The following is a 54488-nucleotide window of genomic DNA, read 5'->3' as shown; positions in this document are numbered from 1 at the left end:
GGCGCACCGACTTGTGCAACTCCCGGCGCGTGCAGATCCAGTAGCTGCGTTGGATGGTTTCGCTGGGCAGCACCCGCACCAGCGAGCGGTCGTGGCGGGCCATGTAGTTAGGCAGCACGGCAATGCCAAGCCCGGCGCGGGCAGCATGCTGCTGGGCAATCACACTGGTGCTGCGAAACACCACATTGGGCGCTCGGCAGAAACTGTTGAGAAACAGCAGTTCCTGGCTGAACAGCAGGTCGTCGACATAGCCGATCCAGCTGTGTCGGGCCAGGTCTTCGCGGCTGCGTAACGGCGGTGCCCGATCCAGATACTCCTGGCTTGCGTAGAGCGCCAGGCGGTAGTCGGTGAGCTTGCGGGTGATCAGCAGGTCGGCGCTGGGCCGCTCCAGGTGGATGCTGATTTCCGCCTCGCGGTTGAGGATGCTGACGAACCGCGGTACCGCCACCAGTTCCACCTCCAGCCCCGGGTAGCGCTCGAACAGAGCGTTCATGCGTGGGGTGAAGAACATGATGCCGATGCCCTCGGTGACCCCCAGGCGGATCTTGCCCAACGGGGTGATGGCCTGGGTGATTTCTTCCTGGGCGAGCAAGGCCACGTTCTCCATGGCCTCGGCGTGTTTGAGCAGAGCCTGTCCGGAGGGTGTGAGTTCATAACCTTGGGCGTGCTGGACGAACAGCGCCGTACCCAGGCTCTGCTCGATGCTCTCGATGTGCCGGGCGACGGTGCTGTGGGTGGTGTTGAGGCGTTTGGCGGCGCTGAGCAAGCGGCCGCTGCGCTGCAACTCGAGGAAAAACCGCAGATCGTTCCAGTCGAACATGCTGATCCTTTTGGCTGTTCGCGCTGGCCCCTTCGCGGGTAAATCCGTTCCCACAGGTTCACCGCCGATCTTGAGTTCGGCGATAACCTATGGGAGCGGGTTTACCCGCGAAGGGGCCGGCTCAGGTATAGCGCTGTGCTAAAACGCACAGCGGCTGCGCGAAATCTCGTGTTTCGTCCCCGAAATTAATCAATAAGATGGTCAGGGACAAGAATAAAAATCAGGCGCGAGGTTTCACATGCCATCAGCCGATTCAGTCTTCGACTATGTGGTCGTCGGTGCCGGTCCCGCCGGTTGCCTGCTGGCCAATCGCTTGTCTGCTGACCCTTCGTGTCGCGTATTGCTGCTCGAAGCAGGTGGTCGCGACAACTATCCCTGGATTCACATTCCTGTTGGTTACCTCTACTGCATCGGCAATCCGCGCACCGATTGGTGCTTCAAGACCGAGGCGCAGCCAGGCCTGGGTGGACGCAGTCTGGGCTACCCACGGGGCAAGGTGCTGGGTGGATGTTCCTCGATCAACGGCATGATCTACATGCGCGGCCAGGCGGCCGACTACGACCGTTGGGCCGAACAAGGCAATGACGGTTGGGCGTGGAAGGATGTATTGCCGTTGTTCAAGGCCAGCGAGCGTCACTTCGCCGGTGCCAGCGACAGCCACGGCGCCGAAGGTGAGTGGCGAGTCGAACAACAGCGCTACAGCTGGCCGATCCTCGATGCGTTCCACGATGCCGCCGAGCAGACCGGTATCGCCAAGGTGGCGGATTTCAATACCGGCGATAACGCCGGCTGTGGATATTTTCAGGTCAACCAACGCAGCGGCGTACGCTGGAATGCCTCCAAGGCATTCCTGCGGCCTGTGCAAGATCGCCCCAACCTGACGGTGCTCACCGGTGTGCAGGTCGATCAAGTCATCCTTGAAAACGCCCGCGCCACAGCGGTCAAAGCCCGCTGGCAAGGCGCCTGGCATGCATTCAAGGCGCAGCGGGAGATCATTCTTTGCGCCGGTGCGATCGGCTCGCCAGGCATTCTGCAGCGCTCCGGCATCGGCCCGCGAAAATTGCTCGAGGGGCTAGGCATCGGGGTGCGCCATGAGCTGCCGGGCGTGGGCGGCAACCTGCAGGATCACCTGCAACTGCGTCTGATCTATCAGATCCGCAACACCCGCACGCTCAACCAGATCGCCAACAGCCTGTGGGGCAAGATGGGCATGGGCCTGCGCTACCTTTACGACCGCAGTGGCCCACTGGCCATGGCGCCGAGCCAGCTGGGCGCTTTCGTGCGCTCAGGCCCCGAGCAGGCCACCGCCAATCTGCAGTACCACGTACAGCCCCTGTCGCTGGAGCGATTCGGCGAACCGCTGCACCGCTTCCCGGCATTCACCGCCTCGGTGTGCAATCTGCGTCCGGCCAGCCGCGGGCGCATCGATATCCGCAGTGCCGACATGCTTGCGGCGCCATCGATCGATCCCAACTACCTGAGTGATCCGCAGGACCTCAACGTCGCCGCCGATGCCATCCGCATCACCCGGCGCATCGTGCAGGCCCCTGCCCTGGCGGCGTTCGATCCGCGCGAGTACCTGCCCGGCCCTGCCCTGCAGACCGAGGCGCAACTGCACGAAGCCGCCGGCAAGATCGGCACCACCATCTTCCACCCCGTGGGTACCTGCCGCATGGGCTGCGGGCCGCTGGACGTTGTGGATAACCAGCTGCGTGTGCAGGGTGTGCCGGGCCTTCGGGTGGCCGATGCGTCGATCATGCCGCAGATCGTTTCCGGCAATACCTGCTCACCCACGTTGATGATCGCTGAGAAGGCGGCGCAACTGATCCTCAAGGGGGCCTTGACCCAAACCAACCTCAGCGACACCGCGATACCGACGCCCTGACCCGGGTGCGTGCAACACCGGTGGCTTGCGGTCAGAGGTCACCGACAGTGGAAAACAACAATAATCACTGTGGCCTGCGGGCCGAGGACAGCAACGATGTCGGACTACATCCAAGAGCAAGGCACGGCTGCCAGCACGGTCAGCCGACGTGAAGAACGCAAGATCATTTTCGCGTCATCCCTCGGGACGGTGTTCGAGTGGTATGACTTTTTTCTCTATGGCGCTCTGGCGGCGGTGATCAGCAAGCAGTTCTTCGCTGGCGTCAACGACACCACGGCGTTCATCTTCGCCTTGATGGCCTTTACCGCAGGCTTTCTGGTCCGCCCGTTCGGCGCGCTGGTGTTCGGTCGCCTGGGCGACATGATCGGGCGCAAGTACACCTTCCTGGTGACGATCGTGCTGATGGGCTTGTCGACCTTCGCTGTTGGCCTGCTGCCCACCTACGCCACTATCGGCATCGCCGCGCCCATCATCCTGGTGCTGCTGCGCATGCTCCAGGGCCTGGCCCTGGGCGGTGAATATGGCGGCGCGGCGACCTACGTGGCCGAGCACGCACCGCCCGGCAAGCGTGGCTTTCATACCGGGTTCATCCAGTCCACCGCAACGCTTGGCTTGCTGCTTTCGCTGGTCGTCGTGCTGGGCAGCCGCTACATCAGTGGTGATGAGTTCGAGGCCTGGGGCTGGCGCTTGCCCTTCTTGCTGTCGATCTTCCTGCTGGCGATCTCCACTTGGATCCGCATGAGCATGGAAGAGTCGCCCGCCTTCGTGAAGATGAAGGCCCAGGGCAAGGTCAGCAAATCGCCAATCCGTGAATCCTTCACCTCCTGGCCGAACCTCAAGGTCGTACTGACGGCGCTGTTCAGCATCAACGCTGGCCAGGCCGTGACCTTCTATACGGCCCAGTTCTACGTGCTGTTCTTCCTGACCCAGATGCTCAAGATGGATCCGGCCCAGGCCAATACCCTGCTGATCATCAGCGTGGTGATCGGCGCACCGTTCTTCGTGTTCTTCGGCTGGTTGTCCGACCGAGTTGGACGCAAGCCGATCCTGATGATCGGCCTGCTGCTCGCCACGGTGCTGTACTTCCCAATGTTCAAGGCCCTGAGCCATTACGCCAATCCGCAGATCGACGCTGCCAGCCAGCAGGCCCCGATCGTCGTCACTGCCGATCCACAAGGCTGCACCTTCCAGTTCGACCCGGTGGGCAAGGCACGCTTCGACAGCCCCTGTGACAAGGTCAAGACGTTCCTGGTCAAACAAGGCCTGCCATACAGCTCGGTGGATGCGCCAGCGGGGTCTGCGGTGCTGGTCACGATCGGCGAGCAGCGCATCGACGGGTTCGACGAGGCGGCCATGCGCACGGCAATCGAGCAAGCCGGCTACCCAGCCAAGGCAGATCCGGCGAGCGTCAACCAAGTGATGGTGGTGGTGCTGATCGTCGCCATGATCCTGATCGCCACCATGACCTACGGGCCTTTGGCGGCGGTGATGGTGGAGCTGTTCCCGACCCGCATCCGCTATACCTCCATGTCCTTGCCGTATCACATTGGCAATGGCTGGTTCGGTGGCTTCCTGCCGACCGTGTCGTTCGCGCTGGTGGTGTACACCGGGGATATCTTCTACGGGCTCTGGTACCCGGTGCTGATAACCGGGGTGAGCCTCGTGGTGGGGCTGTTCTGCCTGAAAGAAACCAAGGATGTGGATATCGACAAGGTGTGAAGGCTGACCTGTAGGAGGGTGAATTCGCTCCCACAGGGCCGTGCAAGATCAGACAGTGTGGATCGATCCCACAGACATGAAAAAACCGGCGTAAAAGCCGGTTTTTTTATGCTGCGGAAAAACTTATGCACGATTTTCAAGAAAAGGTCATACAGAGAAATAAGCTTTAAAATCAACAAGTTAGCTAGTATTTCAAGGCAGTGATCCAAAACTTGCTCACAAGTTATCCACAGATCGTCACGCGTTATGTTCTGCCTGGTTTTCCGCCACCGGTGGCAGCGAACCCAAGGCCCGCTGGGTGGCTTCGTTCCAGGCTTGGGCGCGGTCGTTGAGCTCGGCGATCGCGCGTGGGCCGGTGCCCACCGGGTACATCGGCTCGCCGATCACCACCTCGATGGTTCCGGGGCGTTTGCCCCAGCCTTCACGTGGCCAGAACTTGCCGGCGTTGTGCGCGATCGGCAGCACTGGCAGCCCGGCATTCACCGCCAGGGCTGTGCCGCCTCGGGAGAACTTGCCGATCTGTCCGTGAGGCACCCGAGTGCCTTCGGGGAAGATCAGCACCCACACGCCTTGCTTGAGCAGCTCGTCGCCCTTGCTGGCGACCTGGCGCAGGGCTTCCTTCGGGTTTTTCCGGTCGATGGCGATCGGGCGCAACATCGCCATCGCCCAGCCGAAGAACGGCACATACAGCAGCTCACGCTTGAGCACCTGGCTCAGCGGCGAGAAGTACGCCGACAGGAAGAACGTCTCCCAGGTGCTCTGATGGTTGGACAGAATCACACAGGGCTCCTTGGGCACATTCTCGGCGCCGGTGACCTTGTAGCGAATGCCCAGGATCACCCGTGCCAGGAACACGGCGCAGCGGCACCAGTACACGTTGATGAACCGGTAGCGCTTGTGGAACGGCAGAAACGGTGCGACGAAGAAACTCAGCGAGCACCACAGCAGCGAACTGGTGCCCAACAGCAGGTAAAAAAGAAAGATTCTGATCGCCTGCAGGATCGACATAGTGGCATGTACCGTTGCGGGGCCTGCCCGCCTAAGGAAAAGTGCGCCACACGGGGCGCACTGCTTAAATGAGTGCTCTGGCGATGGCTGCCAGATCGTCGAAAATCAAAGTGTTTTGCGGAACGCCTTTTTCCAGCGTCCTCTGACCCTTGCCGGTTTTCACCAGCACAGGTTGTGCATCGACGGCCAGGGCGGCCTCCAGGTCACCTTTGCTGTCGCCGACGAACCAGACGCCAGCCAGATCGACCTGATAATGCTCGGCAATCGCCCGCAGCATGCCGGGCTTGGGTTTGCGGCAATCGCAACCGTCGTCCGGGCCGTGCGGGCAATGCACGATGTAGCCCACCTCGCCCCCCTGCTCGGCCACCAGCGCGCGCAGGCGCGCATGCATGGCCTCCAGGGTCGCCAGCGGATAGTAGCCGCGGGCGATGCCGGACTGGTTGGTGGCCACCGCCACCGTCCAGCCCGCCTTGCTCAACTGCGCGATGGCCTCGATCGAGCCGGGAATGGGAATCCACTCTTCCAGCGACTTGATGTAGGCGTCGGAGTCGTGGTTGATCACTCCGTCTCGATCAAGAATCAGCAGTTTCAAGGCTTACCCCAGCAGCGAGATATCGGCCACGCCCAGGAACAGGCCGCGCAGACGGCTGAGCAGGGCATAACGGTTGGCGCGGACCTTGGCATCCTCGGCGTTGACCATCACCGCCTCGAAGAAGGCGTCGACCGGATCACGCAAGGCGGCCAGGCGGGCCAGCGACTCGCTGTACTGACGTGCGGCCGCCATCGGTTGCACGGCCTGGTCGGCCTGCTGGATGGCCGAGTACAGGGAGAACTCGTTGGCGTTGTCGAAGTACTTCGGCTCGACGTGGTCGGCGATGGCGCCTTCGGCCTTGCTCAGCAGGTTCGACACGCGCTTGTTCACCGCAGCCAGGGCCTCGGCTTCCGGCAGCTTGCGGAAGGCCTGCACAGCCTGCACGCGCTGGTCGAAGTCCAGGGCCGAACCTGGCTTGAGGGCACGCACCGAGAGGTAGGTGGCGACGTCGATGCCTTCGTCTTCGTAGCGCGCACGCAGACGGTCGAAGACAAACTCCAGCACCTGCTCGGACAGGCCTGCGGCCTTGACCTTGGCACCGTACTGCTTGACGGCGAACTCGACTGCAGTGGTCAGGTCCAGGTCCAGCTGCTTCTCGATCAGGATACGCAGCACGCCCAGGGCGGCGCGGCGCAGGGCGTACGGGTCCTTGCTGCCGGTCGGCAGCATGCCGATGCCGAAGATGCCGACCAGGGTGTCGAGCTTGTCGGCGATGGCCACGGCAGCACCGGTCAGGGTCTGCGGCAGCTCGGCGCCTGCGCCACGCGGCATGTACTGCTCGTTCAGCGCCAGGGCGACGTCTTCCGGCTCGCCGTCGTTCTGGGCGTAGTAGTAGCCGGCCACGCCTTGCATCTCAGGGAACTCGCCGACCATCTCGGTGGCCAGGTCGCACTTGGACAGCAGGCCCGCGCGGGCTGCGCGCTGGGCGTCGCCGCCGATCAGCGGGGCGATGAACGCCGCCAGCTTGGAGACACGCTCGGCCTTGTCGTAGACAGTGCCCAGCTGAGCCTGGAAGACCACGTTCTTCAGGCGTTCGTTGAAGGTTTCCAGCGGCTGCTTCTTGTCTTGCTTGAAGAAGAACTCGGCGTCGGTCAGGCGCGGACGCACGACCTTTTCGTTGCCCTGCACGATCTGCTTCGGATCACGGCTCTCGACGTTGGCCACGGTGATGAAGCGCGGCAGCAGCTTGCCTTCGCTGTCCAGCAGGCAGAAGTACTTCTGGTTGTCCTGCATGGTGGTGATCAGCGCTTCTTGCGGCACTTCCAGGAAGCGCTCTTCGAAGGAGCACACCAGCGGCACCGGCCATTCGACCAGGGCGGTCACTTCGTCCAGCAATGCCGGCGGCACGACAGCGGTGCCTTCCTGTTGCATGGCCAGCTCCGCGGTGCGCTTGGCGATCAGCTCGCGACGCTCGGCGAAGTCGGCCAGTACGTAGGCCTTGCGCAGGTCTTCGACGTAGTTGGCCGGGGTGGTGATGACCACGTTCTCCGGGTGGTGGAAGCGGTGGCCACGGGATTCGCGACCGGCCTGCTGGGCCAGGAGGGTGCACTCGACGACCTGGTCGCCGAGCAGCATCACCAGCCACTGGGTCGGACGCACGAACTCTTCACGGCTGGCGCCCCAGCGCATGCGCTTGGGGATCGGCAGGTCGTTGAGCGAATCCTCGACGATGGTCGGCAGCAGGCTGGCGGTGGCCTTGCCCGGAATGTGCTGGGAGAAGCGCAGCTTGGCGCCGCTCTGGTCGATCTCGGCCAGGTCCACGCCGCATTTCTTGGCGAAGCCCAAGGCAGCCTGGGTCGGGTTGCCCTCGACGTCGAAGGCGGCCTGGCGGGGAGGACCGTCGATGTTGATGCTGCGGTCAGGCTGCTGCACGTCCAGCTGGCGGATCAGCACGGCCAGACGGCGTGGGGCGGCATAGACCTGCTTGCCGGTGTAGTTCAGGCCAGCGGCCTGCAGGCCTTTCTCGATGCCGGCCAGGAAGGCGTCGCCGAGGCTGGCGAGGGCCTTCGGTGGCAGCTCTTCGGTGCCCAGTTCGACCAGAAAATCTTGAGCACTCATTGTGCAGCCTCCAGCTTAGCCAACACTTCGTCACGCAGTTCGGGGGTCGCCATCGGGAAGCCCAGGCGTGCGCGGGCTTGCAGATAGCTTTGCGCCACGTCCCGGGCCAGGGTACGCACGCGCAGGATGTAACGCTGACGCTCGGTTACCGAGATGGCGCGGCGGGCGTCCAGCAGGTTGAAAGTGTGGGACGCCTTCAGGACCATTTCGTAGGTCGGCAGCGGCAGGTCCAGCTTGATCAGGCGGTTGGCTTCGCTTTCGTAGAAGTCGAACAGCTCGAACAGCTTCTCGACGTTGGCGTGTTCGAAGTTGTAGGTCGACTGCTCCACTTCGTTCTGGTGGAACACATCGCCATAGGTGACCTTGCCGAACGGGCCGTCGGCCCAGATCAGGTCGTAGACTGAGTCCACGCCCTGGATGTACATGGCCAGGCGCTCCAGGCCATAGGTGATTTCACCGGTGACCGGGAAGCACTCGATACCGCCGACTTGCTGGAAGTAGGTGAACTGGGTCACTTCCATCCCGTTGAGCCAGATTTCCCAGCCCAGGCCCCAGGCGCCGAGGGTCGGCGATTCCCAGTTGTCTTCGACGAAACGGATGTCGTGGACCAGCGGATCCAGGCCGATGGCCTTCAGCGAGCCGAGGTACAGCTCCTGGAAATTGGCCGGGTTCGGCTTGAGCACTACCTGGAACTGGTAGTAGTGCTGCAGGCGGTTGGGGTTTTCGCCATACCGTCCGTCGGTTGGGCGACGGCTAGGCTGCACATAGGCGGCGTTCCAGGTTTCAGGACCGACGGCGCGCAGGAACGTGGCGGTATGGAAAGTGCCGGCGCCTACTTCCATATCGTAGGGCTGAAGCACCACACAACCTTGCTCCGCCCAGTATTGCTGCAGGGCGAGGATGAGGTCTTGGAAGGTACGCACGGCTGGCGTAGGCTGGCTCACGAAATTCACCTGTATCTGGGGATGCGGATGTAAAGAGCGGGAGTATAACCCGATTCGCCTCGCCCTCTACCCATGGAATGGAGCCTTATGCCACGCTGTTTCTGGTGTACCGACGATCCGTTGTACCAGGCCTATCACGACCAGGAGTGGGGAACGCCACAGCATGACCCGGCGTTGCTCTTCGAGATGCTTTTGCTCGAAGGGTTCCAGGCCGGGCTTTCCTGGATCACGGTATTGAAGAAACGCGAGCGCTACCGCGAGGTATTGCATGGCTTCGACCCGGTGAAACTGTCGCAGATGAGCGACGAGCGGATCGAAGAACTGATGCTCGACGCCGGCATCATCCGCAATCGCCTCAAGCTCAAGGCCGTACGGCGCAACGCCCAGGCCTGGCTGGCTGTGGATAACCCGGCCGAGTGGCTGTGGTCGTTCGTCGGTGGCGTGCCCAAGATCAACCACTTCAAGGCGCGCGGCGACGTGCCGGCGGTCACCGACGAAGCCCGGGCCATGAGCAAGGCCCTGCAAAAGGCTGGCTTCACGTTCGTCGGCCCGACCATCTGCTATGCGTTCATGCAGGCCACTGGCATGGTCATGGACCACACCACTGACTGTGATCGTTACGCCGCGTTGCTGCGCTGAAGCGTTACAATGCCCGCCTTGCAGAAATAAGGAATCCGGCTGTGGAAAAATTCAAAGGCGCCCTGATGGTCGGGGTGCTGCGACTGTTCGCCAAGCTGCCCTGGGGCGCGGTGCAGCGGGTCGGCGCGGGTATCGGCTGGCTCATGTGGAAGATCCCCAACGGTTCGCGCAATGTGGTGCGCATCAACCTGGCCAAGTGCTTCCCGGAAATGAACCCGGCCGAGCGCGAGCAACTCGTGGGCCGCGCGTTGAAGGACATCGGCAAGTCCTTCGTCGAAAGCGCCTGCGCCTGGATCTGGCCGCCGCAGCGTTCGCTGGAACTGGTCAAGGAAGTACATGGCCTGGAAGTGCTGGAGCAGGCCCTGGCCTCGGGTAAGGGCGTGGTGGGCATCACCAGCCACCTGGGCAACTGGGAAGTGCTGAACCACTTCTATTGCAGCCAGTGCAAACCGATCATTTTCTACCGCCCGCCCAAGCTGAAGGCTGTGGATGACCTGCTGCGCGAGCAGCGGGTGCAGATGGGCAACCGCGTCGCGCCTTCGACCAAGGAAGGCATCCTCAGCGTGATCAAGGAAGTGCGTCGCGGCGGGCAGGTGGGCATTCCCGCCGACCCGGAGCCGGCCGAGTCCGCCGGTGTGTTCGTACCGTTCCTCGGTACCCAGGCGCTGACCAGCAAGTTCGTGCCCAACATGCTGGCCGGCGGCAAGGCGGTGGGTGTGTTCCTGCATGCGCTGCGTCTGCCGGACGGCTCCGGCTTCAAGGTCTTCCTGGAAGCGGCGCCCGAGGAGATGTACAGCGAGGATGTGACCGTGGCCGCGGCGGCCATGAGCAAGGTTGTCGAGCGTTATGTGCGCGAGTATCCGAGCCAGTACATGTGGAGCATGAAGCGCTTCAAGAAGCGCCCGGCGGGCGAAGCGCGCTGGTACTGAGTTATCCACCGCCGCTGGAACAGGCTGAGTACAACTCTGCCTGTTTTAGCAGGGGCCCTGCGGGAGCGGGTTTGCCCGCGAATGCGTCAGTGAACCCACCATTGCATTCGCGGGTGAACCCGCTTCCACAGGGGCCGCGTTAACCTGCTGCTTTGTCCAGCTTCTTCAGGAACACCGCCATCTCCTTCTCGGCCTGTTTGTCCCCATGGGCCTGCGCCGCCGCGATCCCCTCTTCCCACGCCTTGCGCGCCGCCATCAGGTCGCCCTGCAGCTGGTAGGCCTTGCCCAGCAGCTTCCACGCCGCCGAGTACTTCGGGTCATGTTCCACACACCGAGCCAGGTGCACCGCTGCCTCGGCGCCGTTGCCTTCATCGAGCCAGGCCTTGCCCAGGCCAAAGCGCAGCAGGGCGTTATCCACACCCTTGGCCAGCATCTTTTCCAGTGATTCGCGCATGCCGTTTTCTCCTTAGAAGAAACTCAGGCCCACGTGGAACAGCTTCTCCACGTCACGGATGTGCTTTTTATCCACAACGAACAGGATCACATGATCGCCCGCTTCGATCACCGTGTCGTCGTGGGCGATCAGCACTTCCTCGTCGCGGATGATCGCGCCGATGGTGGTCCCTGGCGGCAAGGCGATGTCTTCGATGGCCTTGCCGATCACCTTGCTCGATTTGGCGTCGCCATGCGCTACCGCCTCGATGGCCTCCGCCGCGCCCCGACGCAGCGAGTGCACGCTGACGATGTCGCCGCGGCGCACGTGGGCCAGCAAGGTACCGATGGTGGCCAGCTGGGGGCTGATGGCGATGTCGATATCGCCACCCTGGACCAAGTCCACATACGCCGGGTTGTTGATGATGGTCATCACCTTGCGCGCACCCAGGCGCTTGGCCAGCAGCGAGGACATGATGTTGGCCTCGTCGTCGTTGGTCAGGGCCAGGAAGATGTCGGCGTCGGCGATGTTCTCCTCGAGCATCAGGTCCTTGTCCGAGGCGCTGCCCTGCAGCACCACGGTGCTCTCCAGGGTGTCGGAGAGATGGCGGCAGCGGGCCTGGCTCATCTCGATGATCTTCACCTGGTAGCGGCTCTCGATGGCCTCGGCCAGGCGTTCGCCGATCTGTCCGCCCCCGGCGATGACCACGCGCTTGTTGGTTTCGTCGATACGGCGCAGTTCGCCCATGACCGCGCGGATGTCCTTGCGTGCGGCAATGAAGAACACCTCGTCGTCGGCTTCGATCACGGTGTCGCCCCGCGGCGTGATGGGCCGGTCGCGACGGAAGATCGCTGCCACGCGGGTATCGACATTGGGCATGTGGGCGCGGATCTGGCGCAGTTGCTGACCCACCAGCGGCCCACCGTAGTAGGCCTTGACCGCCACCAGTTGTGCCTTGCCGTCGGCGAAGTCGATCACCTGCAGGGAGCCGGGGTGCTCGATCAGGCGCTTGATGTAGTTGGTCACCACCTGTTCGGGGCTGATCAGTACATCCACCGGGATGTGGTCGTTGTCGAACAGCTCCTCGCGGGTGAGGTAGGCCGATTCGCGCACCCGGGCGATCTTGGTGGGCGTGTGGAACAGCGAGTAGGCGACCTGGCAGGCCACCATGTTGGTCTCGTCGCTGTTGGTCACCGCCACCAGCATGTCGGCGTCGTCGGCGCCGGCCTGGCGCAGCACCGTGGGCAGCGAGCCGCGGCCCTGCACGGTGCGGATGTCCAGGCGGTCGCCCAGGTCGCGCAGGCGATCGCCGTCGGTGTCGACCACGGTGATGTCGTTGGCTTCGCTGGCCAGGTGCTCTGCCAGCGTGCCACCCACCTGCCCTGCGCCGAGGATGATGATCTTCATCCGCTACTCCTAGTCCTTGTGCTTACCCGCGCGAGGCGGCGATCTTGATCAGCTTGGCATAGTAGAAACCGTCGTGGCCGCCTTCCTGGGCCAGCAGTTGGCGGCCGTGGGGCTGGCGCAGACCGGCATCGAGCGCCAGGTCCAGCTCGCGGGCACCGGGGGTGCGGGCGAGGAAGGCGTCGATCACGTCGGTGTTTTCCGTCGGCAGGCTCGAGCACGTGGCGTAGACCAGCATGCCGCCGACTTCGAGGGTTGGCCACAGCGCATCGAGCAGCTCGCCTTGCAGCGCCGCCAGGGCCGGGATGTCGTCGGCCTGGCGGGTCAGCTTGATGTCCGGGTGGCGGCGGATGACGCCGGTCGCCGAGCACGGCGCATCGAGCAGGATGCGCTGGAACGGCTTGCCGTCCCACCAACTGGCGGTGTCGCGGGCGTCGCAGGCGATCAGCTGGGCGTCCAGTTTCAGGCGATCGAGGTTTTCCCGTACTCGCGCCAGACGCTTGGCCTCCAAGTCGATGGCGACCACTTCACCTAGCCCGGCTTCGGCCTCGAGCAGGTGGCAGGTCTTGCCGCCCGGGGCGCAGCAGGCATCCAGCACGCGTTGGCCGGGCGCCAGTTCCATGAGGTCGGCGGCCAGTTGCGCGGCTTCGTCCTGCACGCTGACCCAGCCCTCGGCGAAGCCTGGCAGGCCGCGCACGTCGCAGGCCTCGGCCAGCAGAATGCCGTCGCGACTGTACTGGCAAGGGCTGGCGCTGATGCCGGCCTCGGCCAGCAGGGCCAGGTAGGCGTCACGGCTGTGGTGGCGGCGATTGACCCGCAGGATCATCGGCGGATGAGCATTGTTGGCGGCGCAGATCGCCTCCCACTGATCGGGCCAGAAGGCCTTGAGCGCTTTTTGCAACCAGCGTGGGTGAGCAGTGCGTACTACCGGGTCGCGCTCCATGTCGGCGAGCAGTGCCTCGCCTTCGCGCTGGGCGCGGCGCAGCACGGCGTTGAGCAAGCCTTTGGCCCACGGCTTCTTGAGCTTGTCGGCGCAGCCGACGGTTTCGCCGATGGCGGCGTGGGCTGGAATGCGGGTGTAAAACAGCTGGTACAGGCCGACCAGCAGCAAAGCCTGAACATCGGCATCGGCGGCCTTGAAGGGCTTTTGCAGCAACTGGGCGGCCAGCAGGTCCAGGCGCGGCTGCCAGCGGGCAGTGCCAAAGGCCAGGTCCTGGACCAGGCCGCGATCTCGCTCCTCGACCTTGTCCAGTTGCGCCGGTAACGAGCTGTTGAGCGAGGCCTTGCCGCTGAGCACAGCGGCAAGGGCGCGGGCGGCGGCCAGACGTGGGTTCATTGGCCGAGCACCTTGGCGCTTGCGAACTTCTCGCGACGGCTGTTGAACAGGTCGCTGAAGGCCAGGGCCTTACCGCCTGGCAACTGCAGACGGGTCAGGCTCAGGGCGCCTTCGCCGCAGGCGACTACCAGGCCGTCCTTGCTGGCGGAAAGGATCTCGCCGGGGGTGCCCTTGCCTGTGGACAACTGCGCCGCCAGGACCTTCACGCTCTCGCCGTCGAGGGTGCTGTGGCAGACCGGCCACGGGTTGAAGGCGCGGATCAGGCGCTCCAGCTCGATGGCTGGACGATTCCAGTCGATGCGGGCTTCGTCCTTGTTCAGCTTGTGCGCGTAGGTGGCCAGGGCGTCGTCCTGAACCTCGCCTTGCAGGCTGCCGTCGGCCAGGCCTGCAATGGCCTGCACCACGGCGCCTGGGCCCATCTGGGCGAGGCGGTCGTGCAGGGTGCCGCCGGTGTCCTCGGCGCTGATCGGGGTCACGACCTTGAGCAGCATGGGGCCGGTGTCCAGGCCCGCTTCCATGCGCATCACGGTCACGCCGCTCTCGGCATCGCCGGCTTCGACGGCACGCTGGATGGGCGCAGCACCGCGCCAGCGTGGCAGCAGGGAGGCGTGGCTGTTGATGCAGCCCAGGCGTGGGATATCCAGCACCACCTGGGGCAGGATCAGGCCGTAGGCGACCACCACCATCAGGTCTGGCTTGAGTGCGGCAAGCTCCGCTTGGGCCTCCGCGTTGCGCAGGGTCTGCGGCTGGAGCACCGGGATGCTGTGTTCGACGGCCAGTTGCTTGACCGCAGAGGGCATGAGTTTCTGGCCGCGGCCAGCCGGGCGGTCGGGCTGGGTGTAGACGGCCACCACGTCATAGGGGCTGTCGAGCAGGGCTTTGAGGTGTTCGGCGGCAAACTCTGGGGTGCCTGCGAAGACGATGCGCATGGAGTTCTCGCTTTGAAAAAGAAAAAGGCTTGCCGAAGCAAGCCTTCTGGAAGGTGGGGATCAGGCTTGCTGGCGGTGCTGTTTTTCCAGCTTCTTCTTGATCCGGTCGCGTTTGAGCTGTGACAGATAGTCGACGAACAGCTTGCCGTTGAGGTGGTCGAACTCGTGCTGCACGCACACCGCCAGCAGGCCTTCGCATTCCAGCTCGAACGGCTTGCCGTCACGGTCCTGGGCCTTGACCCGCACACGCAGAGGGCGGTCGACGTTCTCGTAGAAGCCCGGCACCGACAGACAGCCTTCCTGATACTGGCCCATGTCGTGGGTCAGCTCTTCGACGCTGGGGTTGATGAAGACGCGCGGTTCGCTGCGGTCTTCGCTGAGGTCCATGACCACGACCTGCTTGTGCACGTTGACCTGGGTGGCGGCTAGGCCGATGCCAGGGGCTTCGTACATGGTTTCAAACATGTCGTCGATCAGCTGACGCAGGGCGTCGTCGAACTCCGTCACCGGTTTGGCGATGGTGCGCAGGCGCGGGTCCGGAAATTCGAGAATGTTCAAGATGGCCATAAGGTCAGGCAGTCACTGTGCGTTCGGTTGAAAACTGAGCACACATAATAAAGGGAATCGGGGCATTCGGCACCTGGCAAAGCTCGGCTAGGGTGTGAAAGGACGGCATCGGGTCCATTCCATGGACAGCTTGTCAAAGTATTATCAACAAAGTTATCCACAGGTTGTGCCACGTGGATGACCCCTCGCCGATCAAGGATGATCCGCCATGAACATGCCTGTTGTGCCCGCCTGTCCACCTGCCGAACTCGAGGCGCGTTTGCGTTTGCATCGACTGCCCGAGGTAGGCCCGCGACGTTTCCACACCCTGATCGATGCTTTCGGCGATGCCGCTTCGGCCCTCAGTGCCCCGGCCAGCGCCTGGCGCGCATTGGGCCTGCCGGCGGCTTGCGCCGAGGCCCGTCGCAGTGCTGAAGTCCGTGACGGCGCTGGCGCCGCAATGGCTTGGCTAGAGCGTCCGGGCCAGCATTTGCTGATGTGGGACGCCCCTTCGTATCCCGCGCTGCTCGCTGAAACAGACACAGCCCCGCCACTGCTTTTCGTGGCTGGCGACCCTACATTGCTCGAGCGTCCGCAGTTGGCCGTCGTCGGCAGTCGCCGCGCAACGCCCCCTGCGCTGGACACCGCCAAGGCGTTTTCCAGGTGCCTTGCCCAGGCCGGTTTCACCATCACCAGCGGGTTGGCCCTGGGGGTCGACGGTGCCGCTCATCGGGCGGCGCTGCAGGCCGGTGGGCACACCATCGGCGTGCTCGGCACGGGTCTGCAAAAACTTTATCCACAGCGACACCGCGAGCTGGCCCGGGACATGATCGAGGGCGGCAGCGCGCTGGTGTCGGAGTTTCCCCTCGATGCCAATCCGCATGCCGCGAATTTTCCCCGACGCAACCGGATCATCAGCGGTCTGTCGCTGGGGGTATTGGTGGTCGAGGCGAGCCTGGCAAGCGGATCGCTGATCACCGCGCGCTTGGCCGCCGAACAAGGCCGGGAGGTGTATGCCATTCCGGGCTCGATCCATCACCCTGGTTCCAAGGGGTGCCACCAGCTGATTCGCGATGGCGCGTTGCTGGTGGAAAACGTGGAGCAGATCCTCGACAGCTTGCGCGGCTGGCAGAACCTGCCCCCGGCACCAGTGGAGAACCCCGCCCACCCGTTGCTCGCCTTGTTGCATGCCGCGCCTCAGACCAGCGAAGCCCTGACCCACAGCAGTGGGCAGCCGCTGGCCCAGGTACTGGCCAGCCTTACCGAGCTGGAGCTCGAAGGCCGGGTCACCAACGAAGCCGGGCGTTGGTTTGCCCGAAGCAGCTAAGTACACTGCGCATCAGGCTTAAATGCGGAGAGACAAAATGGTGAGCAGTTGGCGTGTGCAACAAGCCGCACGTGAGATCCGGGCAGGTGCGGTCATCGCCTATCCGACGGAAGCGGTCTGGGGCCTGGGCTGCGACCCGTGGAACGAGGACGCGGTGTACCGCCTGCTGGCGCTCAAGTCGCGTCCTGTGGACAAAGGGTTGATCCTGGTCGCCGACAACATCCGCCAGTTCGATTTCCTGTTCGAGGATTTCCCCCAAGACTGGATCGACCGCATGGGCAGCACCTGGCCTGGCCCGAACACCTGGCTGGTACCGCACCAGGACCTGTTGCCCGAGTGGGTGACCGGCGAACATGACACCGTGGCCCTGCGGGTCAGCGATCACCCCCTGGTGCGTGAATTGTGCGCGCTGGTCGGGCCGCTGATTTCCACCTCATGCAACCCAGGCGGACGCCCGGCGGCCAAGAGCCGGCTGCGGGTGGAGCAGTATTTCCATGGCCAATTGGACCTGGTGCTCGGCGGGGCGCTGGGTGGGCGCAAGAATCCGAGCGTGATTCGCAACCTGGTGACGGGTGAGGTCGTTCGGGCCGGCTGACCCAGAGTGGGCTCGGCGATGGGCCGCCACGCGGCCCCTAGGTATTGCAGGACTTTTCTGATTTCCCTCGAGCGGCTGTCCAGCTGGCATTTAGGGAAATACCCTACCTATCTGTCAGCTGCCGTCACCTTCCGGCAGGGAACCCATGCCTCTAGGCTCCAGACCGTCGCCAAATAACTTGGTGATCGGGTGTGGTAACCCGGCAGTCTAGGTTCTCCGTGGCAGTCCATGGCGGCTGTGCGCGGGAGGCTTTCGAGCCTGCCGGATTGGGAACCGCCGGTTTACCACCCTGCGTACAGCTGCCACCTAATTCGTGTGGTAACGGATTGAGTGCTGGCGCCAACAGGTAGGTTCCCATGAAAAAGCTTGTCCCTGATCCACCTCTACCCAACACCACATCTCGCCCTTTCGGCCGCTGCGACGCCGGTCATCCTCCCCTCTTCTCCACAAATCCCGACATCTCTGCCCACGACGCCCTCGTCCACGTAGCGCTCTACCTGCGCTGCGCCTACGAGACTGGCTTGAAGGCACTCGATCACCTGCACGAGTCAGGCCGCGGCATGTACTGGTCGAACCTGCACGCGATTGAAATGGCAGAGGGCTTGGTGGAGGCGATGCTCGATGGCATCGAGTCTGCACCAGCAGCTATCAGGCCCGCAGGCTCAGGCTAAGCAGAGTGAGCGCTGTGGGAGCGGGTTTACCCGCGAAGGCCTGGGTGAATTCACCGTTGCTTTCGCGGGTAACCCCCCACAGGTGGCGTGCTGAATCAAACAGCCGCGTAACGGTCGCGAATCAGGGCAGCAGCACAGTCGAGCCAACGGTCCTGCGCGCCGACAGCTCCGTCTGGGCCTTGGCCGCTTCGCTCAGCGGATACCGCTGCTGGATATCCACAACCAACTTGCCGCTGGTGATCATGCCGAACAAATCGTCGGCCATGGCCTGGGTGTTCTCTGCGTTGTTGGCGTAGCTGCCCAAGGTCGGGCGGGTGACGTACAGCGAGCCCTTCTGCGACAGGATCCCAAGGTTCACCCCGGTCACCGCACCGGAGGCATTGCCGAAACTCACCATCAGCCCGCGCGGGCGCAGGCAGTCCAGCGAGGTCAGCCAGGTGTCGGCGCCCACGCCGTCGTAGACCACCGCGCATTTCTCCCCACCGGTCAGCTCCAGCACGCGCTTGGCCACGTCCTCATGGCTGTAGTCGATGGTCGCCCAGGCGCCCAGGGCTTTGGCACGCTCGGCTTTTTCGGCCGAGCCGACGGTGCCGATCAGCTTGGCACCCAGCGCCTTGGCCCACTGGCAGGCCAGCGAGCCGACGCCACCGGCAGCGGCATGGAACAAAACGAAATCGCCTGGCTGCACGGCGTAGGTCTGCTTGAGCAGGTACTGGGTGGTCAGGCCCTTGAGCATCACTGCGGCGGCCTGTTCGAAGCTGATGGCCTCCGGCAACTTGACCACGTTGGCCTCCGGCAGGGTGTGCACTTCGCTGTAGGCGCCCAGCGGTCCGCCGGCATAAGCCACGCGATCGCCCACCTTCAGGCGGCTGACGCCTTCACCGACCGCTTCGACCACGCCCGCGGCCTCCGTGCCGAGGCCCGACGGTAGCGCAGGCGGTGCGTACAGGCCGCTGCGAAAATAAGTGTCGATGAAGTTCAGGCCGATCGCGTGGTTGCGTACGCGGACCTGCTGCGGCCCTGGCGGGGTCGGTTCGAACTCGACCAGTTGCAGGACTTCCGGGCCGCCGTGCTGGCTGAACTGGATACGCTTGGCCATCTTACACTCCGTTGTCATGGGGATCGGGAAGGCCTTCTATCGGACGCCTTTGCTTGATCGCCGTCAACTGCGGCGTGGCCGCCGCCGGTGGTATGCTAGCCGGCAAATTTTTCCGCTCCTTCCAGGTGACCCGATGACCAGCCGCACCGAGGCCGTGAAAGCCTACCTGCTCGACCTGCAAGACCGCATCTGCTCTGCCCTCGAAAACGAAGACGGCGGCGCCCGCTTCGTCGAGGATGCCTGGGTGCGCGAAGCCGGGGGCGGTGGCCGCACGCGGGTGATCGGCGAAGGCAAGGTGATCGAAAAGGGTGGTGTGAACTTCTCCCACGTGTTCGGCGCCGGCCTGCCGCCATCGGCCAGCGCGCACCGCCCGGAACTGGCGGGCCGTGGCTTCGAGGCGCTGGGCGTATCGCTGGTGATCCACCCGCACAACCCGCATGTGCCGACGTCCCATGCCAACGTGCGGTTCTTCATCGCCGAGAAAGAAGGCGAAGAGCCGGTCTGGTGGTTCGGCGGCGGTTTCGACCTGACGCCCTACTACGGCAACGAGGAAGACTGCATCCACTGGCACCGGGTCGCCGAGCAGGCCTGCGCGCCGTTCGGGTCTGATGTCTACCCGCGCTACAAGGCCTGGTGCGACCGTTACTTCCACCTCAAGCACCGGGGCGAGCCGCGTGGCATTGGCGGGCTGTTCTTCGACGACCTGAACGAGTGGGATTTCGACACCTGCTTCGCCTTCCTGCGCGCCATCGGCGATGCCTACATCGAGGCCTACCTGCCGATCGTCCAGCGCCGCAAGGCCACGCCTTACACGCCCGAGCAGCGCGAGTTCCAAGAGTTCCGCCGTGGGCGCTATGTGGAGTTCAATCTGGTCTATGACCGCGGCACCTTGTTCGGCTTGCAATCGGGCGGGCGCACCGAGTCGATCCTCATGTCGCTGCCGCCGCAGGTCCGCTGGGGCTATGACTGGAAACCCGCGCCGGGCAGCGAGGAAGCGCGCCTGACCGAGTACTTCCTGCAGGACCGCGACTGGCTCAACCAGTAAGCCTGTGGATAACGAGGAGCTCCCATGGACCAGTACGTCGTTTTCGGTAACCCCATCGGCCACAGCAAGTCGCCGTTGATCCACCGCCTGTTCGCCGACCAGACCGGGCAGGACCTGGAATACAGCACCCTGTTGGCGCCGCTGGATGATTTCAGCGACTGTGCGCGAGGCTTCTTCAAGCAAGGCGCAGGCGCCAACGTCACCGTGCCGTTCAAGGAAGAAGCCTTCCGCCTGTGCGACAGCCTCACGCCACGGGCCCAGCGGGCGGGCGCCGTGAACACCCTGAGCAAGCTGCCTGACGGCACCCTGCAAGGCGACAACACCGATGGCGCGGGCCTGGTGCGGGACCTGACGGTCAACGCCGGGGTGGAGCTCGCTGGCAAGCGCATTCTGATTCTCGGTGCCGGTGGGGCGGTAAGGGGGGTGTTGCAGCCGATCCTGGCGCACCGTCCGCAATCGCTGGTGATCGCCAACCGCACGGTGGAAAAGGCCGAGCAACTGGCCCGTGAGTTCGATGACCTGGGGCCGGTGGTCGCCAGCGGTTTTGCCTGGTTGCAGGAGCCGGTGGACCTGATCATCAATGCTACCTCGGCGAGCCTGGCGGGCGAGCTGCCGCCGATTGCCGACAGCCTGGTCGAGCCGGGGCGCACGGTCTGCTACGACATGATGTATGGCAAGGAGCCGACGCCATTCTGCCAGTGGGCCACCCGGCTGGGGGCGGCCAAGGTGCTGGATGGGTTGGGGATGCTGGCCGAGCAGGCTGCCGAGGCGTTCTTCACCTGGCGGCGCGTACGGCCGGACACGGCACCTGTGCTGGATGAGCTGCGTCGGCAGTTGGCGCGGGGCTGAGGTTGAGATTTTGGGGCCGCTTTGCGGCCCTTTCGCGGCACAAGGCCGCTCAGGGACAGTGCCGCGAAAGGGCCAGGTTCTGAAGCATCACTCCTCGAACCGGATCGGGCACAACGCGGCCCCTTCGAGCTTCTGCAACTCTTCGATCACCTGCGGCCGGGCCCGATGCAACGTCAGGCCCCCGCCACCGCGCTTCAGGCGCCGCGCCTCGCGGTGCAGCATGTCCACCCCTGAATAGTCGATGAAGTTGATCTGTCGCGCGTCGATCACGACCTGTGGCCCTTGGCAGCGTTGCAGGCGCACCTGCAGATAATGCGCGGCGCCGAAGAAGATCGACCCGCCCACTCGCAGCACATCGGTCTCCCCTTCCCGGCTCTGCTGCACACGAGGGCGCGAGGTACGCTTCAAGTAGAAGAACAGCGACGCCAGCACCCCGGCATAGATCGCCGTCTGCAACTCCAGCAGCAGGGTCGCGGCGGCGGTCAGTGCCATGACCAGGAACTCCGAGCGGCTGACCCGGAACAGTGAACGGATAGCCCGGTGATCCACCAACCCCCAACAGATCAGCAGGATGCTGCCGGCCATGGCCGGAATCGGCAGGTGTGCGATCAGCCCGGCGCCGGTCACGGCGAACAGGGCCACCCACAATGCCGAGAACACCCCGGCCATTGGCGAGCGGGCACCTGCGTCGTAGCTCAAGCCCGAGCGGGTGAACGAACCCGATGACAGGTAGCCGGAGAACAGCGCGCCGACCATGTTCGACAGGCCCTGGGCGCGGATCTCCTGGTTGGCGTCGATCAACTGCTCAGAACGCGCCGACAACGACCGGGCGATCGACAGGCTGGTCACCAGCCCGAGCATGCCCACCGCCACGGCGCTGGGCAGCAGGCGCAGGATCAGCTCCAGGTCCAGCAGCGGCAAGGGGCTCACGGGCGGAAGCTGACCCAAGAAGGCGGGCACCCTGGGCACATGGCCAAAGACGCTCGGCAGCAGCCAGGCGATAACGCTGACCACCACCAGACTTATCAACAGGCTCGGCCAGCGCGGGCGCCAGAGCTTGAGCACGACCCCGATCAGCAAGGTCGCCAGCCCTAGGGCGAGCGAGGGCAGGTCGACCTCGCCGGCATGATCGATCAGGTCGCGCAGGGTGCGCAGCGCCGTGGCCTGGCTGGGCAGGTCCATGCCCATGAGGTTGGGCAACTGACCGAGGGCGATCACCACCGCGGCGCCCAGGGTGAAACCGAGCACCACGGAGTGGGAGACGAAGTTGACCAGCGCGCCGAAACGCAGCATCCCCAGCAATAGCTGGAACACGCCGCCCAGGAAGGTCAGCAGCAGCACCAAGGTGATGTAGTCGTCGCTGCCAGCCACGGCAAGCGGGCTGATGCTGGCGTAAAGCACGATGGAGATGGCTGCGGTCGGACCGCAGATCAGGTGCCAGGACGACCCCCACAGGCAGGCCACCAGCACCGGCACGATGGCGGCGTACAGGCCATATTCGGCAGGCAGGCCGGCGATCAGGGCGTAGGCGATCGATTGCGGCAGCGCGAGGATAGCGCCACTGAGGCCCACCAGCAGGTCCTGGCGCAGGCTGCGACCCGATTGACGGGGTAGCCAGGTGAGGAAGGGCAGCAGGCGGGTCAGGTGGGGCATGGGGAATACAGTTTCCTGGAGATTTCACCAGCCCGTGGTAGCGGGTTTATCCGCTCCCACGGGGGTTATGTGTCGTTCAGCGGATCAAAGTTTAGCTTTTATGGCCTCTTGGGCATCCCCACCCTCCTTGGTGGTCACCCCGGCCAGCCAGGTGTTCAGCCATTCAGGATGCGCCTTCACCCAGGCCTTGGCCGCCTCATCGAAGCTCACCTTCTTATCCACAACCTCGGCCATGATGCTGTTTTCCATCTCTAGACTGAAGCTCAGATTGCCCAGCAGTTTCGCGGCATTCGGGCAGGCTTGTGGATAACCCTTGCGCACCAGTGTGTACACATCGCCTTTGCTGCCGAACCACTGCTCGCCCCCGGTGAGGTAATGCATCTTGAGCTTCACGTTCATCGGGTGCGGCGTCCAGCCGAGGAAGGTGATGAACTGCTTTTTCTGCACGGCCCGATGGACTTGGGCCAGCATCGCCTGCTCGCTGGACTCGACCAGCTTCCACTGCCCCAGGTCGAAGGCGTTCTTGTCGATGATCTCTTTGAGCGACAGGTTGGCCGGTGCGCCGGAGCCAATGCCGTATAGCTTCTTGCCGAAGGCGTCGGCATGTTTTGGCAGGTCGGCGAAGTCTTTCACACCGGCCTCCCAGACATAGTCCGGCACCGCGAGGGTGAATTGCGTGCCTTCAAGGTTGCGGGCCAGGCGCTGTACATCGCCGTTGGCCACGAACTTGTCGTGAAAGCCCTGCTGCGCGGGCATCCAGTTGCCCAGGAAGGCGTCTACCTGGCCGTCCTTGAGACCGCCGAAGATGATCGGCACGGCCAGGTTGTCGATCTTCACCTGGTAGCCGAGGCTTTCCAGGAGCAGGCGGGCGACGGCGTTGGTGGAGGCGATGTCGCTCCAACCGGGGTCGGCCATCTTCACGGTGGTGCATCGGGCATCGCTGTCGGCGTGGGCTGTGATGGCAGTCAGGCCAAGGGCCAGGGCGATCACGGCTGTGGTGCACTTCTTCATGGCGGCCTCTCTACTCAATCCAGGGGTGCGGGCTGTGGATAACGTGCCTTGCGCTCGAGGTCGTCGAGATCGATGTGGTTGCGCATGTACTGTTGGCTGGCATCCACCCAGGGTTGGTGGTCCCAGCTCTTCAGCTTGCCGATGGACAGTGCCTCGGCCACCAGGCGACGGCGTCGCTGGCTGGCCAGCACTTGCTGGCGCAGGGCGGGAATGTCCCAGCGTTGGCGGGCTTGATCGACAAATGCCTGCAGCAGCGCCTGATGGTCCGGGCTGCCGGTGAGGTTCTCCCGCTCGTGCGGGTCGCGGCTCAGGTCATAGAGTAGACACGGGTCGTCCTCGCTGTACACGAACTTGTACGGGCCTCGGCGGATCATCATCAACGGGCCGACGGTGCCTTCGGCCATGTATTCGCCGATCACCTCGTCATGCCCGCCCTGCCCTTGCAGGTGCCCGACCAGCGAGCGGCCATCCAGGTGCAGGGACGACTCGATCGCGCCACCGGCCAGCGCCACGAGGGTAGGCAGTAAATCGCAGGTGGAGACGTTGGCGCTGACCCGCGCCGCGGCAAAGCGTTTAGGGGCATGCACCAGCAGCGGCACCCGAGCCGACATCTCGAACCAGTGCATCTTGTACCAGAGCCCACGCTCGCCAAGCATGTCGCCGTGGTCGCCCGAGAACACGATCACGGTGTCGTCGGCCAGGTCGCATTCCTCCAGGGTCTGCAGGAGCTTGCCGATGTTGTCGTCGATGTAGCTGCAGGCACCGAAATAGGCGCGACGGGCATCGCGGATCTTGTGCGCGGGCAAGGGTTTGTCCCACAGGTCGTAGACCTTGAGCAGGCGTTGGGAGTGCGGGTCCTGTTGGGCCTGGTCGATGGTTTCAAGCGGCATGGGGATATCCACACCGTCGTACAGATCCCAGTAGTGCTTTGGAATCGTGTACGGGTCGTGGGGGTGCGTCATGGAAACGGTCAGGCAGAACGGTCGGCCATCGTTCTCGCGGACGTGGTCGTAAAGATACTGGCGGGCCTTGAACACCACTTCCTCGTCGAAATCCAGCTGGTTGGTCCGAACGCAAGGCCCTGCCTGCAGCACCGAGGACATGTTGTGGTACCAGCTCGGGCGCTGGTCGGGCTCGTCCCAGCTCACGGCCCAGCCATAGTCGGCCGGGTAGATATCGCTGGTCAGGCGTTCCTCGTAGCCGTGCAGTTGGTCCGGGCCGCAGAAATGCATCTTGCCCGACAGCGCCGTGCGATAGCCCAGGCGGCGCAGGTAGTGGGCGTAGGTGGGGACGTCGGCGGGGAAATCCGCGGCGTTGTCGTAGGCACCGATGCGGCTGGGCAACTGGCCGCTGACCAGGGTGAAGCGCGAGGGCGCGCACAGCGGGCTGTTGCAGTAGGCGGCGTCGAACACCACGGCCTGCTCGGCCAGGCGGCTCAGGTGCGGCATCTGGATGGGAGAGGGGTTGTAGATCGGCAGCATGGGCGCGGCCATCTGGTCGGCCATGATGAACAGGATGTTGGGTCGCTTCATGGGTGCCTTCCATCGTTGAAGGTTATGGGAACCGCTTGCGATCGAGGATGCGACTGTGGATAACATGGGTAAAGCCCACGCCGGGCAATGAGTGGGATTAGCTGAGCTTATGTTTGACCACCTTGCTGACGTTTCCCTGGACACCCTGCGGGTCTTCGAGGCCGCCGCCCGGCTGCGGGGCTTTACCGCCGCGGCACTGGAGCTGGGCACTACGCAGCCGGCGGTGAGCCAGCAGGTCAAGCGCCTGGAGGCCCAGTTGGGCACACGCCTGTTCGACCGGATCTACCGGGGGATCGAGTTGACCGAGACGGGGCAGGCGCTGTTCGAGCAGATCCACCAAGCGTTGTTGGCCATGGACGATGGCATCGCCCAGGCCAGCGGACGCGGCCAGCGTGAGGTGCTGCAGGTGGCCACCGACTTCGCCTTTGCGGCCTTCTGGCTGATGCCACGGTTGCCGCGCTTCCATGAGGCTTATCCACAGGTGGATGTCAGCCTGGTGACCGGTGAGCGCAGCCAGGCCATGCTGCGCCCGGACATCGACGTGGCGGTGCTGTTCGGCGATGGACGCTTCCATCAGGGCGAGAGCCGCTGGCTGTTCGATGAGGAAGTCTTCCCGGTCTGCAGCCCCAACCTGATTCGTGGCAAACCCGCGTCAGCCGAGGCTTTGCAACGATTGCCCCTGCTTCATCTGAGGGGTGAGCAGGCCAGTCGCTGGTTCGATTGGGGCGGGGTGTTTCGTGGGTTTGGCCTGCACAGCCCGCCGCCTGCAGGGCAACTGCGTTTCGACAACTACACCTTGCTGATCCAGGCGGCGATCGCGGGACAGGGGGTGGCGATCGGTTGGCGGCACCTGGTCGATGGCTTGGTGGACCAGGGGTTGTTGTGCCGGCCGCTCGAGGGCAGTTTGCGCTCGGCGCGGGGGTATTACGTGGTCCTGCCCCCGCGCAAACGGCGGGGGGCGCTGATCGAGCGGTTCGTGGACTGGCTGGAACAGGAGCGTGGGGTGTGAATTCACGGGGGCTCTAGAGCACGAAGTTCACATGCTCGCCTTGGTGCAGGTTCAGCTCGAGGGTATCGACCATTCCTGCGGCAATCCGCGCCAATCGCTGCAAAGGCCCGGCCAGTCCGGGCTCCAGCGTTCCATCGAGGTTGCGAAAATGCTCGATGCCCAGGCCGGGTCTGTCTTCAGGGGCATTGATCAGCGTCCAGCGCAGGGCGCTGCGTTGCAGCCCATCGACGATCTGGTCGGCACAGTCGCGCTGCGCTTCGTTATGCCGGGATGGCGTGTCCAGCACGTCGAAATCGCCCACCAGCAATAGCCGGCGTATAGTCGTACGGGAAAGGCCTGCCACCAGGGCCTCGGCCATTTGCCGCTGCGCGGGCAAGTCGCCGGGGGCGAGCGCCGAGAGCAAGGCGATCACCGCCGATCCACCGGCCACGCTCTGTTCGGCCTGATGCTTGTCGCCTAGTGCACCTCGTTTGAAGTGCAGGCCGGGGCGCGGTGCGTGACGGTTGAGGTCATCGACCACCGCCGTGACTTCATGCTGGCGCGACAGCAGCTCGACGATCAGGGCACTGCCCAGGCTGCTTTCGGCACCGAACAGGACCAGTTTGAACACTGGGGTCTCGGCATTTTTCACAGAATCGCTCCCCTTTGCGGGCCAGTGATCGTTTGACCTCATTTGGGAGTAATCGTGCAAAGGATCAAGGGTTATCACGCCCACGTGTACTACGACGCATCGACGATGGAGCAGGCCCGGGCGCTGTGTGAGGAAGCGGCGCGGCTGTTTCCCGTGACCATGGGGCGCATGCACCAGAAGCCGGTCGGGCCGCATCCGGACTGGAGCTGCCAGCTGGCTTTCGGGCCGGAGGTGGTGGGGGTGGTATTGCCGTGGCTGGCACTGTATCGCAAGGGGTTGGTGGTGTTCCTGCACCCGCTGACGGGGGATGAACTGGCGGATCACCGGGATCATGCGATCTGGATGGGGGCTGTCAGGCCGTTGGACCTGTCGATCTTCGAATGACTGGAGCCGCTTTGCGGCCCATCGCAGGCTTTCGCCAGCTCCCACGAGTGATCCCGTGGGGCTGGCGTAGCCCTCGCGATATTACTGGCGGGCGCCGCGCACGCCTTCAGCCAGCGCCGAGCACAGGCTCAGCACATCCGCTACCGCCTGGTCGGCACTCTTGGCCTGGGCGATCTTGTCGACCAACGCCGAACCTACCACCACGCCTTCGGACAGCTTGGCGATCGCCGCGGCCTGCTCCGGTGTGCGGATACCGAAACCAACGCTGATCGGCAGGTCGGTGTGGCGGCGCAGGCGGGCGATGGCCTGCTGCACGTGCTCGGTGGTGGCCGAACCGGCACCGGTCACGCCAGCCACCGAGACGTAGTAGACGAAGCCAGAGCTGCGCTCCAGTACGCGCGGGAGGCGGGCGTCGTCGGTGGTCGGCGTGGTCAGGCGGATGAAGTCGATGCCCGCGGCCTGGGCTGGGGTGGCCAGCTCGGCGTCGTGCTCAGGTGGCAGGTCGACGATGATCAGGCCATCGACGCCGGCTTCCTTGGCTTCTGCCACGAAGCGCTCCACGCCAAAGCGATGGATCGGATTGTAGTAGCCCATCAGCACGATCGGTGTGGTCTGGTTGCCGACGCGGAACTCGCGGACCATCTGCAAGGTTTTCGCCAGGGTCTGGCCGGCTTCCAGGGCGCGCAGGGTCGCCAGCTGGATGGCCACGCCATCGGCCATCGGGTCGGTGAACGGCATGCCCAGTTCGATCACGTCGGCACCGGCTTCAGGCAGGCCCTTGAGGATCGCCAGGGAGGCGTCGTAGCCAGGGTCGCCGGCGGTGATGAAGGTGACCAGCGCGGAGCGGCCTTCGGCCTTCAGCTCGGCGAAGCGGTGTTCAAGACGGCTCATGGCTGTTTCTCCTGGGCGGCCATATGGTTCATCACAGTTTGCATGTCCTTGTCGCCACGACCGGACAGGCACACGACCATCAGGTGGTCCTTGGGCAGGTTGGGAGCGCGCTTGATCGTCTCGGCCAGGGCATGGGAGCTCTCCAGGGCCGGGATGATGCCTTCCAGGCGGCAGCAGGTGTGGAAGGCGTCGAGCGCTTCGTCGTCGGTGATGCTGACGTATTCGACGCGCTTCACTTCGTGCAGGTAGGCGTGCTCGGGGCCGATGCCGGGGTAGTCCAGGCCGGCGGAAATCGAGTGGGCGTCGGTGATCTGGCCGTCCTCATCCTGCAGCAGGTAAGTGCGGTTGCCGTGCAGCACGCCCGGGACGCCGCCGTTGAGGCTGGCGGCATGCTTGTCGGTGTTCACGCCGTGGCCACCGGCTTCGACGCCGATGATCTGCACGCTGGCGTCATCGAGGAAGTCGTGGAACAGGCCCATGGCGTTGGAGCCACCGCCGACGCAAGCGACCAGGCTGTCAGGCAGGCGGCCTTCCTTCTCGTGCAGTTGGGCGCGGGTTTCCTTGCCGATGATCGACTGGAAGTCGCGGACCATCGCCGGGTACGGGTGAGGACCTGCCACGGTGCCGATCAGGTAGAAGGTGTCGTCGACGTTGGTGACCCAGTCGCGCAGGGCCTCGTTCATGGCGTCCTTGAGGGTGCCGGTGCCGGCGGTGACCGGAACGATCTCGGCGCCCAGCAGCTTCATGCGGAACACGTTGGCCTGCTGGCGCTCGATGTCGGTGGCGCCCATGTAGATCACGCAGGGCAGGCCGAAGCGTGCGGCAACGGTGGCAGTGGCCACGCCGTGCATGCCGGCGCCGGTTTCGGCGATCAGGCGTTTCTTGCCCATGCGCTTGGCCAGCAGCACTTGGCCGATGCAGTTGTTCACCTTGTGCGCGCCGGTGTGGTTGAGCTCTTCACGTTTGAAGAAGATCTTCGCCCCGCCGCAGTGTTCGGTCAGGCGTTCGGCGAAGTACAACGGGTTGGGCCGGCCGATGTAGTCGCGCTGGAAGTAGGCCAGTTCTTCGAGGAACTTCGGATCGGCCTTGGCCGCTTCGTACTCGCGGGCCAGGTCAAGGACCAGCGGCATCAGGGTTTCGGCCACGTAGCGGCCGCCGAACGAGCCGAACAGGCCGTTGGCATCGGGGCCGGCACGGTATTGGGTCTGGGTCATGGGACGCTCCATAGGCGATGTGATCAGTGAAATCGGGTGGGCTTGTCCGTGGGGGAACGTGTTCCCACAAATCTGGGCGATGCTGAACCTGTGGGAGCGGGTTTACCCGCGAACAGGCCTACATCGGTCGATGGGCCTACTCTAACCACGACATGGCCGGCTGAAAACCGATAAGATTGCGATAACTTGTCAGAAAATCTCACATATCAAATGCGCCAGGATCTCCCGCCCCTCAATGCGTTGCGCGCCTTCGAGGCCACTGCCAGGCTCAACAGCGTCAGCCAGGCCGCCGAGCTTTTGCACGTCACCCATGGTGCTGTCAGTCGTCAGATCAAGGTGCTCGAAGAGCATCTGGGCGTGGCGCTGTTCGTCAAGGACGGGCGTGGCATCAAACTCACAGATGCCGGTGTCCGCCTGCGCGATGCGAGTTTCGATGCGTTCGACCGGCTGCGCACGGTCTGTTCGGAACTCAGCCGCGACGTCAACGAGGCGCCGTTCGTGCTGGGGTGCTCCGGCAGTCTGCTGGCGCGCTGGTTCATCCCTCGCCTGGGGCGGCTGAAGGCCGATCTGCCGGAGCTGCGCCTGCACCTGTCCGCGGGTGAGGGCGATCTGGACCCTCGCCGTCCCGGCCTGGATGCCTTGTTGGTATACGCCGAGCCGCCGTGGCCTGCGGACATGCAGGTCCATGTGTTGGCCCAGGAGCGCATCGGGCCGGTGGTGAGCCCGCACTTCGCGGGATTCGAGCGTTTGCGTGAGGCGCCGGCCACCGCCTTGCTCGATGAAGCCCTGCTGAACACCACTTCGCGTCCGCAGGCCTGGCCGACCTGGGCCGGGCAGCAAGGGCTGGACCCTGCAGCGCTGACGTTCGGCCAGGCTTTCGAGCATCTCTATTACCTGCTGGAGGCGGCGGTTGCCGGCCTGGGCGTGGCCATCGCGCCACAACCGTTGGTGGCGGATGACCTGCGGGCCGGGCGGCTGAGTGCGCCCTGGGGCTTCTCGCCTACCCGCGCGGCATTGGCACTGTGGGTGCCGCGACGCGCCGCGGATGGGCGCGCCGAGCAGTTGGCGCAGTGGCTGCGCAATGAATTGGAACTGCAGATGGCCTAGTTGCGCTTGCACATCAGCCAGGCGGCCAGCAGGCCAAGGGCACCGATGGCGACGCCCGCGGTAGTCCAGGGGTGTTCCTGGGCGTAATCGCGGGTGGCGATGCCGGTCTGGCGGGTGCGGGCTTTTACTTCTTCATAGGCCTCGCCCATCAGGGTGCGTGACTGTCTGAGCGCGTTTTCGGCGTTGCTGCGGATCGCTTTCATGGATTTCTGCGACTCTTCCGAGGCGTCGTGCTTGAGGTGCTCGAGGGTCTTGAGCAGGCTTTCGATCTCCGCCTCCATGCTTTCCAGCGACGCTTTACGCAGCGAGTTGTAGGCCATGATGACTCTCCTTCGCGGTGGGTTGGGTTGTAAGGGTTGCGACTGTGCAGCGCAGCGAAAGTGCGATCGAACTTTCGTTTGCCGTGCGAGTTCGCAGGTAAAGCGGGCCTGCGCTGCTAGGCTCAAATCTCGTACGCCAACCAAGGAGAGCGCTCATGTCCGATCATCGCACCTACAAGAAGATCGAGCTGGTCGGGTCCTCACCCACCAGCATCGAGGACGCGATCAACAATGCCCTGGCCGAAGCCGGCAAGAGCATCAAGCACCTGGAGTGGTTCGAGGTCGTCGATACCCGGGGTCATATCCGCGACAACCAGGCGGCGCACTTTCAGGTCACGCTGAAGGTCGGTTTCCGCATCGCCAATAGCTGAAACATGCCCAGGCTGGCATCGACCGGCCAGATGAGGTAAAGGTTGCAGGGTGCCATTTCGATAGTGGCACCCTGTCCTTTTTTGATCTGAACAAGGAAAGCGATCGATGAAGAAACTGATTCTGGCAGTGGGATTGATGGCGTTGGCAGGCGGTGCGTTTGCGGCTGGGAAGCCGTGCGAAGAGCTCAAGGCCGAAATCGCGGCGAAGCTGGATGCCAAGGGTGTGAAGGGCTATACGCTGGAGATCGTCAACAAGGGCGAGCCGGCTGGCAAGGTGGTCGGTAGCTGCGAGGGCGGCACCAAGGAAATCGTCTATCGACGGGGTTGAGGTGGTGAAGGCTTCGCGGGTGACTCCGCTCCCATTTGATCCGGGCTGAACCGGTGGGAGCGGGTTCACCCGCCAGAGGCGCTACTGCGTCTTGAGCGCCTGGGCCATCAGCTCGTAGGAGCGCAAGCGATCCGCATGCTCGTACAGATCGCAGGTGAAGATCAGCTCATCGGCGCCGGTCTGCTCCAATAGCACTTGCACCTTGGCCCGCACCTTCTGCGGGCTGCCAATCATCGCCAGACCCAGGAAACTGCCCACCGCATCGCGTTCATGGGGCAGCCACAAGCCGTCCATGCTCGGCACCGGTGGGCGCTGCATCAGGCTCTGGCCACGGATCAGCGCGAGGATACGCTGGTACACGGACGTCGCCAGGTACTGGGCGTGTTCATCGGTGTCGGCCACGACCATCGGCACGCCTAGCATCACGTAAGGCTTGTCGAGCACGGTCGAGGGCTTGAAATGGTCGCGATAGATGCGGATCGCCTCGTGCATATAGCGCGGGGCGAAGTGCGAGGCGAAGGCATAGGGCAGCCCGCGCATGCCGGCCAGCTGGGCGCTGAACAAGCTGGAGCCCAGGAGCCAGATCGGGACCTCGGTGTCATGGCCGGGCACGGCGATGACTTTCTGATCCGGCGTGCGAGGGCCCAGATAACGCGACAGCTCCTCGACATCATCCGGGAAATCATCGGCGCTGCCGGAACGTTCGCGACGCAAGGCGCGAGCGGTCATCTGATCGGAGCCGGGCGCACGGCCAAGGCCCAGGTCGATACGGCCCGGGTACAGGCTCGCCAGGGTGCCGAACTGCTCGGCGATCACCAGGGGGGCATGGTTGGGCAGCATCACGCCGCCAGAGCCGATGCGGATGCTCGAGGTTCCGCCGGCCAGGTAGCCGATCAGCACCGAAGTGGCGGAGCTGGCGATGCCGTCCATGTTGTGGTGCTCGGCCACCCAGAAGCGGTTGTAGCCCCAGCGCTCGACGTGCTGCGCCAGATCCAGCGAGTTGCGCAGTGACTGCGCTGGCCCGCTGTCGGCGCGCACCGGTACCAGGTCGAGGGTGGAAATCTTCAGGTCACGCAGGTGCGTCATTGGAGCCTCCGCAGAAAGTTGGCCAAGGGCCTTGAGGACTCTGTATGGGCAGTTTCCGAGGTTTCAATGTTGAGCATCAGATTGATCTGAACTTGCGCAGGGTGCCGTCCTCAGAACCCATAGGTACTCATCCCATGACCAGGAGGCAGCATGAAAAAGACAGCATCGGCGATCTGGCAAGGCGGGCTCAAGGACGGCAAGGGCTCACTGTCTACCGAGAGTGGGGCGCTCAAGCAGAATCCCTACGGCTTCAACACCCGTTTCGAAGGCTCACCCGGGACCAACCCGGAGGAGTTGATCGGTGCGGCGCATGCGGGGTGCTTCTCGATGGCGCTGTCGATGATGCTAGGCGAGGCGGGACTGACCGCGGAGCGCATCGACACCATTGCCGAGGTGAGCCTGGACAAACAGCCCGACGGCTTCGCCATCACCGCCGTGCACCTGATCCTCAAGGCCAAGGTGCCTGGCGCGAGCGAGGCGCAGTTCCAGGAGATCGCCAACAAGGCCAAGGCCGGCTGCCCGGTATCCAAGGTGCTCAACGCCGCGATCAGCCTGGACGCGACGTTGGTTGCCTAGGCGCAACAGGGACGGTTTCCTGTAGTCTAAACAGCGTTGGCAGCCCGACTGCCTCTACAGGAGCCGTCCCATGATCCGCGTTGCAACCGCCGTGCTGGTTTCCCTGCTGGCCACGACCGCCCTGGCCGCCCCCAAACCGTGCGAAGAACTCAAAGCCGAGATCGAAGCGAAGATCCAGGCTGCGGGCGTGACGTCCTATACCTTGGAAATCGTGCCCAATGGCGAGGTCCGCGACCAGAACATGATCGTTGGCAGCTGCGATGGTGGTACCAAGAAGATCATCTATCAGAAGAACGACCGCTAGGCTCTGTACGAAAAGCCTTGATACTCGGTGATGCTGCGTTGAAAACAGCCTCGGAATGCTCATTTACAACCCGTAAACTGCGCTTCCTCAGCTGTTTTCGCCTTGCCTGATCTTCGTCTCAAGACTTTTTTCATACAGACCCTAGCTTCGAGACGTGAGGCTGCGGCACAAGGCCGCTCCTACCGGCACGGTGTAGGAGCGGCCTTGTGCCGCGAAGGGCCGCAACGAGGCCCCAAGGCTCACGGAATGCAGAAGACGTTGCTGGGCTCGTCCACCACCACCGTGCGTTCGGCATCGAACAGCAGCACCTGCGGCTGCATCACTGGCGCTCGGGCTTCCAGGCGGTAGCGTTCGCCGGCCTTGAAGTCGTCATAGCGCACGGTCAGGTAGCAGGTGCGTTCGGTCGGGTCGGTCGAAAAGCCGCCTGAGTACACCTCGTAGTCGAAGCGCACCACCAGCTCATGCCGACCAGGCGTGACCTGGAAGTAGCGGCCATCATCGAGCCGCTTGCCGTCCAGGCGGTCGGCCATGATGGTCTTGCCAGGGGTGATGGTGTAGAGATCGACCCAAGCCTGCTTGGGGTCGACGGGCGGCAAGGGGCTGGCGCAGGCCCCCAGCGCACTGAGGGCGATCAGCATCATGGGCTGGCGCATGGCGAAACTCCCGCTTGCGATTCACAAGCTATAAGCATAGCGCCGACACGCCTGCGCTGTCGTGAAAGTCTTGGTCGTTCAGGTGCGCTGGCAGCCTGCAGGCAGGCCTTGGCTCACGAGATTTCGCTGCTGGTCGTAGAGCTTGATCCAGGGGCGGAATCCGATACTGCCGGCTTGCAACTGGTAACGCTGGCCGGCGCTGAAATCCTTGAAGGTCAGGTTGAGCTGGCAGTCGCGCCACAAGGGCTCGTCGACCGGACCGATATTGCTTGGCGCCACGGCGAACTGATAACGCACGGTCAGCTCATGGTTGCCCGGCTGGACTTCGAAGTAGCGGGTGTCGGCCCAGTCGCGCTCGTCTACCTGCACCGCGTGCAGGGACGTGTTGTCGTAGGGCGCCAGGTCGACCCAGGCCTGGTTAGGGTCTGGCGCCGGCAAGGTGGAGCATCCGGACAGCAGCACGAGCGTGCCGGCGATGACAATCATTGAACGCATGGCGAAACGCCCCCCTGGCGAGATAGTCTTGGACCGCACTGGCCGTGAGCGAGATAGACAGCCCTGATGTTCCGACTTTTTCTTTTGCAGCGCTCAAGCCCTGGGCCTCTCGACCGCGTTTTCACCCGTTTGGTTCCCCTCCTGGCCGCCGTCCTGCTGAACGGTTGCAGCAGCCTGGGCTATTACGGGCAATTGGCCGAGGGGCAATGGCAGCTGTTGCGCGCACGCCAGCCGGTGGAGCGCCTGCTTGATGACCCCGCCACCCCTGCCCCGTTACGCCAGCGTCTGACGCAAGCCGAGCAGGCCCGGCGGTTCGCCAGTGAGCACTTGAAACTGCCGGACAACCGCAGCTACCGCGTCTATGCCGATCTGGGCCGGCCCTATGTGGTCTGGAACGTGTTCGCCACGCCGGAGCTTTCGTTGCAGCCGGTGACCCATTGCTTCCCGATTGCCGGCTGCGTGGCCTATCGGGGCTACTACCGGCAAGGTGCGGCCCGGGGCGCTGCGGCGTTGATGCGCCAGCAGGGGCTGGACACCTACATAGGCGGCGTCGAAGCGTATTCGACCCTGGGCTGGTTCGACGATCCGATCCTTTCCTCGATGGTCGGCTGGGGCGACGAGCGCTTGGCCGCCGTGATCTTCCACGAGCTGGCGCACCAGCGTTTCTATGTGCAGGACGACACTGAATTCAACGAATCTTTTGCCTCCTTCGTCGAGCAGGAGGGATCGCGGCAATGGCGCGTGGCGCGTGGGCTTCCAGCGATTCAAGAGCATGCGCTGCGCCAGCGTGAGCAGTTCATCCAGCTGGTGTTGGACAGCCGGGTGCGGCTTGAGGCGATCTATGCGAGCCCACGCAACGAGGCGGGCAAGCGGGCGGCCAAGCAGGTGGAGTTCGAACGGCTACGCCAGGCTTATCAGCAGATGCGCGATGAGCAGTGGAATGGTGACAAGCGCTATGACGCCTGGATGTATGGGCCGATGAACAACGCCAAGCTGTTGCCGTTCGGGTTGTATGACCAATGGGTGCCGGCGTTTGCGGCGCTGTTTGGGCAAGTGGGCGGCGACTGGACGCTGTTCTACCAGCGGGTCGAGGCCCTTGGGCAATTGCCAGTCGAACAGCGCAAGGCAGCGCTGGGTCGGCTGGCTGAGAGCCGGTGAAGGGAGGCGGCACAGCCGCCCCATGCGATCAACGGTTGATAAACGCTTGGTGCATCTGCGCCACGGTCTGGAAGTGGAACGCCGGCGCTTCGGCCGTCAGCTCTTCATGGCTGCCGAAGCCATACCCTACCGCCACCGCCTGCAGCCCGTTGCTGCGCGCGCCGATCAGGTCGTGCTTGCGGTCACCGATCATCAGCGTCTGGGCCGGGTCCAGCCCTTCTTCGTCCAACAGGTGGCGAATCAGCTCGACCTTGTTGGTGCGGGTGCCGTCCAGTTCGCTGCCGTAGATCACCTTGAAATGATGGTCGAAGGCGAAGTGCCGGGCGATCTCGCGGGCGAACTCCCAGGGCTTCGAGGTGGCGATGTACAGCGTGCGGCCTTGGCTGTTGAGGGCCTCGAGCAGGTCTGGCACGCCGTCGAACACCAGGTTTTCGTACAAGCCGGTGACGCGGAAGCGCTCACGATAGAAGTTCACCGCCTCCCAGGCCTTGGCTTCGTCGAAGCCATAGAACTGCATGAAGGCCTGCAGCAAAGGTGGTCCGATGAAGTGTTCGAGACGGGTCAGGTCCGGCTCGTCGATGCCCAGCTTGGCCAGGGCGTATTGGATCGAGCGGGTGATGCCCAGACGGGGGTCGGTCAGGGTGCCGTCGAGGTCGAAGAGGATGTTCTGCTGGTGCATGCGATGCGTTCCACTGAAGTCGTTCGTTGACTGCTTCGCGGGTAAACCCGCTCCACAAGCCCTACGAGAGCGGGTTTACCCACGACCAGGATCATTCCGGTTGGTCGTAGCCTTCGGCCAGGTGCTGGTCCTTGAGCTTGACGTAATTGGCGGCGCTGTAGGGGAAGAAGGCACGCTCTTTGTCGGTCAACGGGCGAGCCTGCTTTGCTGGGCTGCCGACGTACAGGTAGCCGCTCTCCAGGCGTTTTCCGGGAGGGACCAGGCTGCCGGCACCGATGATCACCTCGTCTTCCACCACCGCGCCATCCATGATCGTGCAACCCATGCCGACCAGGATGCGATTGCCCAGGGTACAGCCATGGAGCATGACTTTGTGACCGATGGTCACATCATCGCCGATCAAGAGCGGGAAGCCGTCCGGGTTGAACGGGCCGGCATGGGTGATGTGCAGCACGCTGCCGTCCTGCACGCTGGTGCGCGCACCGATGCGGATGCGGTGCATGTCGCCGCGAACGACCGTCAGCGGCCAGACCGAGCTGTCCTCACCGATCTCCACGTCGCCCAGCACCACCGCCGAACGGTCGACGAAAACCCGGGGTCCAACTTTCGGAGTGTGTTGTGCAAAGCGTCGGATGGCCATGATAGCGCCCCTCTTGAATGCCGATAGGCGGGCTGCCTGCTGCGGTCGGCGTCGATTGTAATTAAGATGGTCCCGTGTTTCCTCCTGCCAAGGTATCTAAACCGTGAGTGCGAACAACCCGCTTCTGCAGTCCTACGATCTGCCGCCCTTCTCGGCGATCCGTGCCGAACACGTGCTGCCGGCGATCGAGCAGATCCTGGCCGACAACCGAAAAGCCATTGCCCAGCTCCTCGAACAGCAAGGCCAGAACCCCACCTGGGCCGGCCTGGTGCTGGCGATGGACGAGCTCAACGACCGCCTGGGCGCCGCCTGGAGCCCGGTCAGCCACCTCAATGCGGTGTGCAACAGCAAAGAGCTGCGCGAGGCCTACGAGTCCTGCCTGCCCGCGCTGAGTGCCTACTCCACCGAACTGGGGCAGAACCGCGCCCTGTTCGAAGCCTATGAAGCCCTGGCCAAGAGCCCGGAAGCCGCAGGCTTCGACGTGGCGCAGAAGACCATCATCGACCATGCCCTGCGCGATTTCCGTCTGTCGGGCATCGACCTGCCGGCCGACAAGCAGCAGCGCTACGCTGAGGTGCAAAGCCGCCTGAGCGAACTGGGCAGCCGCTTCTCCAACCAGTTGCTGGACGCCACCCAGGCCTGGACCAAGCACGTCACCGACGAAGCGCAGCTCGCCGGCCTGACCGACTCGGCCAAGGCGCAGATGGCCGCCGCTGCCCAGGCCAAAGATCTGGACGGTTGGCTGATCACCCTGGAGTTCCCCAGCTACTACGCGGTGATGACCTACGCCAATGACCGCGCTCTGCGCGAAGAACTCTACGCCGCCTACTGCACCCGCGCCTCCGACCAGGGCCCGAACGCTGGCCAGTTCGACAACGGCCCGGTGATGAGCGAAATCCTCGACCTGCGCCAGGAACTCGCCGAGCTGCTGGGCTACAAGAACTACGCCGAGCTGAGCCTGGCCACCAAGATGGCCGAGTCCAGCGACCAGGTGTTGAGCTTCCTGCGGGACCTGGCCAAGCGCAGCAAACCATTCGCCGCCCAGGATCTTGAGCAGCTCAAGGCCTATGCCGCCGAGCAGGGCTGCCCCGAGCTGTCGAGCTGGGATGCCGGCTACTACGGCGAGAAGCTGCGCGAGCAGCGCTACAGCGTCTCCCAGGAGGCTCTGCGCGCCTACTTCCCGGTCGACAAGGTGCTTTCGGGCCTGTTCACCATCGTCCAGCGTCTGTACGGCATCGAGATTACCGAACTCAAGGGCTTCGACACCTGGCACCCGGACGTGCGCCTGTTCGAGATCAAGGAAAACGGCCAACACGTGGGCCGCTTCTTCTTCGACCTGTACGCCCGCGCCAACAAGCGTGGCGGTGCCTGGATGGACGGCGCGCGCGACCGTCGCCGTACCGCGGCCGGCAGCCTGCAGAGCCCAGTGGCGAACCTGGTGTGCAACTTCACCCCGGCCGCGCCCGGCAAGCCGGCGCTGCTGACCCACGACGAAGTCACCACTTTGTTCCACGAGTTCGGCCATGGCCTGCACCACCTGCTCACCCGCATCGAGCATGCGGGCGTTTCCGGTATCAACGGTGTGGCCTGGGACGCGGTGGAGCTGCCGAGCCAGTTCATGGAGAACTGGTGCTGGGAGCCTGACGGCCTGGCCTTGATTTCCGGCCACTACGAGACCGGCAAGCCCCTGCCCCAAGACCTGCTGGACAAGATGCTGGCGGCCAAGAACTTCCAGTCGGGCATGATGATGGTGCGCCAGCTGGAGTTCTCGCTGTTCGACTTCGAGCTGCACGCCAACCACGGCGATGGCCGCAGCGTGCTGCAGGTGCTCGAAGGCGTGCGCGACGAGGTGTCGGTGATGCGACCGCCTGCCTACAACCGCTTCCCCAACAGCTTCGCCCACATCTTCGCTGGCGGCTACGCGGCCGGCTACTACAGCTACAAGTGGGCTGAAGTGCTCTCGGCGGACGCCTTCTCGCGCTTTGAGGAAGAAGGCGTGCTCAATGCCGAGACCGGCCGTGCCTTCCGCGAGGCGATCCTGGCCCGTGGCGGCTCCCGTGAGCCGATGGTGCTGTTCGTCGACTTCCGTGGCCGCGAGCCCTCCATCGATGCATTGCTGCGCCATAGTGGTCTGACCGAGGACGCGGCGGCATGAGCGAGGTTCCTGTGAGCAAAACCAAGAAGCGCTTCATCGCCGGGGCGGTCTGCCCGGCGTGCAGCGAGCCCGACAAGCTGATGATGTGGAACGAAGATGGCGTGCCGCACCGCGAGTGCGTGGCCTGCGGTTTCACCGACACCCTGAACGAACAGGGCCTGTCGGTACCCACCGAATTGGGCACCCGGGTCAATCACCTGGCGCCCAAGGCGGCACCGGCCAAGGTGCAGACCGTGCAGTTCTTCCCCAATCCGAAGCTGAAGAAACCGGCCGAGTAAGGCTGTCGCGCCACCAGGTCCTGGCCGGTGGCGCGTCTCTATGAACACAGGTGGTAGTTATGCAGCCACCTGTGCCGCAGCTTGCGTTCCATGCTCGCGTTGATCATCAACCGAGCAGGAACCCTCCATGCAAGCCCCCAATCCCCTATTGAACGAAAACCGCTCGCCCATCGATTACGACAGGCTCACGCTCGAGCATGTGAAGTCGGCCCACGACACGGTGGCCCGCGCCTATGAGGCGGGTTTGGCGCAGGTGCTGGACAGTCAGCAGACGCAATCCAGTTGGTATGGCCTGGTGTTGGCGATGGATGAGGTGATCGCCGATCTGCAGGCGGTGGTCTTTGCAACCATGCCCCTGACCGGCCAGGGCGAGGCGTGGAGTGCGGCGTTCGGCGAAGGGTACAGCCGCGCGCAGCGCCTGTTCATGGAAAGCCGCAGAAGCCAGCCGCTGCACGCCCTCTATGAGCGGTTGGCTGCAGGCGAGCCCAGCCTGGACGTCTATGAACAGGCCACGTTACGCAGGATCTTGTTGGAGTTCCGTTTGGCTGGTGTGCATCTGGATACCCAGCAAAGCGCTACGCTGGCGCAGCTGGAGGACGACATCAACGACCAGATCGGTGGCTTTTACCAGACGCTCGATGAAACGCGTGAGCGATCGAGCATTCATCTCGAGGAGCAGACGCGCCTGGAAGGCATTCCCCAGCGCCTGCGCGACCAGATGGCCCGGCAAGCCAGGGACGCAGGCCTGGAGGGCTGGCAGATCCTCTGCAATGAACGGCACGCCAACATCATTCTCGAGTTCGCCGAGGATCGGAGCCTGCGCGAGGCTGTCTACAGGGCCTACCACAGCCGAGGTGTTCATGCCGATGAGCAGCAGGACAATGGCACTCGTCTGCAGCAGCTGGCGCTGTTGCGTGAGCAGAAAGGGCACCTGATCGGAAACGCCAGCTACGCGCAGTTGATGTTGCAGGGCAAGGCCGCAGGTGGGGTGGAGCCAGTGCGTCAGTTGCTCCAGACGCTGGCGCAGCGGTTGCGACCGGCCATGCTCAAGGCCCGTGCCGAGCTTCAGCAACTGGCCGCGGAGCACGCTCTGGGTGAAGCCCAGCCTTGGGACATCAAGTACCTGCGAGCCCGCAAGCAGGTGATGAGCAGTGAAACGCTGCGCGGCTACTTCACCTTGGACAAGGCGATACACGCCTTGGTCGATCTGGCCGAGCGGGTCTTCGACCTGACGCTTGCGCCCTGCTCTGCCTCGGCGTGGCATCCCAGCGTGCGCACCTTTACCGTGCAGCAAGATGGCGTGGAGGTTGGCGTGCTGTACCTGGATGTCCTCACCTATCCGGGCAAGCAAGGCGGTGTTCACACCATTGCCGTGCGTCATCGGCGTCGGGATGTGCAGGGACGGGCTCATGGCGCTTCGGTAATGGTGGTCAGCGACGGCGAGCCAGGCCAGGACGCCCAGCCGCCCCTGCTCGATCATCTGGCGCTGCGCAAACTGTTCCATGAGTTCGGCCATGGGCTGCATATCCTGCTGATGCCCACCACCAATCATGTGTTGTCCGATCCGAATCGGGCAGGCTCCGACAGCCAGGAGTTCTTCGGTAAGTTCCTTGAGCGATGGCTGTGGGACGCGCAGTACCTGGTGGACCTCTCCGGCCACTACCAGACCGGTGCATCGCTCACCCTGGAGCAGGCTCGATCGGTACTGGCCGACCTGCGCCAGGCACAGCTGGAGAAGTGCGCCTTCGATGTGAGCATGGCGCTGTTCGATCTGGAGCTGCACAGCTCGCCCGGCGATGGCAAGACCGTGCAGGAGCGGCTGTCTGAGTGCCGCGAACGCTGCGGCTGCTGGCCGCTGGCGAGCTTCGAGAAGCCGGCGCACGCGTTCGACTATCTGGTGGCAGGCTACGAGGCCGGTTATTACAGCTACGTCTGGGGCGAAGCGCATGCCATCGATGTGTTCACCCATTTCGAGCAATGGGGTGTGCTCGACAACAGGGCGGGCAAACGCTTTCGGGCGGCATTCGCCAACTGGGCCAATGCCAATCCGATGACCAAGGCTTGCGAGGATTTTCTGGGGCGCCCCATGCGGCTCGAGGCGATGCTCGGCTGGTATGGTATTGATAACGGCGCAGCCGGCTGACGTAAGGCGCTGGAACAGATGAATATCCAGCTGTACTGTATATGGATACAGCAAATGGAGCCTGCGATGTTCTCTCCAGCGCCGCAAAAAGGTCGGGGCACGACCCACAATCCGCTCAATCGCTTTTCGCCCAGCCATTCGACGGTCGAAGACGATGGCTGGTATCAGGAAGTGCCGCCGACCCAAGGTACCGAAATCCGGATCGAGACCGCCAAGACCATCATCACCCGCAACACCTCGCCCGATCTGCCCTTCGATCGCTCGATCAATCCCTACCGGGGTTGCGAGCACGGCTGTATCTACTGCTATGCCCGCCCCAGCCATGCCTACTGGGACCTCTCGCCCGGCCTGGATTTCGAGACCAAGCTGATCGCCAAGACCAACGCCGCCGAGGTGCTCGAGCAACAACTGAGCAAACCGGGCTACGTCTGTGCACCGATCAACCTGGGCTCCAATACCGATCCCTACCAACCGATCGAACGGGAGCAGCAACTGACCCGGCGTCTGCTGCAGGTGCTGCTGCGCTATCGCCATCCAGTAACCATCGTCACCAAGGGCGCATTGGTGCTGCGCGACCTCGACCTGCTGGCCGAACTCGCCAGCCAGCGCCTGGCGCGGGTGATGATCAGCCTCACGACTCTCGATGACGCGCTCAAGCGCATCCTCGAACCGCGCGCAGCGGCGCCAAAGGCTCGCTTGCGGACGATCCGTGTGCTGCGCGAGGCCGGAGTGCCGGTGGGGGTGCTGTGCTCGCCAATGATTCCGATGGTCAACGACAGCGAGCTGGAGCAGCTGCTGGAGGCAGCGAAGGACGCCGGCGCCCAGAGCGCGGCCTACATGATGCTGCGCCTGCCATTGGAAGTCGCACCGCTGTTCGAGCAATGGCTGCAGGATCACTACCCACAGCGCGCTGCCCACGTCCTGAGCCTGATCCGCCAGAGCCGTGGGGGTGAGCTGTACGACAGCCGCTTCGGCACGCGCATGCGTGGCGAGGGGGTGTTCGCCGAGTTGCTGGCGCAGCGGTTTCGCAAGGCGGCCAGGCGGCTGGAGTTCGAGGGGCGTGAGGCGCAGGCGCTCGATTGCACGGCCTTTTGCCCGCCGGGCGCGCAGATGGCGTTGTTTTGAAGTGCCGTCTTATGGCCATCCTTAGCCAGGCTCATGCAACCTGAGATTGTTATTCGGGAGTAGTGGCGTTTGATGTTTTTTTGCTATTATCCAAATCCCGCCCCATGAAGCTGGAACGCCCGTTCTAGAGCCTCCGAATTCAGTTTCAGTTAAGTTTTCTCCCGTAGCGTAAGTCGACAAGAGATTGTGATTTATCGCCTGTGCGTGTCATCTAACGCCCTGCATAGCCAGAATCTTTCCCCGGTAAAATGGACCTTACCTACAACCGCCAAGAGGATGAATCATGCCCGTCAAGGACCCAAACAAGGTCGTCCCGGCTGCACCCGCCGAGAGCGCCGATGCCGCCCTGAAGCATATCGTCGACGGCTTCCTGCGTTTTCACCATGACGTCTTCCCCGAGCAGCAAGAGCTGTTCAAGAAGCTCGCCACTGCGCAAAAGCCACGCGCCATGTTCATCACTTGTGCCGACTCACGCATCGTTCCGGAGCTGATCACCCAGAGCTCGCCGGGCGACCTGTTCGTGACCCGCAACGTCGGCAACGTCGTTCCGCCTTATGGGCAGATGAACGGGGGTGTCTCCACCGCCATCGAATACGCTGTGATGGCCCTGGGCGTACACCACATCATCGTCTGCGGTCACTCCGACTGCGGCGCCATGCGCGCGGTACTCAACCCTAACTCGTTGGAGAAGATGCCCACGGTCAAGGCCTGGCTACGCCATGCCGAAGTGGCCCGCACCGTGGTCGAGGACAACTGCTCCTGCGGCACCGAGCACGAAAGCATGCAGGTGCTGACCAAGGAAAACGTCATCGCCCAGCTGCACCACCTGCGTACCCATCCTTCGGTCGCCTCGCGCCTGGCCGCCGGCCAGCTGTTCATCCATGGCTGGGTCTACGACATCGAGAGCAGCCGGATCGAAGCCTACGACGCTGCCACCGACAGCTTCCTGCCGCTCACCGCCGGTGAGCCAATCCCCTGCGCTACGCCGAGAGGCCGCTACTAAGCGACCCGAACACCTGCATTGTTCTTGATGGCCGGTCGCACCCCCGCGGGGTGTGGCCTGGCTGTCGGCTGCCTTGAATTTCCCTGACTGCCCTGCCGGCTTGCTGGCGGCCCGCGCCTGCGCGCGTGTCAGGGTTCCCCGTGCCTGCGGCCTTGGATTGGCCGCCAAACTTGAGAAAGGAGCTTCATGGTGAACAAGACACAGATCAAAGCGGCGTTGCCGCGAGAGTTGTTGGCCTCAGTGGTGGTCTTCCTGGTGGCGCTGCCCTTGTGCATGGGTATCGCGATCGCCTCGGGCATGCCGCCGGCCAAGGGCCTGATCACAGGCATCATCGGCGGTATCGTCGTGGGGTTTTTGGCCGGCTCGCCCTTGCAGGTCAGTGGTCCTGCTGCGGGCCTGGCGGTATTGGTGTTCGAACTGGTGCGTCAGCATGGCATGGCCATGCTGGGACCGATCTTGTTGCTGGCGGGGTTGTTACAGTTGCTGGCAGGACGCCTACGCCTGGGCTGCTGGTTCCGGGTCACAGCACCTGCGGTGGTGTATGGAATGCTGGCGGGGATCGGCGTGCTGATCGTGCTGTCCCAGGTGCACGTGATGTTCGACAGTGCGCCACAGCCCTCGGGTGTGGATAACCTGCTGGGGTTCCCGGCGACCCTGGCCTCGGCCCTACCCCTGGAGCGCACGGGCAGTGGCTGGCAGGCCGGCGCCCTGGGCCTGGGCACCATTGCCTTGATGTGGGCATGGGAACGCTGGCGGCCCCAGCGCCTGCGCTTTGTACCTGGCGCGCTGCTGGGTGTGGCGGCGATGACCGCTGTCAGCCTGTGGCTGGCCTTGCCGGTAAACCGGGTGCAGGTGCCAGCGGATTTATCCGAAGCCATCGACTGGCTGCGCCCGGATGATCTGCTCAAGCTGGCCGACCCTGCCCTGCTGGTCGCAGCCTTCGCCCTGGCCTTCATCGCCAGTGCCGAAACCCTGCTTTCGGCCGCTGCGGTGGACCGCATGCACAGCGGCCAGCGTTCGGACTTCGATCGGGAATTGTCAGCGCAGGGCCTGGGCAACATGCTGTGCGGTGTGCTCGGGGCGCTGCCGATGACCGGCGTGATCGTGCGTAGCTCGGCCAACGTCCAGGCCGGTGCGCAGACGCGATGGTCGGCGATTTTCCATGGCCTGTGGCTGCTGGCCTTCGTGGTGGCGCTCAGCAGCGTGCTGCAGCAGATCCCGGTGGCGAGTCTGGCCGGTGTACTGGTGTACACCGGTATCAAGCTGGTGGACTTCAAGGCCTTCCGCGGGCTGGGCCGCTATGGCCGCATGCCCATGTTCACCTATGCCGCGACGGCACTGGCAATCATCTTCACCGATCTGCTGACCGGCGTATTGCTCGGCTTTGCCCTGACCCTGCTCAAGCTGGCGCTCAAGGCGGCGCGACTGAAGATCGGGCTGGTTACCCTTGCGCAGGCGGGGCACATGGAACTGCGCCTGAGCGGCGCGGCAACCTTCCTCAAGGTCCCGGCGCTGACCCAGGTGCTGGAGAGCGTGCCGGAAGGGACCACGCTGCACGTGCCACTGGGTAACCTGAGCTATATCGACCACTCCTGCCTCGAGCTGCTGGAGGACTGGGGGCGCAGCAATGCGGCCAAGGGCTCGCGGCTGTTGATCGAGCAGCGGCGGCTCAAACGGCGTATCGAGGGGCGGTTGCGCACGACGGCGGGTGTTGGGGCCTGACGCAAGAGGGGCCGCTTTGCGGCCCATTCGCGGGTGAACCCGCTCCCACAGGGATTGCGCAAGTCTTGAGAGCGGCGCGATCCCGGTGGGAGCGGGTTTACCCGCGAATGCGCCTGTTGATCACACCGGCTGGCCGAGCTCCACGCCCAGCTGGCGGGACAAACACGGCCAGCGTTTCCAGGCTGCGCCGGTTTCAGGGCTGCAGAGTTTTTCCCGGTAGGTTTCCACCGATTCCACGGCGAAACTCTCGTCATTGAGCATTTCGTCCACCGAATGGTGCACCACTTCATCCAGCTGGTTGGCGAAGGTTTCGCCGATCAATTGATGGGCGATCAGGTTGGCCACGGTAGTGTCCACCGGGATCAGCGGCTGCTGGAAATGGCGGATGTACAGGTCATTGACCTCTTCGACCAGGCGATGGGCCAGGTAGGCTTCGTCCAGCAGGCAGTCCAGGCCGACGTGGCCTTGCATGACGCTGGGCGGTTGCAGGAAATAGGCTTCGGCGATTTTCAGCACCGGCTTGATCTGCGACTCGATCCCGGCTTCGCGGGCCACTTCATGAGCGGCCTCCAGCAGTTCCGGAACCTGGTCGATGTAGGCGCTGACGAAGCGCGCCAAAGTACCCTGGGCATCCTGCTCGGGCAGTTGGATCGAGGGATGCAGGTGCGGCAGTTGTTGTTCGAGACGCTGTTTCAATTGGCCGGTCTGGCCCTCATGGTGGTGGGCGTGGGTGATCTGCTCGCGGACAGCAGCGATGTTCATGACAACTCCAGGGACAAGGCGTTACAAACGGAAGACACTAAGTTAGCTTGCTTACGAGAATGCCTAAGACGCATTTGTTATAACCCCGAGACACGTTTGCTCGCGTGGTTATATCAATATGCCATCATTTTGCTCCGTCCCAGTAACTGCAAGGCTTTCAAGCGATTACGTAGGTCCCTGAAGTTGTTTTCATGGCCTTCGTTGCGTGCCGTTGGTCGCTGTCTATACTCGGGTTGAACGTGATTCGTTGATGAGGCCCGACTGCCATTTGCAGGGGCTCGGTCGTCGAAGCCAGGCAGTCTTGGCCGCCATCCCCTCCTTAGCCGTACGGTCGTCCACGCCTCCGGGACAACAAGAACGATAAGGGGAACCCGCAATGATGCGACATCCACATGTCTGGATGGGCCTCCTGCTGTGGTTGGTGTTTGGCCAGGCACACGCCGCCTGGACCGTGAACATGGCACCGGGGGCGACGGAAGTCTCCAGCGCTGTGTTCGACCTGCACATGACCATCTTCTGGATCTGCGTGGTCATCGGCATCGTGGTGTTCGGCGCGATGTTCTGGTCGATGGTCATCCACCGCCGCTCCACCGGCCAGGAGCCTGCGCACTTCCACGAGCACACCTGGGTCGAGATCCTCTGGACCATCGTCCCCTTCCTGATTCTCGTGGCCATGGCCATCCCGGCCACCAAGACCCTGATCGACATCTACGACGCCAGCGAGTCGGACATCGACATCCAGGTCACCGGCTACCAGTGGAAGTGGCACTACAAATACCTGGGCCAGGACGTCGAGTTCTTCAGCAACCTGGCCACACCCGCCGACCAGATCCACAACAAGGCCCCCAAGGACGAGCACTACCTGCTCGAAGTCGACCAGCCGCTGGTGCTGCCGGTCGGGGCCAAAGTGCGCTTCCTGGTGACCGCCGCCGACGTTATCCATTCCTGGTGGGTGCCGGCCTTCGCGGTCAAGCGTGACGCCATTCCGGGCTTCGTCAACGAGGCTTGGACGCGTATCGAGAAGCCTGGCATCTACCGTGGCCAGTGCACCGAGCTGTGCGGCAAGGACCACGGCTTCATGCCGGTGGTGGTCGAGGTCAAGTCCAAGGCTGACTACGACACCTGGCTGGGCGAGCGCAAAGCCGAGGCCGCCAAGCTCAAGGAGCTGACCAGCAAGGAGTGGACGCTCGAGGAACTGGTCGAGCGTGGCGACAAGGTCTACCACACCACATGCGTGTCCTGTCACCAGGCCGAAGGCCAGGGCCTGCCGCCGATGTTCCCGGCGCTCAAGGGCTCGAAGGTCGCCACCGGGCCTAAAGAGGAGCACTTGAACGTGGTGTTCCACGGTCGTCCCGGTACCGCGATGGCCGCCTTCGGCAAGCAGCTTTCGGAAGTCGATATCGCCGCGGTGGTGACCTACGAGCGCAACGCCTGGGGCAACAACAAGGGTGACATGGTCACGCCGAAGGATGTGCTGGCGCTCAAGCAGGCAGACGCGCAATGAACCGGGTTACTCGCGGCAATCATTGGATTGCAGGAGACAGGACATGAGTGCAGTGATCGACGACCACGCCCAAGGCCATGACCACGCCCACGGCCCGGCCAAGGGCCTGATGCGCTGGGTGCTGACCACCAACCACAAGGACATCGGCACGATGTACCTGTGGTTCGCCTTCACCATGTTCCTGCTCGGCGGCTCCTTCGCCATGGTGATCCGCGCCGAGCTGTTCCAGCCTGGCCTGCAGATCGTGGAACCGGCGTTCTTCAACCAGATGACCACCATGCATGGGCTGATCATGGTGTTCGGCGCGGTGATGCCGGCGTTCGTCGGCCTGGCCAACTGGATGATCCCGCTGATGATCGGCGCGCCGGACATGGCCTTGCCGCGGATGAACAACTTCAGCTTCTGGCTGTTGCCAGCGGCCTTCCTGCTGCTGGTCTCGACCCTGTTCAGCCCAGGCGGTGGCCCCAACTTCGGCTGGACCTTCTACGCCCCGCTGTCCACCACCTATGCGCCGGCCAGCGTGACGTTCTTCATCTTTGCCATCCACCTGATGGGGATCAGCTCGATCATGGGCGCGATCAACGTGATCGCCACCATCCTCAATCTGCGCGCCCCGGGCATGACGCTCATGAAAATGCCGCTGTTCGTGTGGACCTGGCTGATCACCGCGTTCTTGCTGATTGCGGTGATGCCGGTGCTGGCGGGCGTGGTGACCATGATGCTGATGGATATCCATTTCGGCACCAGCTTCTTCAGTGCCGCCGGCGGCGGTGACCCGGTGCTGTTCCAGCATGTGTTCTGGTTCTTCGGGCACCCTGAGGTGTACATCATGATCCTGCCGGCCTTCGGCGCGGTCAGCTCGATCATTCCGGCCTTTTCGCGCAAGCCGTTGTTCGGCTACACCTCGATGGTCTATGCCACCGGCGCGATCGCCTTCCTGTCGTTCATCGTCTGGGCCCACCACATGTTCGTGGTCGGGATTCCGGTGGTCGGCGAGCTGTTCTTCATGTACGCCACCATGCTGATCGCCGTCCCCACCGGGGTGAAGGTGTTCAACTGGGTCAGCACCATGTGGCAGGGCGCCCTGACCTTCGAAGCGCCGATGCTGTTCGCCATCGCGTTCGTCATCCTGTTCACCATTGGTGGGTTCTCCGGCTTGATGCTGGCCATCGCCCCGGCGGACTTCCAGTACCACGACACCTACTTCGTCGTGGCCCACTTCCACTACGTGCTGGTGCCTGGGGCGATCTTCGGCATCTTCGCCTCGGCCTACTACTGGTTGCCGAAATGGACCGGCCACATGTACGACGAAACCTTGGCCAAACTGCACTTCTGGCTCTCGTTCGTGGGCATGAACATGGCCTTCTTCCCCATGCACTTCGTGGGGCTGGCCGGCATGCCGCGGCGGATTCCGGACTACAACCTGCAGTTCGCCGACTTCAACATGGTCTCGTCGATCGGCGCCTTCACCTTCGGCGCAACGCAGATTCTGTTCCTGTTCATCGTCATCAAGTGCATCCGCGGCGGCGCGCCGGCACCGGCCAAGCCGTGGGATGGCGCCGATGGCCTGGAGTGGACGGTGCCTTCACCGGCGCCTTACCACACGTTCCAGACGCCACCGGACGTGAAGTAGGACGCCGGGCATGAATGGCCTTTCGCTCAGACGCCTGGTCACGCGCCTGTTGATGCTGACGGTGGTGATGTTCGCCTTCGGTTTTGCCCTGGTGCCGATCTACGACGTGATGTGCAAGGCGTTCGGCATCAATGGCAAGACCGGCGGGCAATACGAGGGCAGCCAGGTCAGCGACCCGTCGCGCACGGTGCGGGTGCAGTTCATGTCCACCAACGCCAGCGACATGGTCTGGGACTTCTACTCCACCGCCGACCAGTTGGAGGTCAACCCGGGTGCGGTCAACCAGATGATCTTCATTGCCCGCAACCCCACCGACCGGCCCATGAGCGCCCAGGCGATACCCAGCATCACGCCGGCCGAGGCCGCGGCGTATTTCCACAAGACCGAGTGCTTCTGCTTTACCCAGCAGGTGCTGCAGCCCGGTGAGCGCATCGAAATGCCGGTGCGTTTCATCGTCGATCGCGACCTGCCGGCCAATGTGAAGCACCTGACACTGGCCTACACCTTGTTCGACATCACCGCTCGCCACCCACCGGTCGCCCATGTCGCGGCCCAGGACGTTCAGGGCGCCCGTTAAGGGAAGGAGAACAGCAATGGCAAGTCATGAGCACTATTACGTCCCGGCGCAGAGCAAGTGGCCGATCATCGCGACCATCGGGATGTTCATCACGGTGTTCGGCCTGGGGACCTGGTTCAACGACCTCAAGGCCGGGCACCCCGAGTCCCATGGGCCGCTGATCTTCTTCGTCGGCGCGTTGTTTCTGGCCTACATGTTGTTCGGCTGGTTCGGTGCGGTGGTCAGGGAAAGCCATGCCGGGCTCTATAGCGCACAGATGGATCGCTCGTTCCGCTGGGGCATGAGCTGGTTCATCTTTTCGGAGGTGATGTTCTTCCTGGCGTTCTTCGGCGCGCTGTTCTACGTGCGGGTGCTGGCCGGCCCCTGGCTCGGTGGCGAGGGGCACAAAGGCATCGCCCACATGCTCTGGCCGACGTTCGAGTTCGCCTGGCCGCTGCTGCATACGCCGGACCCGAAGCTGTTCCCGCCGCCCAAGGAAGTCATCGACCCGTGGCACCTGCCGCTGATCAACACCATCTTGCTGGTGAGCTCGAGCGTGACCGTCACCATCGCCCACCATGCCTTGCGCAAGAACCATCGGGGGCCGCTCAAGCTATGGCTGGGGCTGACCATTCTGCTGGGCTTGTCGTTCCTGGCGCTGCAGGCCTACGAGTATCACGAGGCCTACACCCAGCTGGGCCTGACGCTGGGCTCGGGGATCTACGGCGCGACCTTCTTCATGCTCACCGGTTTCCACGGTGCCCACGTGACGTTGGGCACGCTGATCCTGATCGTGATGTTCTGTCGCGTGCTGCGCGGGCATTTCAACCCGGACAAGCACTTTGGTTTCGAAGCGGCGAGCTGGTACTGGCACTTCGTCGATGTGGTGTGGGTGGGGCTGTTCATCTTCGTGTACGTGCTCTGAACTTTGTGAAGGCAACTGTCTTTAACGAGCACCGACGTATTCGCGGGTGAATCCGCTCCCACAGGGGCCGGTGAAAACCTAGAAGGGGGCGTGAGAGACCAGTTGGCCGCTGATCAGGCCCCAGGCCACCAGCGCAATGGTCAGGGAGGCCAGGGTGACCCGTACGGTCAGGGCCTTGAGCAAGCGGGTCGAGTGTTCGTCGTCCTTGACCAGGAACACGAGCCCGCTGAACAGGCTGGCGATGGTGGCCAACAGCATCAGGACAATCGCGGCCTTGAGCATGGCGAAACTCCGGGGGGATGCGGTGATGATTCTAAGTATAGCGATCGACCTGGCGAGGCCGCGGTGAAGCCGTTTCGCCCAGGCCTGGTACCGACCCTGGTGGTGCTCGCGCTGCTGCCGGGCCTGATTGCGCTCGGCTGCTGGCAACTGGGCCGTGCCGATGAAAAGCGTGCGCTGCTGGCCAGCTACGCCGAACGCCGGATCGAGGCGCCCCTGGCAAGCGCGCAACTGCCGCAGGTGGCCGATCCGGCCTATCGTCGCGTGCACCTGTATGGCCGCTTCGATGGGGAGCACAGCGTGCTGCTGGACAACAGCATCCGCGATGGCCAGGTCGGCGTGGAACTACTGCAGCCTTTCCATGACCAGGCCAGCGGCCTGTGGCTGCTGGTCAATCGGGGTTGGCTGCCGTGGCCAGATCGTCGAGACCCCGTCCGTTTCGATACCCCCGCGCAGGCTCTGGCTCTCGAAGCGTCGGTCTACGTCGCGCCTGGCACCACCTTCCAGTTGCACCCCGACCCGGTCGGCGGCCAGTGGCCGCACCTGCTGACCGCTGTCGACGCTGCCCAACTGTGGCAACAGCTGGGGCGTGAAGGCTTTGCCCATGAGCTGCGCCTTGAGGATGGCCCGGCCAGCTACCGGCTGGACTGGCCGGTGGTCGCCATGGGCCCGGAAAAACACCTGGGCTACGCCGTGCAATGGTTCGCCCTGGCCACTGCGTTGGTGCTGCTCTACCTCTATTTCGGTTGGCATGACAAAAAGGAGAACACCCATGGGCGGCGTAACGAGTCCACTGGACATGCCTGAACGTGGCAAAGCCAGAAGCCGCGGGCGTTTGCAGCTGATCCTGATTCTGCTGGTGGTACTGGGGCCGATGATCCTGGCCACCAGCATGTACAAGCTGCAGTTCTGGGTGCCCGAGGGCCGCAGCTATCACGGCGAGATGATCGGCAACGGCGAAAGCCGCGCGGACATCGGTATCGATGCCCAGGAGGCGCGCTGGCAATTGCTGGTCAGCGCCCCGGCAGCCTGCGCCAAGGATTGCCAGGCGCTGGTGTACCTGGCGCGGCAGATCCAGATCGGCCTGGGCCGCGATGCAAGCCGTGCCAGCCATGCCTTGGCCACCGCCCAGCCACTGTCTGGCGATTACCAGGGCACCCTTGAGCGTGAGTACCCGCAGTTGCAACGTTACCCGCTGGATACCCAGCGCTATGGCCAGAAGGTCGAGGCGCCTGGTCCGCAGCTGTGGATCGTCGACCCCCACGGCAACCTGGTGCTGCGCTACGACGCCAAGGTCAACGGCAAACAGGTGCTCGATGACCTGCGCCATCTGCTCAAGCTGTCCAACATCGGCTAGGAGGCCGCCATGGCCAGACCCGGATATCGCCTTGCTGTGTTCGCTACCGTGCTGGCGCTGCTGGTCGTGCTGCTCGGTGCCTATACCCGCCTGACCCACGCCGGCCTGGGTTGTCCCGACTGGCCCGGCTGCTATGGCTTCATCGGTGTGCCCAAGACCGAAGCGCAGCTGGCGCATGCAGAACTGCGCTTCCCGGACCACCCCGTGGAGGAGGCCAAGGGCTGGGCCGAAATGGTCCACCGCTACTTCGCCGGCACACTGGCGACGGTGATCGCGCTGTTGGCCTTCCAGGCTGTGCGTCGTCATGCCCGGGACGGTCAGCCCTACCGCCTGCCGGTGCTGTTGCTGGGGGTGGTGCTCGCCCAGGCGGCATTCGGCATGTGGACGGTCACCCTCAAGCTGTGGCCGCAGGTGGTCACCGCCCATTTGCTGGGCGGCTTCACCACGCTCAGTCTGTTGTTCCTGTTATCCCTGCGTCTATCTCGCGCCTTTGCGCCATTGCCCAAGCTACCGTTGAGCCTGCGCCGGGTGGCGGCGCTGGCGCTGTTGGTGGTGATCGGGCAGATCGCCCTGGGAGGCTGGGTCAGTGCCAACTATGCCGCGGTGGCCTGCATCGACCTGCCCACCTGCCACGGTCAATGGTGGCCGGCGGCGGACTTCAGCAACGGCTTTCACCTGACCCAGCATGTGGGGCCCAACTACCTGGGTGGGCAGTTGGACAGCGATGCCCGCACGGCCATCCACATCAGTCACCGACTCGGGGCGTTGATGGTCGTCGGGGTGCTGCTGATGCTGAGCTGGAAGCTGCATCGCAATGGCCTCACTGGTCTGGCTCGGCTGGTGCTGCTGGTGCTTGGCCTGCAGGTCTGCCTGGGTATCAGCAATGTGCTGTTCCACCTGCCGCTGGGCGTGGCCGTGGCGCATAACGCGGGCGGAGCCCTGCTGCTGCTGAGCATGGTGCTGGTGAACTACCGGATTCGCGTGGTGGACAAGGTCCGCGTAGGCCATGGCTGGCGCCTGACGCCGGTCAGCAACGCGGGTGGCTCTGTGCACACGAGGGCTGACGCGTGGCGACGCTTCTGAGTGAACGCCGGACGCGGGCCGGCTGGCGCGACTACCTGGAGCTGACCAAGCCGAAGGTGGTGGTGCTGATGCTGATCACTTCGCTGGCGGGCATGTTCCTGGCCACCCGGGCGGGGGTGCCCTGGCCCATCCTGGTGTTCGGCAACTTGGGCATTGCCCTGTGCGCGGGGGGCGCGGCGGTAGTCAACCACGTGGTGGACCGGCGCATCGATGCGCTGATGGCCCGCACCCACAAGCGCCCACTGGCCGAAGGCCGGGTCGCGCCTTTGCCGGCGCTGGGCTTCGCGCTGGCGTTGTCGCTGACGGGCATGGCCGTGCTGCTGGTGTTCACCAACCCCCTTACCGCCTGGCTGACCTTGGCCTCATTGCTGGGCTACGCCGTGGTCTACACCGGCTTTCTCAAGCGTGCCACGCCGCAGAACATCGTCATCGGAGGCCTGGCTGGCGCGACGCCACCGCTACTGGGCTGGGTGGCGGTGAGTGGGCACATGAGCGCCGAGCCGTTGCTGCTGGTGCTGATCATCTTCGCCTGGACCCCGCCGCACTTCTGGGCCCTGGCGATCCACCGCAAGCAGGAGTACGCCAAAGCGGACATCCCCATGCTGCCGGTGACCCATGGCGAGCGCTACACCAAGCTGCACATCCTGCTCTATACCCTGGTGCTGCTGGCGGTGAGCCTGTTGCCGTACGTCATTCACATGAGCGGCCCGCTCTACCTGGCGTGTGCCCTCGCCTTGGGCCTGCGCTTTCTCCACTGGGCCTGGGTGTTGTACCGTGGCACCAGGCCGCACGCTGCGATCAGGACCTTCAAGTACTCTATCGGGTACTTGTTCGTGCTGTTCATCGCACTGCTTTTGGACCACTACCTGTTGCCGACCTTATGACTCGAACCCAGAAAACCGTCTTCATCCTCGTCGCCGTCGTTGCCTTGATCCTCGGCCTGACCGTCAACAAGGTGCTCAATGGCCGCAGCGAGGCGAACCCGGCCGAGCTGATCGATGCCGGTATCATCCTCCTGCCCCAGAGCCGCACGGTGCCGGATGTGACCATGACCGACCAGAACGGCCGTCCTGTGGAACTGGACCAGCTCAAG

At 63.8% G+C, this 54488-nt stretch carries 57 protein-coding genes (2 of these 57 cut by a window edge); 32 read left to right on the top strand and 25 right to left on the bottom strand.

The window, feature by feature from the left end:
- Window positions 1-820, bottom strand: partial view of a LysR family transcriptional regulator gene (locus ACNFCH_RS09800; RefSeq protein WP_337159366.1) — the 5' portion only. The gene continues 68 nt to the left of window position 1, outside the view; 820 of the gene's 888 nt are visible here — the first part of the coding sequence; its start codon is at window positions 818-820; its stop codon lies beyond the left edge, outside the window.
- A gap of 238 nt (window positions 821-1058) precedes the next feature.
- Here ACNFCH_RS09800 and ACNFCH_RS09795 point away from each other — a divergent pair, with 238 nt between their 5' ends.
- Window positions 1059-2705: a GMC family oxidoreductase gene (locus tag ACNFCH_RS09795; RefSeq protein ID WP_416742690.1), complete on the top strand. Its 1647-nt coding sequence runs from the start codon at window positions 1059-1061 to the stop codon at window positions 2703-2705.
- Between the two features lie 96 nt (window positions 2706-2801).
- On the top strand, window positions 2802-4424 hold the full coding sequence (locus tag ACNFCH_RS09790) for an MFS transporter (protein ID WP_416742689.1): 1623 nt from the start codon (window positions 2802-2804) through the stop codon (window positions 4422-4424).
- 237 nt (window positions 4425-4661) lie between these two features.
- On the opposite strand, the gene ACNFCH_RS09785 is transcribed toward ACNFCH_RS09790, so the two are convergent.
- The 4 genes from ACNFCH_RS09785 to glyQ form a co-directional block, all read right to left on the bottom strand.
- Window positions 4662-5432 (bottom strand): lysophospholipid acyltransferase family protein, encoded by a 771-nt coding sequence (locus ACNFCH_RS09785; RefSeq protein WP_196164364.1) that lies wholly within the window; start codon window positions 5430-5432, stop codon window positions 4662-4664.
- A gap of 64 nt (window positions 5433-5496) precedes the next feature.
- A complete protein-coding gene (gene gmhB, locus ACNFCH_RS09780) occupies window positions 5497-6024 on the bottom strand; it encodes a D-glycero-beta-D-manno-heptose 1,7-bisphosphate 7-phosphatase (RefSeq protein WP_196164363.1) in 528 nt (175 codons plus the stop codon).
- Between the two features lie 3 nt (window positions 6025-6027).
- A complete protein-coding gene (gene glyS, locus ACNFCH_RS09775) occupies window positions 6028-8082 on the bottom strand; it encodes a glycine--tRNA ligase subunit beta (protein ID WP_416742688.1) in 2055 nt (684 codons plus the stop codon).
- Complete coding sequence (glyQ, locus tag ACNFCH_RS09770) at window positions 8079-9026, bottom strand: glycine--tRNA ligase subunit alpha (RefSeq protein ID WP_070091313.1); 948 nt, start codon at window positions 9024-9026, stop codon at window positions 8079-8081. Before glyQ ends, glyS begins: the two co-directional genes overlap by 4 nt.
- Window positions 9027-9113: 87 nt before the next feature.
- Here glyQ and ACNFCH_RS09765 point away from each other — a divergent pair, with 87 nt between their 5' ends.
- Both ACNFCH_RS09765 and ACNFCH_RS09760 read left to right on the top strand, forming a co-directional pair.
- Window positions 9114-9665 carry a DNA-3-methyladenine glycosylase I gene (locus ACNFCH_RS09765; protein ID WP_337159362.1) on the top strand — a complete coding sequence of 184 codons (552 nt, stop codon included), beginning with the start codon at window positions 9114-9116 and terminating at the stop codon, window positions 9663-9665.
- A gap of 41 nt (window positions 9666-9706) precedes the next feature.
- Window positions 9707-10594, top strand: coding sequence for a lysophospholipid acyltransferase (locus ACNFCH_RS09760; protein ID WP_196164360.1), 888 nt, complete (start codon window positions 9707-9709; stop codon window positions 10592-10594).
- A gap of 139 nt (window positions 10595-10733) precedes the next feature.
- On the opposite strand, the gene ACNFCH_RS09755 is transcribed toward ACNFCH_RS09760, so the two are convergent.
- From ACNFCH_RS09755 to def, 5 genes are read right to left on the bottom strand one after another with little or no spacing between them, the layout of a single operon-like run.
- Window positions 10734-11048, bottom strand: coding sequence for a tetratricopeptide repeat protein (locus ACNFCH_RS09755; protein WP_337159361.1), 315 nt, complete (start codon window positions 11046-11048; stop codon window positions 10734-10736).
- Between the two features lie 12 nt (window positions 11049-11060).
- Window positions 11061-12434, bottom strand: coding sequence for a Trk system potassium transporter TrkA (trkA, locus tag ACNFCH_RS09750; RefSeq protein WP_070091317.1), 1374 nt, complete (start codon window positions 12432-12434; stop codon window positions 11061-11063).
- Between the two features lie 22 nt (window positions 12435-12456).
- Complete coding sequence (gene rsmB / locus ACNFCH_RS09745) at window positions 12457-13767, bottom strand: 16S rRNA (cytosine(967)-C(5))-methyltransferase RsmB (protein WP_337159360.1); 1311 nt, start codon at window positions 13765-13767, stop codon at window positions 12457-12459.
- On the bottom strand, window positions 13764-14696 hold the full coding sequence (gene fmt / locus ACNFCH_RS09740) for a methionyl-tRNA formyltransferase (protein ID WP_416742687.1): 933 nt from the start codon (window positions 14694-14696) through the stop codon (window positions 13764-13766). Before fmt ends, rsmB begins: the two co-directional genes overlap by 4 nt.
- 60 nt (window positions 14697-14756) lie before the next feature.
- On the bottom strand, window positions 14757-15263 hold the full coding sequence (gene def, locus ACNFCH_RS09735; protein WP_016394290.1) for a peptide deformylase: 507 nt from the start codon (window positions 15261-15263) through the stop codon (window positions 14757-14759).
- Window positions 15264-15471: 208 nt separating this feature from the next.
- On the opposite strand from def, the gene dprA reads away from it, so the two are divergent.
- From dprA to ACNFCH_RS09720, 3 genes are all read left to right on the top strand, one after another.
- Window positions 15472-16569 (top strand): DNA-processing protein DprA, encoded by a 1098-nt coding sequence (gene dprA / locus ACNFCH_RS09730; protein WP_416742686.1) that lies wholly within the window; start codon window positions 15472-15474, stop codon window positions 16567-16569.
- Window positions 16570-16606: 37 nt separating this feature from the next.
- Window positions 16607-17164, top strand: coding sequence for an L-threonylcarbamoyladenylate synthase (locus ACNFCH_RS09725; protein ID WP_070091321.1), 558 nt, complete (start codon window positions 16607-16609; stop codon window positions 17162-17164).
- Window positions 17165-17520: 356 nt separating this feature from the next.
- Entirely contained in the window at window positions 17521-17835 is a 315-nt protein-coding gene (locus ACNFCH_RS09720) for a hypothetical protein (RefSeq protein ID WP_416742685.1), read from the top strand.
- 121 nt (window positions 17836-17956) lie between these two features.
- Here ACNFCH_RS09720 and ACNFCH_RS09715 read toward each other — a convergent pair whose 3' ends face one another.
- Window positions 17957-18934, bottom strand: a complete 978-nt coding sequence (locus ACNFCH_RS09715; protein ID WP_337159358.1) for an NADPH:quinone reductase — start codon at window positions 18932-18934, stop codon at window positions 17957-17959.
- Window positions 18935-19067: 133 nt separating this feature from the next.
- Here ACNFCH_RS09715 and hemF point away from each other — a divergent pair, with 133 nt between their 5' ends.
- Window positions 19068-19979 carry an oxygen-dependent coproporphyrinogen oxidase gene (gene hemF / locus ACNFCH_RS09710; RefSeq protein WP_337159357.1) on the top strand — a complete coding sequence of 304 codons (912 nt, stop codon included), beginning with the start codon at window positions 19068-19070 and terminating at the stop codon, window positions 19977-19979.
- A 24-nt stretch (window positions 19980-20003) separates the two neighbouring features.
- Window positions 20004-20828: a shikimate dehydrogenase gene (gene aroE / locus ACNFCH_RS09705; protein ID WP_416742684.1), complete on the top strand. Its 825-nt coding sequence runs from the start codon at window positions 20004-20006 to the stop codon at window positions 20826-20828.
- 87 nt (window positions 20829-20915) lie between these two features.
- Here the strand turns inward: aroE and ACNFCH_RS09700 are convergent, their stop codons facing one another.
- The 3 genes from ACNFCH_RS09700 to betC all read right to left on the bottom strand — a co-directional run bounded on the left by ACNFCH_RS09700 (window position 20916) and on the right by betC (window position 25024).
- Entirely contained in the window at window positions 20916-22481 is a 1566-nt protein-coding gene (locus tag ACNFCH_RS09700; protein WP_416742683.1) for a SulP family inorganic anion transporter, read from the bottom strand.
- A gap of 84 nt (window positions 22482-22565) precedes the next feature.
- On the bottom strand, window positions 22566-23492 hold the full coding sequence (choX, locus tag ACNFCH_RS09695; RefSeq protein WP_416742682.1) for a choline ABC transporter substrate-binding protein: 927 nt from the start codon (window positions 23490-23492) through the stop codon (window positions 22566-22568).
- Window positions 23493-23506: 14 nt separating this feature from the next.
- Window positions 23507-25024, bottom strand: coding sequence for a choline-sulfatase (betC, locus tag ACNFCH_RS09690; RefSeq protein ID WP_416742681.1), 1518 nt, complete (start codon window positions 25022-25024; stop codon window positions 23507-23509).
- Window positions 25025-25133: 109 nt separating this feature from the next.
- Between betC and ACNFCH_RS09685 the strand changes: the two genes are divergently transcribed.
- A complete protein-coding gene (locus tag ACNFCH_RS09685) occupies window positions 25134-26033 on the top strand; it encodes a choline sulfate utilization transcriptional regulator (protein WP_337159353.1) in 900 nt (299 codons plus the stop codon).
- Window positions 26034-26046: 13 nt separating this feature from the next.
- Here ACNFCH_RS09685 and ACNFCH_RS09680 read toward each other — a convergent pair whose 3' ends face one another.
- Window positions 26047-26664: an NAD(P)-dependent oxidoreductase gene (locus ACNFCH_RS09680; RefSeq protein ID WP_337159352.1), complete on the bottom strand. Its 618-nt coding sequence runs from the start codon at window positions 26662-26664 to the stop codon at window positions 26047-26049.
- A 54-nt stretch (window positions 26665-26718) separates the two neighbouring features.
- Between ACNFCH_RS09680 and ACNFCH_RS09675 the strand changes: the two genes are divergently transcribed.
- Window positions 26719-27048 carry a DOPA 4,5-dioxygenase family protein gene (locus ACNFCH_RS09675; RefSeq protein WP_070091331.1) on the top strand — a complete coding sequence of 110 codons (330 nt, stop codon included), beginning with the start codon at window positions 26719-26721 and terminating at the stop codon, window positions 27046-27048.
- A gap of 81 nt (window positions 27049-27129) precedes the next feature.
- Here the strand turns inward: ACNFCH_RS09675 and trpA are convergent, their stop codons facing one another.
- Window positions 27130-27939, bottom strand: a complete 810-nt coding sequence (gene trpA / locus ACNFCH_RS09670; RefSeq protein ID WP_337159351.1) for a tryptophan synthase subunit alpha — start codon at window positions 27937-27939, stop codon at window positions 27130-27132.
- Window positions 27936-29153: a tryptophan synthase subunit beta gene (trpB, locus tag ACNFCH_RS09665; protein ID WP_337159350.1), complete on the bottom strand. Its 1218-nt coding sequence runs from the start codon at window positions 29151-29153 to the stop codon at window positions 27936-27938. The genes trpA and trpB overlap by 4 nt, the downstream gene beginning before the upstream one ends.
- Before the next feature lie 210 nt (window positions 29154-29363).
- Here trpB and ACNFCH_RS09660 point away from each other — a divergent pair, with 210 nt between their 5' ends.
- A complete protein-coding gene (locus ACNFCH_RS09660) occupies window positions 29364-30260 on the top strand; it encodes a LysR family transcriptional regulator (RefSeq protein ID WP_337159349.1) in 897 nt (298 codons plus the stop codon).
- Here ACNFCH_RS09660 and ACNFCH_RS09655 read toward each other — a convergent pair.
- The gene (locus ACNFCH_RS09655) at window positions 30257-30580 is read right to left on the bottom strand and encodes a DUF883 family protein (RefSeq protein ID WP_043207633.1); all 324 of its coding nucleotides are present in this window, start codon (window positions 30578-30580) and stop codon (window positions 30257-30259) included. The two genes, ACNFCH_RS09660 and ACNFCH_RS09655, sit on opposite strands and share 4 nt — an antisense overlap.
- Window positions 30581-30735: 155 nt before the next feature.
- Here ACNFCH_RS09655 and ACNFCH_RS09650 point away from each other — a divergent pair, with 155 nt between their 5' ends.
- The gene (locus tag ACNFCH_RS09650; RefSeq protein WP_070091336.1) at window positions 30736-30951 is read left to right on the top strand and encodes a dodecin; all 216 of its coding nucleotides are present in this window, start codon (window positions 30736-30738) and stop codon (window positions 30949-30951) included.
- A 106-nt stretch (window positions 30952-31057) separates the two neighbouring features.
- A complete protein-coding gene (locus tag ACNFCH_RS09645) occupies window positions 31058-31279 on the top strand; it encodes a DUF1161 domain-containing protein (protein WP_070091337.1) in 222 nt (73 codons plus the stop codon).
- Between the two features lie 81 nt (window positions 31280-31360).
- Here ACNFCH_RS09645 and ACNFCH_RS09640 read toward each other — a convergent pair whose 3' ends face one another.
- Complete coding sequence (locus tag ACNFCH_RS09640; RefSeq protein WP_337159348.1) at window positions 31361-32365, bottom strand: LLM class flavin-dependent oxidoreductase; 1005 nt, start codon at window positions 32363-32365, stop codon at window positions 31361-31363.
- Between the two features lie 150 nt (window positions 32366-32515).
- Here ACNFCH_RS09640 and ACNFCH_RS09635 point away from each other — a divergent pair, with 150 nt between their 5' ends.
- Entirely contained in the window at window positions 32516-32941 is a 426-nt protein-coding gene (locus ACNFCH_RS09635) for an OsmC family protein (protein ID WP_196164344.1), read from the top strand.
- A 70-nt stretch (window positions 32942-33011) separates the two neighbouring features.
- Window positions 33012-33245 carry a DUF1161 domain-containing protein gene (locus ACNFCH_RS09630; RefSeq protein ID WP_337159346.1) on the top strand — a complete coding sequence of 78 codons (234 nt, stop codon included), beginning with the start codon at window positions 33012-33014 and terminating at the stop codon, window positions 33243-33245.
- Window positions 33246-33484: 239 nt separating this feature from the next.
- Here the strand turns inward: ACNFCH_RS09630 and ACNFCH_RS09625 are convergent, their stop codons facing one another.
- Both ACNFCH_RS09625 and ACNFCH_RS09620 read right to left on the bottom strand, forming a co-directional pair.
- On the bottom strand, window positions 33485-33898 hold the full coding sequence (locus ACNFCH_RS09625) for a hypothetical protein (protein ID WP_337159345.1): 414 nt from the start codon (window positions 33896-33898) through the stop codon (window positions 33485-33487).
- A 78-nt stretch (window positions 33899-33976) separates the two neighbouring features.
- On the bottom strand, window positions 33977-34393 hold the full coding sequence (locus ACNFCH_RS09620; protein ID WP_416742680.1) for a hypothetical protein: 417 nt from the start codon (window positions 34391-34393) through the stop codon (window positions 33977-33979).
- Between the two features lie 84 nt (window positions 34394-34477).
- On the opposite strand from ACNFCH_RS09620, the gene ACNFCH_RS09615 reads away from it, so the two are divergent.
- On the top strand, window positions 34478-35551 hold the full coding sequence (locus ACNFCH_RS09615) for an aminopeptidase (RefSeq protein WP_337159370.1): 1074 nt from the start codon (window positions 34478-34480) through the stop codon (window positions 35549-35551).
- 28 nt (window positions 35552-35579) lie between these two features.
- Here the strand turns inward: ACNFCH_RS09615 and ACNFCH_RS09610 are convergent, their stop codons facing one another.
- Window positions 35580-36230: an HAD family hydrolase gene (locus ACNFCH_RS09610; protein WP_337159343.1), complete on the bottom strand. Its 651-nt coding sequence runs from the start codon at window positions 36228-36230 to the stop codon at window positions 35580-35582.
- Between the two features lie 91 nt (window positions 36231-36321).
- The gene (locus ACNFCH_RS09605; RefSeq protein WP_337159342.1) at window positions 36322-36870 is read right to left on the bottom strand and encodes a gamma carbonic anhydrase family protein; all 549 of its coding nucleotides are present in this window, start codon (window positions 36868-36870) and stop codon (window positions 36322-36324) included.
- A 103-nt stretch (window positions 36871-36973) separates the two neighbouring features.
- On the opposite strand from ACNFCH_RS09605, the gene prlC reads away from it, so the two are divergent.
- The 6 genes from prlC to ACNFCH_RS09575 all read left to right on the top strand — a co-directional run bounded on the left by prlC (window position 36974) and on the right by ACNFCH_RS09575 (window position 45296).
- Window positions 36974-39025: an oligopeptidase A gene (gene prlC, locus ACNFCH_RS09600; protein ID WP_337159341.1), complete on the top strand. Its 2052-nt coding sequence runs from the start codon at window positions 36974-36976 to the stop codon at window positions 39023-39025.
- A complete protein-coding gene (locus ACNFCH_RS09595; RefSeq protein WP_043207663.1) occupies window positions 39022-39303 on the top strand; it encodes a YheV family putative zinc ribbon protein in 282 nt (93 codons plus the stop codon). Before prlC ends, ACNFCH_RS09595 begins: the two co-directional genes overlap by 4 nt.
- Window positions 39304-39430: 127 nt before the next feature.
- Window positions 39431-41446 (top strand): M3 family metallopeptidase, encoded by a 2016-nt coding sequence (locus ACNFCH_RS09590; protein ID WP_416742679.1) that lies wholly within the window; start codon window positions 39431-39433, stop codon window positions 41444-41446.
- A gap of 66 nt (window positions 41447-41512) precedes the next feature.
- A complete protein-coding gene (locus tag ACNFCH_RS09585; protein WP_416742678.1) occupies window positions 41513-42571 on the top strand; it encodes a PA0069 family radical SAM protein in 1059 nt (352 codons plus the stop codon).
- Window positions 42572-42854: 283 nt separating this feature from the next.
- Window positions 42855-43574: a carbonic anhydrase gene (locus tag ACNFCH_RS09580; RefSeq protein ID WP_337159338.1), complete on the top strand. Its 720-nt coding sequence runs from the start codon at window positions 42855-42857 to the stop codon at window positions 43572-43574.
- Between the two features lie 186 nt (window positions 43575-43760).
- Window positions 43761-45296, top strand: a complete 1536-nt coding sequence (locus tag ACNFCH_RS09575) for a SulP family inorganic anion transporter (protein ID WP_337159337.1) — start codon at window positions 43761-43763, stop codon at window positions 45294-45296.
- Between the two features lie 120 nt (window positions 45297-45416).
- Here the strand turns inward: ACNFCH_RS09575 and ACNFCH_RS09570 are convergent, their stop codons facing one another.
- On the bottom strand, window positions 45417-46058 hold the full coding sequence (locus ACNFCH_RS09570; protein WP_196164335.1) for a hypothetical protein: 642 nt from the start codon (window positions 46056-46058) through the stop codon (window positions 45417-45419).
- A 376-nt stretch (window positions 46059-46434) separates the two neighbouring features.
- On the opposite strand from ACNFCH_RS09570, the gene coxB reads away from it, so the two are divergent.
- Genes coxB through ACNFCH_RS09550 form a run of 4 tightly spaced genes read left to right on the top strand, consistent with a single transcriptional unit; the run spans window position 46435 to window position 50676 of the window.
- Window positions 46435-47562, top strand: coding sequence for a cytochrome c oxidase subunit II (gene coxB, locus ACNFCH_RS09565; RefSeq protein WP_416742677.1), 1128 nt, complete (start codon window positions 46435-46437; stop codon window positions 47560-47562).
- 43 nt (window positions 47563-47605) lie between these two features.
- A complete protein-coding gene (gene ctaD, locus ACNFCH_RS09560) occupies window positions 47606-49195 on the top strand; it encodes a cytochrome c oxidase subunit I (RefSeq protein ID WP_070091355.1) in 1590 nt (529 codons plus the stop codon).
- Between the two features lie 10 nt (window positions 49196-49205).
- Window positions 49206-49772 carry a cytochrome c oxidase assembly protein gene (locus ACNFCH_RS09555; RefSeq protein WP_070091356.1) on the top strand — a complete coding sequence of 189 codons (567 nt, stop codon included), beginning with the start codon at window positions 49206-49208 and terminating at the stop codon, window positions 49770-49772.
- A 16-nt stretch (window positions 49773-49788) separates the two neighbouring features.
- Window positions 49789-50676, top strand: coding sequence for a cytochrome c oxidase subunit 3 (locus ACNFCH_RS09550; protein WP_070091357.1), 888 nt, complete (start codon window positions 49789-49791; stop codon window positions 50674-50676).
- Between the two features lie 78 nt (window positions 50677-50754).
- Here ACNFCH_RS09550 and ACNFCH_RS09545 read toward each other — a convergent pair whose 3' ends face one another.
- Window positions 50755-50958: a twin transmembrane helix small protein gene (locus tag ACNFCH_RS09545; RefSeq protein WP_070091358.1), complete on the bottom strand. Its 204-nt coding sequence runs from the start codon at window positions 50956-50958 to the stop codon at window positions 50755-50757.
- Window positions 50959-51021: 63 nt separating this feature from the next.
- On the opposite strand from ACNFCH_RS09545, the gene ACNFCH_RS09540 reads away from it, so the two are divergent.
- The 5 genes in view from ACNFCH_RS09540 to ACNFCH_RS09520 are tightly spaced (at most 9 nt apart) and all read left to right on the top strand, a layout consistent with a single transcriptional unit that may run on beyond the window.
- Window positions 51022-51762: an SURF1 family protein gene (locus ACNFCH_RS09540; protein WP_337159336.1), complete on the top strand. Its 741-nt coding sequence runs from the start codon at window positions 51022-51024 to the stop codon at window positions 51760-51762.
- Entirely contained in the window at window positions 51728-52312 is a 585-nt protein-coding gene (locus ACNFCH_RS09535) for a hypothetical protein (protein WP_337159335.1), read from the top strand. Before ACNFCH_RS09540 ends, ACNFCH_RS09535 begins: the two co-directional genes overlap by 35 nt.
- A gap of 9 nt (window positions 52313-52321) precedes the next feature.
- The gene (locus ACNFCH_RS09530) at window positions 52322-53395 is read left to right on the top strand and encodes a COX15/CtaA family protein (RefSeq protein ID WP_337159334.1); all 1074 of its coding nucleotides are present in this window, start codon (window positions 52322-52324) and stop codon (window positions 53393-53395) included.
- The gene (gene cyoE, locus ACNFCH_RS09525) at window positions 53380-54279 is read left to right on the top strand and encodes a heme o synthase (RefSeq protein ID WP_337159333.1); all 900 of its coding nucleotides are present in this window, start codon (window positions 53380-53382) and stop codon (window positions 54277-54279) included. The genes ACNFCH_RS09530 and cyoE overlap by 16 nt, the downstream gene beginning before the upstream one ends.
- On the top strand, window positions 54276-54488 hold the beginning of the coding sequence (locus ACNFCH_RS09520; RefSeq protein ID WP_416742676.1) for an SCO family protein. 420 nt of this gene lie beyond the right edge of the window; only the first 213 of its 633 coding nucleotides appear in the window; it begins with the start codon at window positions 54276-54278; the stop codon falls past the right edge of the window. The genes cyoE and ACNFCH_RS09520 overlap by 4 nt, the downstream gene beginning before the upstream one ends.

Source organism: Pseudomonas sp. NY15354 (assembly GCF_048068075.1).
Classification (GTDB): domain Bacteria; phylum Pseudomonadota; class Gammaproteobacteria; order Pseudomonadales; family Pseudomonadaceae; genus Aquipseudomonas; species Aquipseudomonas guariconensis_C.
The sequence above is the reverse complement of the archived record's forward strand: the minus strand, read 5'-3'. Positions and strand labels throughout refer to the sequence as shown.

Bases quoted from the DNA above. Each gene is read 5' to 3' on its own strand.
- ACNFCH_RS09795 (WP_416742690.1), top strand. From the start codon at position 1,059: ATGCCATCAGCCGATTCAGTCTTCGACTATGTGGTCGTCGGTGCCGGT.
- ACNFCH_RS09790 (WP_416742689.1), top strand. From the start codon at position 2,802: ATGTCGGACTACATCCAAGAGCAAGGCACGGCTGCCAGCACGGTCAGC.
- ACNFCH_RS09785 (WP_196164364.1), bottom strand. From the start codon at position 5,432: ATGTCGATCCTGCAGGCGATCAGAATCTTTCTTTTTTACCTGCTGTTG.
- glyS (WP_416742688.1), bottom strand. From the start codon at position 8,082: ATGAGTGCTCAAGATTTTCTGGTCGAACTGGGCACCGAAGAGCTGCCA.
- ACNFCH_RS09765 (WP_337159362.1), top strand. From the start codon at position 9,114: ATGCCACGCTGTTTCTGGTGTACCGACGATCCGTTGTACCAGGCCTAT.
- ACNFCH_RS09755 (WP_337159361.1), bottom strand. From the start codon at position 11,048: ATGCGCGAATCACTGGAAAAGATGCTGGCCAAGGGTGTGGATAACGCC.
- trkA (WP_070091317.1), bottom strand. From the start codon at position 12,434: ATGAAGATCATCATCCTCGGCGCAGGGCAGGTGGGTGGCACGCTGGCA.
- rsmB (WP_337159360.1), bottom strand. From the start codon at position 13,767: ATGAACCCACGTCTGGCCGCCGCCCGCGCCCTTGCCGCTGTGCTCAGC.
- fmt (WP_416742687.1), bottom strand. From the start codon at position 14,696: ATGCGCATCGTCTTCGCAGGCACCCCAGAGTTTGCCGCCGAACACCTC.
- def (WP_016394290.1), bottom strand. From the start codon at position 15,263: ATGGCCATCTTGAACATTCTCGAATTTCCGGACCCGCGCCTGCGCACC.
- dprA (WP_416742686.1), top strand. From the start codon at position 15,472: ATGAACATGCCTGTTGTGCCCGCCTGTCCACCTGCCGAACTCGAGGCG.
- ACNFCH_RS09725 (WP_070091321.1), top strand. From the start codon at position 16,607: ATGGTGAGCAGTTGGCGTGTGCAACAAGCCGCACGTGAGATCCGGGCA.
- ACNFCH_RS09720 (WP_416742685.1), top strand. From the start codon at position 17,521: ATGAAAAAGCTTGTCCCTGATCCACCTCTACCCAACACCACATCTCGC.
- ACNFCH_RS09715 (WP_337159358.1), bottom strand. From the start codon at position 18,934: ATGGCCAAGCGTATCCAGTTCAGCCAGCACGGCGGCCCGGAAGTCCTG.
- hemF (WP_337159357.1), top strand. From the start codon at position 19,068: ATGACCAGCCGCACCGAGGCCGTGAAAGCCTACCTGCTCGACCTGCAA.
- aroE (WP_416742684.1), top strand. From the start codon at position 20,004: ATGGACCAGTACGTCGTTTTCGGTAACCCCATCGGCCACAGCAAGTCG.
- ACNFCH_RS09700 (WP_416742683.1), bottom strand. From the start codon at position 22,481: ATGCCCCACCTGACCCGCCTGCTGCCCTTCCTCACCTGGCTACCCCGT.
- choX (WP_416742682.1), bottom strand. From the start codon at position 23,492: ATGAAGAAGTGCACCACAGCCGTGATCGCCCTGGCCCTTGGCCTGACT.
- betC (WP_416742681.1), bottom strand. From the start codon at position 25,024: ATGAAGCGACCCAACATCCTGTTCATCATGGCCGACCAGATGGCCGCG.
- ACNFCH_RS09685 (WP_337159353.1), top strand. From the start codon at position 25,134: ATGTTTGACCACCTTGCTGACGTTTCCCTGGACACCCTGCGGGTCTTC.
- trpA (WP_337159351.1), bottom strand. From the start codon at position 27,939: ATGAGCCGTCTTGAACACCGCTTCGCCGAGCTGAAGGCCGAAGGCCGC.
- trpB (WP_337159350.1), bottom strand. From the start codon at position 29,153: ATGACCCAGACCCAATACCGTGCCGGCCCCGATGCCAACGGCCTGTTC.
- ACNFCH_RS09660 (WP_337159349.1), top strand. From the start codon at position 29,364: ATGCGCCAGGATCTCCCGCCCCTCAATGCGTTGCGCGCCTTCGAGGCC.
- ACNFCH_RS09655 (WP_043207633.1), bottom strand. From the start codon at position 30,580: ATGGCCTACAACTCGCTGCGTAAAGCGTCGCTGGAAAGCATGGAGGCG.
- ACNFCH_RS09650 (WP_070091336.1), top strand. From the start codon at position 30,736: ATGTCCGATCATCGCACCTACAAGAAGATCGAGCTGGTCGGGTCCTCA.
- ACNFCH_RS09645 (WP_070091337.1), top strand. From the start codon at position 31,058: ATGAAGAAACTGATTCTGGCAGTGGGATTGATGGCGTTGGCAGGCGGT.
- ACNFCH_RS09640 (WP_337159348.1), bottom strand. From the start codon at position 32,365: ATGACGCACCTGCGTGACCTGAAGATTTCCACCCTCGACCTGGTACCG.
- ACNFCH_RS09635 (WP_196164344.1), top strand. From the start codon at position 32,516: ATGAAAAAGACAGCATCGGCGATCTGGCAAGGCGGGCTCAAGGACGGC.
- ACNFCH_RS09630 (WP_337159346.1), top strand. From the start codon at position 33,012: ATGATCCGCGTTGCAACCGCCGTGCTGGTTTCCCTGCTGGCCACGACC.
- ACNFCH_RS09625 (WP_337159345.1), bottom strand. From the start codon at position 33,898: ATGCGCCAGCCCATGATGCTGATCGCCCTCAGTGCGCTGGGGGCCTGC.
- ACNFCH_RS09620 (WP_416742680.1), bottom strand. From the start codon at position 34,393: ATGCGTTCAATGATTGTCATCGCCGGCACGCTCGTGCTGCTGTCCGGA.
- ACNFCH_RS09610 (WP_337159343.1), bottom strand. From the start codon at position 36,230: ATGCACCAGCAGAACATCCTCTTCGACCTCGACGGCACCCTGACCGAC.
- ACNFCH_RS09605 (WP_337159342.1), bottom strand. From the start codon at position 36,870: ATGGCCATCCGACGCTTTGCACAACACACTCCGAAAGTTGGACCCCGG.
- ACNFCH_RS09595 (WP_043207663.1), top strand. From the start codon at position 39,022: ATGAGCGAGGTTCCTGTGAGCAAAACCAAGAAGCGCTTCATCGCCGGG.
- ACNFCH_RS09590 (WP_416742679.1), top strand. From the start codon at position 39,431: ATGCAAGCCCCCAATCCCCTATTGAACGAAAACCGCTCGCCCATCGAT.
- ACNFCH_RS09585 (WP_416742678.1), top strand. From the start codon at position 41,513: ATGTTCTCTCCAGCGCCGCAAAAAGGTCGGGGCACGACCCACAATCCG.
- ACNFCH_RS09580 (WP_337159338.1), top strand. From the start codon at position 42,855: ATGCCCGTCAAGGACCCAAACAAGGTCGTCCCGGCTGCACCCGCCGAG.
- ACNFCH_RS09575 (WP_337159337.1), top strand. From the start codon at position 43,761: ATGGTGAACAAGACACAGATCAAAGCGGCGTTGCCGCGAGAGTTGTTG.
- ACNFCH_RS09570 (WP_196164335.1), bottom strand. From the start codon at position 46,058: ATGAACATCGCTGCTGTCCGCGAGCAGATCACCCACGCCCACCACCAT.
- coxB (WP_416742677.1), top strand. From the start codon at position 46,435: ATGATGCGACATCCACATGTCTGGATGGGCCTCCTGCTGTGGTTGGTG.
- ctaD (WP_070091355.1), top strand. From the start codon at position 47,606: ATGAGTGCAGTGATCGACGACCACGCCCAAGGCCATGACCACGCCCAC.
- ACNFCH_RS09555 (WP_070091356.1), top strand. From the start codon at position 49,206: ATGAATGGCCTTTCGCTCAGACGCCTGGTCACGCGCCTGTTGATGCTG.
- ACNFCH_RS09550 (WP_070091357.1), top strand. From the start codon at position 49,789: ATGGCAAGTCATGAGCACTATTACGTCCCGGCGCAGAGCAAGTGGCCG.
- ACNFCH_RS09545 (WP_070091358.1), bottom strand. From the start codon at position 50,958: ATGCTCAAGGCCGCGATTGTCCTGATGCTGTTGGCCACCATCGCCAGC.
- ACNFCH_RS09535 (WP_337159335.1), top strand. From the start codon at position 51,728: ATGGGCGGCGTAACGAGTCCACTGGACATGCCTGAACGTGGCAAAGCC.
- ACNFCH_RS09530 (WP_337159334.1), top strand. From the start codon at position 52,322: ATGGCCAGACCCGGATATCGCCTTGCTGTGTTCGCTACCGTGCTGGCG.